Below are 41,395 nucleotides of genomic sequence, written 5' to 3'. Positions count from 1 at the left end.
GGCGGGGTGGGTCCGGTTGCGGGGGGCGCTGCAAGTACCCCTCCGGGGCCCGGCCCAGCCGCTGGCGGCTGTGCGTTCGGGCGCTTGCGAAGCAGTGCTTCGCAAGCAAAGCGCCCTCACCCATGTAAGCTCGGTCGCCGCATCCATGCGGCTCACGCCCCCGCAACCGGACCCACCCCGCCTTCGACAGATCTCTGCGGTCTGCAGTAGATCCACGCCATGCGTGGATGAATCTCCATCGGAATCGAATATTTCGAATTGGAATCGAAAAGCATCCACGCATGGCGTGGATCTACCGTGTCGACCAAGGTCGACACCTGCCAACAGCCGCCGGAATCTGTCAGAGGTGGGGCGGTGTCGGAGTGCGGGGTGTCAGCCGCATGGGCCCGAGGCATGCCTCGGGCGGGTTGGGCAGGACGCCCAACCCCGGTCTTGCCGTGTGCGCAGGAAAGCGCACACGAGCAAGCGGCTGCCAAGCTTACAGGGACGTACTTGCAGCGTCCCCGCATTCCGACACCGCCCCGCCAACCCACGGAATGCACGCTTCTGCTGTTGCTGTTGCTTGAATGTCGTAGCGGGTGCAGGGCGGCACGCCCTGCTCGACCCACCTCACACCGTGATGGTCTGGGTCAGTGACTCCCAGGTCGGGGGCACCGGCCACGCTGCGGCCTGGTTGCCATCCAGCACCCGCCGCAGGTCGCGCGGATCAATCTGTGGGGCCAGCACATGCACCAGCTCCAGCGCGTAATCACGCAGCACGCGGTCGCGCGGCAACACCGCCCAGGCGATGCACTCGCTGATCGGATCCGGCGCCGGCCACGACCTCAGGTCTTCGTCATTGGAACTGACCGCCATCTCGGCCAGCAGGCCTACGCCCAGACCCGTGCGCACGTAGGTCTTGATCAGGTCGGCATCGAGCGCGGTCAGCGCCAGGTCGGGCACCAGCCCATTGGTGGCGAAGGCGCGTTGCAGGGATGAGTTCGGTCGGGTTGAGGATTCGTAGCTGATCAGCGGCTGGCGGGCCAGCGCGGCCAGGTCCGGTGCGCGGCCGGCGCGGTCCAACGGGTGGCCCTTGGGTACCACTACCAGGCGTCGCCAGCGGAACAGCGGCACTGCGATGCCATCAGTTGGCTCACCGCCTGCGGTGCTGATGATGGCGATATCGGCGTCACCCTGGTTCAAGCGGTCCAGCGCGTCGGTTTCACCGGCCTGCTGCAGGTGCACGCTGACCTGCGGATAGGCCTGCTTGATCGCCGCCACCGCCGGCGGCAACACGAAGCGCGCCTGGGTGTGCGTGGTGGTCAGGATCAGCTGGCCCTGGCTTTCGCGCCGCTGGTTTGCCGCGTACGTACGGATGTTGTTGGCTTCGGCCAGCACCGCGCGGGCACGCGCGATGACTTCGGTTCCGGCCGGGGTAACCGACTCCAGGCTGCGCCCCTTGCGCACGAACAACAGGAAGCCGAGCTCGTCCTCCAGCTGCTTGAGCTGCTTGGAGAGGCCGGGCTGGGTGGCGTGCACGCGCGAGGCGGCCAGCGTGATGTTCAGCTCGGCGTCGGCGATGGCTACCAGGTAGCGCAGCTGGGTCAGCGTCATGGGCAGGCAGGCGGCATGGGGCGGACGTCCACTCTAGGGTCAATTGCCGTCACCAGCTTATAACCAAAGGTTGTTTAAGAAAGGTATCTGGTCATTTCCGGGCGTCATATGCCGGCGCTACGGTCAGCCGGCAGCCGCTGGCCTGAACGGCCAGCCCTCCCCCCTTCGCCCGCCGTAACCCGGCGCGGCCCCGTTTCCGGAGCGCTCCCATGGCCCTGTACGACTCCATCCTCGATACCGTCGGCAACACCCCCATCGTCAGGCTGCAGCGCCTGGCGGCGCCACAGGTCAGCGTCTACGCCAAGGTCGAGTCGTTCAACCCGGGCGGCTCGGTGAAGGACCGCCTGGCGCTGGCGATCATCCTCGATGCCGAAGCACGCGGCCTGCTCAAGCCGGGCGACACGATCGTGGAGGCCACCTCGGGCAACACCGGCGTAGCACTGGCGATGGTCGCCGCCGCGCGCGGCTACAAATTCGTGGCCACCATGGTCGAAACCTTCTCGGTCGAGCGCCGCAAACTGATGCGTGCCTACGGCGCCAAGGTGATCCTGACCCCGGCCGCCGAGCGCGGCAGCGGCATGGTGCGCAGGGCGGCCGAGCTGGCCGAGCAGCACGGGTGGTTCCTGGCCAGCCAGTTCGCCAACCCGGCCAACCCGGCGTATCACCGCAACACCACCGCTGCCGAGATCCTGCGCGACTTCGCCGGCAAGCGGCTGGACTACTTCGTCAGCGGCTGGGGCACCGGCGGCACGCTCACTGGCGTAGGCGAAGTGCTGAAGGTGGCACGCCCGCAGACCCGCATCATCGCCACCGAACCGGCCGGCGCCGCCCTGCTCAAGGGGGATGACTGGAAGCCGCACAAGATCCAGGGCTGGACCCCGGACTTCGTGCCGGACGTGCTCAACCGCGACGTGGTGGATGAACTGGTCTCGGTCGAAGATGATCGCGCGATCGCCACCGCGCGTCGCCTGGCCGCCGAGGAAGGCATCTTCGTCGGCATCTCCGCCGGCGCCACCGTGGCCAGCGCGCTGGACATCGCTGCCCGCGCTGAACCGGGCTCGGTGATCCTTGCGATGCTGCCGGATACTGGTGAACGTTACTTCTCAACACCGCTGTTCGCCGATGTGAACGAAGGATCCGACGACGACTGGCTGGCCGGCCTGCCGTAACAGCCGGGGTCAGAGCCTTTTCCGTTCGGAAAAGGATCCGGCTCCTTCCCGCTTCAGCCTGCGTGAAGGCGTCGCCCGCCATCGTGCGCGAAGGCCGTTGGATCGCAGCGCGTGAGACGGTCATGACGCAGCATCGATGCCCTGTCCCCTACCGTGGGAACAGCCGGCGCAGATGCTGCGCGGATCACCTCACAGGCAGGAGACGGACGCATGAAGATCGAGGTTTGGCAGGGCGACATCACGACCCTGGCGGTGGATGCGATCGTCAACGCGGCCAATGAAACGCTGCTCGGTGGCGGCGGTGTCGACGGCGCGATCCATCGTGCGGCCGGGCCCGCCTTGCGGGCCGAATGCGAGCAGTTGCCGGAGCTGCGCCCGGGCGTGCGTTGCCCGACGGGTGAAGTGCGCGCCACCGGTGCCCATGCGTTGCCGGCGCGCCATGTACTGCACACGGTAGGCCCGGTCTGGCACGACGGCCAGCGCGATGAACCGGCGTTGCTGGCCAACTGCTACTGGAAGTCACTGCAGCTGGCCGAATCACTGGGCGTGCACTCCATCGCCTTCCCGGCGATCAGCTGCGGCGTGTATGGCTACCCGTTGTACCAGGCCGCGCAGATCGCTGTCACCGAAACACTGGCCTGGCAGCGCAGCCATGCGCAACCGATGCGCATCGTGCTGGTGGCGTTCAATACCGCAACGGCCAAGGCCTACCAGCAGGCGTTGAGCGCCGCCGGGCAAAGTGCTGACAGCGAACCGCGTGGGTCGCTGCTGCCGCCCCTGGGTGATGCGGGCCTTGCCGCCGCGCACTGAATCCGGCGGTCAGCGTCAAGGAAAAGGCCGGGCATTGCCCGGCCTTTCCTGTAGCACCGTTGTCCACACTCCCACGGAGTGTGGAACACGTTCAACGGCTGGCAGCTTCCACCGCGGCGGCATCATCGGCCACAGCAGCGGCGGCGTCGGCAGCAGCACTTGCCGCCGAGGCCGCAGCCTCGTCGGCGCTGGCGCCGTCCACCTGCACGCGTACTTCCACCATGCCCGCGCCGTTGCTCAGGCTGGACACCTCGACGGTGTAATGACCAGCCGGCAACGCTTCTTCCAGGCGTGCGTTGGTATCGTTGCCACCGTCATCGTCGGTCAGTTCGACATCGCCGCCAACCACGCGCAGCACGGTATCGAGCTGGCCGGAGATCGCATCCAACCGCACATTGGTCGGACGGTCCAACGTCAGCAGGAAGCGGCGGACGCCATCGTTGTCGAGCATCGTGTACACGCTGCCGGACTTCGGCAATGCGGTGCCATCGCGATCGACCAGGTTGCCCGGCAGCTCGATGCGATTGGCCGACAAGGTGAACATGCCACTGACGCCGTCGCCGAGGCCGCGCGCGGTCAGCGTGTACTTGCCCGGCTTCAGTGACAGGGTCAGGCGCGAGTTGATGCTGTCGCCGCCGTCGTCATTCTCGGCATCCACGCCCTGCCCGGAAAGCTTCAGCACCGGGTCGAAGGCATCCGAGACCAGCCGGATCTCGTACAGGCCCGCCTTGTCCACCTGCAAGGTGTAGTCCTGCGAATTGCTGGCCAGCATATCGACGATCTCGCCACTGCCCACCAGCGGCTTGCCGTCATATGGCTTCAGCTTCTCGGCGCGAAGGCGATAAGGGCCGAACGCGGTCGGGCCATCGGCGTTGACTGCCACCTGGTAGGTACCACTGCCGTTGGCGCGGAAAGCCAGCGAGACGTCCCCCTCGCGCTCATAGCCGGTGTTGCTGGTGGATACCAGGCTGCCATTGTTGAACACCGCAATCGAGCCGCTGAGGGCACCAGTAAGCTTCAGGCCGACCAGCTCCCTGTCTTCCAGCTTGATCTGGTAGAGCTGGTGATGGCTGCCGTCGTTGAAGTTGATGCCGCTGCGCGAGGTGATCTCGCCGGAGACCGGCTTGTCGAAATCGAGCGACGCGGCCTTGCCCGCATCCGCGCCGCCGCCGATGCGGTTGCACCCGCCGGCGACCAGGACCGTGGCTACGGCCAGTGTGATTGCTGCCAAACGCATGTTGTTTCTCCTTGGCCTTCCATGTGGTTCCCACGCACCGGCCAGGCGCATGGGGGCGGAAAAGATACCCGCAAAAGCAAACGCCGGCGTGATGCCGGCGCTGCCTTGTTCATCCAGCGATGGGACGGATCAACCGTTCCACTTGCCCAGCGCCGCCAGGCCGTTGTCCCTGGCGCGCTCGTACACGGTCTTCTGGGCAGCAGCGTAGTTGCCCTTCATGTCCTTGGCCCACAGCTTCAGCGCGGCCTGCTGCATGGCGCGGCCGTAGGAGAAGCTCAGCGGCCACGGCAGGTTGCCCAGCTGGTTCATCGCGTTCAGGTGCTCGGTGGACTGCTCGTCGCTCTGGCCACCGGACAGGAACACCACGCCCGGCAGGATGGCCGGCACGGTGCTCTTCAGGCACATCACGGTCGACTCGGCCACTTCCTCGACATCGGCCTGCTCCTCGCAGTCCTTGCCGGAGATGACCATCGACGCCTTCAGGATGGTGCCTTCCAGCAGCACGTTCTGCTGGTACAGGGCGTCGAACAGCGAACGCAGGGTGGCTTCGGTGACTTCGTAGCAGGTCTCGATGTCATGATCGCCGTCCATGATCACTTCCGGCTCGACCATCGGCACCAGGCCGCATTCCTGGCACAGCGCTGCATAGCGGGCCAGCGCATGGGCGTTGGATTCGATGCAGGTACCCGACGGGATGCTCTCGCCGATGTTGATGACTGCACGCCACTTGGCGAAGCGCGCGCCCAGCTTGTAGTACTCCTGCAGGCGCTCACGCAGGCCATCGAGGCCTTCGGTCACCAGCTCGCCCGGGCAGCCGGCCAGCGGGTGCGCACCCTTGTCCACCTTGATGCCCGGAATCATGCCGTGGTCGGCCATGTACTTGGCGAACGGCACGCCGTCCTTGGTCGACTGGCGGATGGTTTCGTCAAACAGGATGGCGCCGGAAATGTGCTCGTTGAGCTTCGGCGTGGTCAGCAGCAGCTCGCGGTAGGCGCGACGGTTCTCCTCGGTGTTCTCGATACCGACGCCGGCGAAACGCTTGGCGATGGTAGCGGTGGATTCGTCGATCGCGATGATGCCCTTGCCCGGGGCGACCATGGCCTGGGCGGTTTCAGCCAGCTGTTCGATGCTCATGTATTTCCTGTGGCGGGTGCGGGAAAAACACAAGTATAGCCCCGCGGCCCGTTGCCTCGCCGTGGAGGACAGGATGGAAACGCTTCCAATGTCCGCACCGGACACGCCGTGTCCCGCCGTCGGGGGTCAGGGCCCCTGCGGGGATCCGACCCCGGGGTCGGATCCGCAACGCGGCGCCGGCCCCAGGGCAGCACTACTTACAGGTCGCCCAGGCCGATGGCGCGGCCGTCCTCACCCACTTCCAGCAGGCGCAGGGTATTGGTGGCACCGTGGGTTTCCATGTGCTCGCCACTGGTGAACACGACGCGATCACCGGCCTGCAGCAGTTCCGATTCCACCAGCAGGCGGATGCTGCCGCGCGCGGCTTCGCGCGGGGTCAGGCCGCGGCTGTCGAAGTTGATCGGGAACACATCGCGCATCAGCGCCATCTGGCGGCGCGCGCCGTCATGGCGGGTCACCGCGAACACCGGCGCCTTGGCGCGGAAACGCGACAGGTAACGTGCGGTGCCACCGGATTCGGTCATCGCCACGATCGCGCGCACGCCCACGTGCTGCGACAGGAACATGGTGGCCATGGCAATCGCCTGGTCGGCACGTTCCAGGTTGCGCGGCGACGCGTTGAAGTCGGTCTCGGTCTGGAACTGGCGCTCGGCCCCCAGGCAGATGCGTGCCATCGCCTCCACGGCCTTGACCGGGTAGGCGCCAGCGGCAGTTTCCGCCGACAGCATCACTGCGTCGGTGCCGTCGATGACCGAGTTGGCCACGTCCAGTACTTCGGCGCGGGTCGGGATCGGGCTTTCCACCATCGACTGCAGCATCTGCGTGGCGGTGATCACCACCTTGTTCTGCGCCAGCGAGGCCTTGATGATCTTCTTCTGCAGGCCCGGCAGCTCGGCATCGCCGATTTCCACGCCCAGGTCGCCACGGGCGACCATCACCACGTCGCTGGCCTCGACGATTTCTTCCAGGTTCTCGATTGCCTCGGTGCGCTCGATCTTCGACACCAGCGCGGCATCACAGCCGTGCGAACGGGCGATGTCGCGCGCATCGTTCATGTCCTGCGCATTGCGGCAGAACGACACGGCGATGAAGTCCACGCCGATCTTGGCAACGATGCCGATCAGCTCCTTGTCGCGCTCGGTCAGCGCACCCAGCGAGAGGCCGCCGCCCTGCTTGTTCAGGCCCTTGCGGTCGGACAACACACCATCGTTGAGCACGGTGTTGACGATACGGTCGCCCTGCACTTCCACCACCTGCAACTGCATCAGGCCGTCGTCGAGCAGCAGCACATCACCCGGGCCGACGTCCTGCGGCAGGCCAAGGTAGCTCACGCCCACCTCGCTGGCAGTGCCCGGGCCGGCGTTCTCGCTGGCGATCAGGTCGAAGCGGTCGCCCGCCTTCAGCTGCACCTTGCCTTCGGCGAAGCGCTCGATGCGGATCTTCGGGCCCGGCAGGTCGGCCAGGATGCCCACTTCCACGCCCACGCGGGCCGCAGCGGCACGCACTTCGGCGGCGCGCTTGGCCTGGCCGGACGGATCGCCATGGCTGAAGTTCAGGCGCACCACGTTGACGCCGGCGCGGAACAGATCCTCCAGCACGCCCGGCGGGTCAGTGGCCGGACCGAGGGTGGCAAGGATCTTGGTGCGACGCTGACGCTCGAACATGGTGGATGGGCCTCTCCCGGTAAAGAACGGAAATTAGCACATCCTTCACGCCGCATGTATACGGTTACAGCCTTGTGCCGCCTGACTTCGCGGGTCATGGAGCGGACATCGTCCGGACATACGCTGGCGCAGGGGGGCGGTTCTGTGGGGCCGAGCATGGGCTCGGCTCTACAGGAAGCTAGGCCAGCAGCGTTTCCAGCTGCGCCGGCTCACGTGCCAGCTGACTGGCACCGGCTTCCGTCAATTCCGCCTCTCCGCCAAAGCCCCAGAGCACGCCGACACTGCGCAGGCCATGGTGGCGCGCGCCTTCGATGTCCATGCGCCGGTCGCCGATCATCCAGCACTGTGCCGGCTGCACCTGCAGCCGGCGCAGTGCCTCGCCGACCAGTTCCGGCTTGTGGCTGCGCGAGCCATCCAGGGTTGAACCGACGATCTCCTCGAACAGCCCACCGAACGGCAGGTGGGCGAGGATGCGGCGCGCGTGCGGCTCGTTCTTGGCGGTGACCACCGCCAGCCGGTGTCCACGGCCATGCAGCGTGCGCAGCGTGCCTTCCACCTGCGGGTACACCGTGTGCTCGCGCCAGCCTTCGACGTCGAAGCGCTCCCGGTAGTAGCCCACGGCCTGTTCCACCCGCGCCGGTTCGACGAACAACGGCGCGAAGGTGGTGCGCAGCGACGGACCGATCCAGCCCAGCAGGGTTTCCCGCGGCGGCACCGGATGGTCCATCTTCTGCAGCGCATAGGCGATGCAGGCGGTGATGCCCACCTGCGAATCGATCAGCGTGCCGTCGAGATCGAAGAACAGCACATCCTTGCCGCGCTCGGCACTCATGCGCCGCGCGCGTCGAGTGCCGCCACTGCCGGCAGGGTCTTGCCTTCCAGGAACTCCAGGAACGCGCCGCCACCGGTGGAGATGTAGCTGACGTCCTTGGCGATATCGAACTTGTCGACCGCCGCCAGGGTGTCGCCACCGCCGGCGATGGAGAACGCCTTCGAGCTGGCGATCGCGCGGGCCAGCGCTTCGGTGCCCTTGCTGAAGGCTTCGAACTCGAACACGCCGACCGGGCCGTTCCAGACCACGGTGCCGGCGTTCTCGATCAGCTGCGCGTACTGCGCGGCGGTCTGCGGGCCGATGTCCAGGATCAGGTCGTCTTCGGCAACGGCATCGACCGCCTTCACTTCCGCGGCAGCGTCGGGCAGGAACTGCTTGGCGGTGACCACGTCCACCGGCAGCGGAATGTCGGCGCCGCGCGCCTTGGCATCGGCCACGATCTTCTTCGCGGTGTCCAGCAGGTCCGGCTCGTACAGGGACTTGCCGACGTTGTAGCCAGCTGCGGCGATGAAGGTGTTGGCGATGCCGCCACCGACGATCAGCTGGTCGACCTTGCCAACCAGATTGGCCAGCAACTCCAGCTTGGTGCTGACCTTGCTGCCGGCGACGATGGCCAGCAGCGGCTTGGCCGGTGCATCCAGTGCCTGCGCCAGCGCGTCCAGCTCGGCCATCAGCAGCGGGCCACCGGCCGCGACCGGTGCGAAGCGGATGACACCATGGGTGGAGGCCTGCGCACGGTGCGCGGTACCGAAGGCATCCATCACGAACACGTCGCACAGGGCGGCGTACTTCTTCGACAGGGCCTCGTCGTCCTTGCCCTCGCCGACGTTCATGCGGCAGTTTTCCAGCAGCACCAGCTGGCCCGGCTGCACGTCGACGCCGTCGACCCAGTCGCGCACCAGCGGAACTTCGCGGCCCAGCAGCTCGGACAGGCGCTGGGCGACCGGTGCCAGCGAATCGGCCTCGCTCCACACGCCTTCCTTCGGGCGCCCGAGGTGCGAGGTGACCATCACCGCCGCGCCCTGCTCCAGCGCGCGCTTGAGCGTCGGCAGCGAAGCGGTGATGCGCTGTTCGGAGGTGATGCGGCCATTCTCGATCGGCACGTTCAGATCCTGGCGGATCAGCACGCGCTTGCCGGAGAGGTCGAGGTCGGTCATGCGGACAATGGACATGGGCAACTCTTTGGCTCGGGGACGGGATGCCGGTCTGCGGCAGACGGCCATTGTATCGGGTGCGGCTGGTGGGAGGGCCGATGCCTGCGGCAGGCAGAGGCGAAGGGCAAATGCAACAGCAACAGCAACGGCCAAAGCGCTGGCGCTTCGTGGTGCTGTGAGTGGGCCGGGGTGGTGTGGGCTGGCAGGGGACGCCGTGAATCCATCCCTGGAGGCTTGGCAGCCGCATCCATGCGGCTGACACCCCTGCCAGCCCACACCGCCCCGGCCTCGACAGGCACCTGAGGTGATGCAGATGGCAAAGGCAAAAGCGGTTTCTGGTGTCGGAGAAAAATGTAGAGCCGAGCCCGTGCTCGGCTGGGTCTATCGCGAACAGCAGCCGAGCATGGGCTCGGCTCTACAAAGAGCGCCCTGCCAAGCAGCTTTTGCTCTTCTTTTTTTCTTTCCGTGGGAAGACGCACACGGAAATTGTCAGAGGCCGGGCGGGGTGGGTTCGCGGGGGTGTCAGCCGCATGGATGCGGCTGCCAAGCCTACAAGGACGTACTTGCGGCGTCCCCCGCGAACCCGCCCCGCCCGGTCAAGCGCTGCTTTTGCTTTACGCGACCAACCGCCCACCCACGAGGGGCTGCGCCGTTCGCTGGAACCTATTCCGAAGGCGCAGGTTTCTGCCGAAGCAGGCTGAGCGCCAGGCCACCCACCACCAGTACGCCCAGGCCCAGCAACGCCCACAGCAACCACGATTTCCAATCGCGCTGCGGCTTCAGCGCCGCATCGCCGGCCAGCGGCTCCGGACTGCCTTCCAGGCGCGCCAGTGTTGGCTGCCACGAAGGATCGTTGCGCTGCCGAAGTTCCTCGATCAGCACCCCGATCGGCGCGTCCGTGCGGCGCGCGGTCGCGCTGCCCACCGCCAGTGCGTAGGGCGCCGCACCCTGGCTCAGGAACACCAGCACTTCCGGCTGGTAGCCCAGGCGCAGCGTCGGCGCGGTGGCGGTTTCCGCCGGATTCGCCACCAGTTTCCAGTAGCGGTCGCGGTGCGCCCCGCCCAGCGGCTGTGCCGCCGACTGCTGGCGCTGGCCCTGCGTGCCCTGCTGCACCTGATAGGCGATCCACGGCGCGCTGCGACGTTGCCATTCCGCACTCTCGTCATCGCGGCTGAACAGCGTCCATTGCACGAGGCTGTTATCGGTGCTGGCGACATCGGCACGCGCCACCGGGAACCGGCCATCCATCTCGAAGGTGTACTCGCCCTTGCCCGACGACGTCGGCTCCAGCGACAGCCATTCCCAGGGCAGCGTGGCCGGTGCTGGCGGCAGTTCCGCCAGTACGCCGCGCAGGGTCGGCAGGCGCGAGTCGCCCTGCGCCAGGATGCGCAGGTAGCGTGCAGCGCCGTCCACCTGCAGGCGGCGCTGCAGCAGGCGCTTGCCGGCGCGCTGCAGATCCACCAGCGGCACGTCGCGACCAATCGATCGCCAGTGCTGCAGGTCGTCACTGGCATCCAGCTGCACCTGCGCCTGCAGCGGCTGGCCGCTGTCGGTCCAGTCCAGCACCAGTGCCGCCAGCGGCTGCTGGTCGAGCATGCTGGCGTCGATCAGCCAGCCGCCCTGCCCGCTCGCCGCTGCCCCGCCACCCACCCGCGCTTCGACCCGGCGCACGCGCCCATCGGTATCGCGCTCGGTCAGCAGCTGCAGGTCGTTGCGCTGTGCATCGGCCAGCGGCGGCAGCACGAACCACGGCAGTTCACGCTGCACCGGCGACTGCGCCAGCGGCTGGTCCGGCGCCAGCAGTGCCGACGGCAACAACTGGCTGGCCGCGTTGAACACCTGCAGATCGCTGAGATCGGCGGTTACGGCACGGCGGTAGATCGCCGGCTCCAGCACGATACGGTAGGCACCGGACTGCGCACTGGACAATGTAAGCGGCCATTGCTCGGCATACTGCGTGCGGTAATCAGCCGCCTGTACCACGACGGCGGCCAGCATGCCGAACATCGCCGACAGCAGCGCCCTGCTCCACTTCCTCATTGCGTTTCCTCCACGGTCGGCGCCGCGCTTGGCGGTGCCGGTGCCAGATAACCCACGACCGTGCACAGCAGGCCGTAGGCGATGAACGATGCGATGCCCAGCAGGTTGCCCAGGTGCTGGCGATCGACAATAACCAGCTTGGCCAGCACCACGCCCATCAGCACGGCACCGACCATCCACAACACACGCTGGCTGCGACGCGAACCCCACACCCAGGCAATCACACCCAGCACGCTCCACAACACGGTCAGGCTGGTCTGCGCCAGGCTGAAGCGCATCATCGACGCATTCCACGCCAGTCCACCCCATTGGTGTACGCCATGCAGCACCAGGCTGGTCAACGCGAGGAAGGCCGCCAGTGCCAGCAGCGGCATGCGGATGTTCAGCAATGCCTGCGGTGCCTCACTGCCGTACAGCCAGCGCGCCAGCAGCAACAAGCTCAGCCACTGGCCGATCTCCGCCGGATTCAGCACCGGCAGCCACAGCAGCGGCGCGGCGTCGCCCGGCAGCAGCTGTCCGAACAGCCAACCGATCGCCAGCAGGCCGAACAGCACGCACTGCAGCGGGACGCGCACGCTGTCGAAGGCCGCGCCCAGCGGCCAGCGCAATGCGTTCCAGCGCCACAGCGACAGCGCCGCCATCAGCAGCCACGGCAAGGTCACCAGCAGGGTCGTCCAACCCTGCGCCAGGCCGGCCTCGCCACCACCCCACAAGGCCAGCAGCGAAAGCAGCGACGGCCACAGCAGCCACCACAGGAACTGCGCGATGCGGGCCACGGTATCGCCGCCCTGGCGCAGGCACAGCAGGGTCCGCACGCCCAGCACCGCGAACACCGCCCAGGCCAGCGCGCCATGGCCGGCGAACGGCTGGTGGTGTGCATCGCTCTGCATCAGGGCCAGCGGGAAGCCCAGCGCGAGCATGGCCAGCGCAGTAACGCCCAGCGCACGCGCCGGCTGGCGACGCTGCGCTTCGGCCGCCAGCCAGGCAGTGACTGCGGCCAGCACCAGCAACGCGTCCACTTCGGTGCGGTACGGGAAGAAGCGGGTGATCTCATGGACCAGGCCGCCCAGCCACCACAGCACGCCCCACAGGTAATACACCAGTGCGACCTCATGACGCGGCCTGCGCTGGTAGCTCCACGCCGACGCGAAGCCGGCCAGGGCCAGCAGCAGCGCGCCAATGGCGGTCGGGTTGATCAGGAAGCGCAGGTCTTCGTGCCAGTGATCGCCACCGGCAACGAAGGCGAATGCGGCGCCGATCTGCAGCAACGCGCCGGAGACCTGCGGCAGCCAGCGCTTCTGGCGCAGCCCCAACCACGCCAGGCCAGCACCTTCCAGTGCAAACACGGCGCCGGTGGCGCGCGCCGACAATGCCAGCGGCACCGCCAGCGTGGCAAACCCCACCGCGAGCACCGCATGCGACTGCGCCAGCACGGTGTACGACGCACGTGCGATCAGCGCCCGGGCCAATACCGCGTAGATCGCCGCCAGGCCCAGCGCGCACAGTGCCAGCGTCATCGGTTGCGCGTGCAGCATGCCTGCCTGCAGCGAGAACGCGACCAGCGGCGTGCCGAACACCAGGCTGCCATCGATCAGGTCACGGCGGCCGGCCGGCTGGCGACGCGCGTACAGCAGCGGTATCAGCAGGTAGAACAGGAAGAACAGCGCCAGGAACGGCTCGGTGCTGCTGAACTTGTCCGGCGCGTACTGCAGCACGCCCCAGAAGGTGCCAATGCCGAAGGTGAAGGCGAAACCCAGCAGGTTCAGTGCGCGCCATGGCCGGAACCACGCAATGGCAAAGATGCCCGCGTTGAGCACCGCGTAATAGCTGAACAGCCCCACGTGGTTGCCACTGCCGGTGGACAACCACAGCGGTGCCATGAAGCCGGCCAGGATGCCCAGTACGGCCAGCGTGCGCGAGTTCTGCACCACCGCCAGCACGCACAGCCCGGCCACCAGTGCGATCGAACTGGCAAAGGCAAAGGCCGGCGGAATCAGGTCGAAGCGCTTGAACGCCGCGAAGATGGTCAGCAGCAGTACGCCGATGGCACCGCCCTGCAGCGCCAGCGCAAACAGCTGCCGGCGCTCGCGCTGGTGCCAGCCGAAGGCCAGCAGGCCCAGCGCAGCCACGGTGACGCCGGCCAGGCGCAGTTCGATCGGCAGCACCAGCCAGCCTTGGTCGCTGACGTACTTCAGCAGCGCAGCGACACCGGCCAGCAGCACCAGCATGCCGATCTTGACCGGCACGTTGCCTTCGGTGAACCAGCGCTTGACCGCACCGATGCCACGCTCGATGACATTGGGCAGTGCCGGTTCGGAAGGCAACGGCGGCTGCACCGGCACCGGCGGCACGGGCGGTGGCGCAGCAGGACGGGGGACAGGCACCCCGGTGGGCGTTGCTTCGCGCACCGGTGGCTGCGGGGACGGAGGCACAGCAGCGGCGGCCGGCCGCAGGAACGGTGGATCGTCGCTGGCAGGTGCGGCCACAGGCCGTTCAGGCGCGGGGGCGGTAGCGGCCGGCCTGACGGCGGTCGGCGCGGCGGCCATCGCGCTTTCCAGCGCAGCGACGCGGCGGCGCAGGCCGGCAATCATCACCAGCGCGACCACCAGCAACAGCGGGATGGCCAGAAGAACCAGTACGACCAGGGCTATCAGTGCTTCCATTGCGTGCTTCCAATGCGATCCCGCGCCCCAGCGGCGGCGGTCGACCGCCCCATGCTACGACAGGGGGGCCCCATAAACGACGAACCCCGGCCAGGCCGGGGTCCGTCTTCGATCTACACCGGCCTTACTTGGCGGCGATGACCTTGGCCATTTCCAGGCACTTGTTGGAGTAGCCCCACTCGTTGTCGTACCAGGTCACCAGCTTGACGAAGGTGCCGTCCAGGGCGATACCGGCGTCGGCGTCGAACACCGAGGTGCAGGTCTCGCCGCGGAAATCGGTGGCCACCACCTTGTCTTCGGTGTAGCCCAGGATGCCCTTCAGCGCGCCTTCGCTCTGTGCCTTCACTTCAGCGCAGATCTCGGCGTAGGTGGCTTCCTTCTCCAGCTCGACGGTCAGGTCGACCACCGACACGTCCGAGGTCGGGACGCGGAAGCTCATGCCGGTCAGCTTCTTGTTCAGTTCCGGGATGACCACGCCGACGGCCTTGGCCGCACCGGTGGACGAGGGAATGATGTTTTCCAGGATGCCACGGCCACCGCGCCAGTCCTTGTTGGACGGGCCATCGACGGTCTTCTGGGTGGCGGTGGCCGCATGCACGGTGGTCATCAGGCCGCGCTTGATGCCCCACTTGTCATTGATGACCTTGGCCAGCGGGGCCAGGCAGTTGGTGGTGCACGAGGCGTTGGAGATGATTGCCTGGCCAGCGTAGGTCTTGTCGTTCACGCCGAACACGAACATCGGCGTGTCGTCCTTCGACGGGGCCGACATGATGACCTTCCTGGCGCCGGCATCGATGTGCTTCTGCGCGGTTTCCTTGGTCAGGAACAGGCCGGTGGCTTCCAGCACCACGTCGGCGCCGACTTCGTCCCACTTCAGGTTGGCCGGGTCGCGTTCCTGGGTCAGGCGGATCTTCTTGCCGTTGACCAGCAGGTCGTTGCCCTGCACCGCCACATCGGCCTTGAAGCGGCCGTGCACGGAGTCGTACTTGAGCATGTAGGCCAGGTAATCCGGCTCCAGCAGATCGTTGATGGCCACGATTTCGATGTCGTCGCCGAAGTTCAGCACCGCCGAGCGCAGGACGTTACGCCCGATGCGACCGAAACCGTTGATACCAACCTTGATTGCCATTTCTCAAGCTCCTGCAGCCGCGACGGGTGCGGCGGGATGGATAGGGCCCACAAGTCTAGCAGGCCGTGGCTGGCCACCGTGGGCCAGGCCGGGCCGCCAGCAGGTCGGCGGACAGGATTTGATCCGGATCAAAGCGTTAGCGCGGCGTGAGGCCGAGACTGTCGCCATCCACCCAGCAACGAGAACACCCCCATGCGCAAGACCTCCCCCCTGATCGTGGCCAGCCTGGCCGCCGCCCTGTCCCTCGCCGCCGCCCCGGCCATGGCCCAGTCCAAGGGCGACTGGACCGTTTCGGCTGGCGTGCACCAGGTGGCGCCGAAGTCGAACAACGGCTGGCTGGCCGGCGGCACCCTGAAGGTCGACGTCGACAACGACGTCAAGCCGACCATCACCGGCGAGTACTTCATCGCCGACAACCTGGGCATCGAAGTGCTGGCCGCACTGCCGTTCAAGCACGACATCAACATCAACGGCCTGGGCCGTGTCGGCAGCACCAAGCAGCTGCCGCCGGTGGTGACCCTGCAGTACCACTTCAACAGCAAGGGCAAGGTGTCGCCGTTCGTTGGCGCGGGCGTGAACTACACCACCTTCTTCAGCGAAGACACCACCGGTGCATTGGCCGGCAGCAAGTTGAAGCTGCAGGATTCGTGGGGCCTGGCCGCGCATGCGGGCATCGACTTCGCGATCGGCGAGAAGGGCGCCCTGCGCGTGGACATGCGCTGGATCGACATCGACAGCAAGGTGAAGTTGAACGGCGAGAAGATCGGCACGGTCAATATCGATCCGCTGGTCTACGGCGCTTCGTACGTCTTCAAGTTCTAAGCGGTGTGTTGATTGCGGGGGCTTCGCCCCCGCTCCCCCGCTGCACGCAGAAACCCTCGCAGCATGTTGCCCCGGTGATTGCCGGGGCTTTTTTGTTTGTGCGAGAAGCACCGGCTTCTGGAATTGGGCGGAGAGGGTGAGGTGATCGGGACACGCCGTAAATACGTCCCTGTAGGCTCGATCGCCGCATCCATGCGGCGAACGGTCCCGCTCACCTCACCCTCTCCACCCTTCCCATCTGCGCGCGCGTACCAGCTCAAGCAAAAGCAGCAGCAACGCCCGGTCATTCGAAGCGTAATGGTTGCCTGCAACTGCAGGAGGCCGATTCTGATCCCGCATTTGTTTTTGATCCTGCCTTTGACGTTTCCATCTGCCTCCGCGGCCATGTTTGGAGGGGAGCGCAGCGGGAGGGGCGGCGGGACCGTTGGTGCCATGGATGGCGCCATCGAGCCTCCAGGTACGGATTCACGGCGTGTCCCGCCGCCCCTCCCGCTGCGCTCCCACTTCGGAACAGGAACGCGCCGCTCTTCAATCCACCTACCCCGCTAGAATGTGTGCATGAAAGCCCTGCACTCCCTGTTCCTCGCCGCCGCCCTGGCGCCGGCCCTGCTGTCCGTCTCCGCCCCCGCCCATGCCTGGGGCGCACAAGGCCACCGCCTTGTCGCCGAAGTCGCCGACGCCCGCCTCAACCCCACCGCCCGCGCCGAAGTGGACCGCCTGCTGGCCACCGAAGCGGACGCCACCCTGGCCAGCATCGCGCCGTGGGCCGACCAGCTGCGCGCCAAGGACCCCAGCCTGGGCCGTCGTTCGGCCGGCTGGCACTACGTCAACATCGCCGAAGACGACTGCCACTACGAAGCACCGAAGCACTGCAAAAACGGCAACTGCATCGTCGAGGCCCTGAAAGCACAGAGCGCCATCCTGGGCGACCGCAGCCTGACCGATGGCGAGCGCCTGCAGGCACTGAAGTTCGTCGTGCACCTGGTCGGCGACATCCACCAGCCGATGCATGCCGGTTACGCCCATGACAAGGGCGGCAACGATTTCCAGCTGCAGTTCGGCAACCGCGGCACCAACCTGCACTCGCTGTGGGACAGCGGCATGCTCAACACCCGCAAGCTCGACGACACCGGCTATCTGCCCGTGCTGCAGGGCCAGCGCGCGCCGAAGCTGGCGCGCCAGTCCAACCCGCAGCGTGACCCGCAGGCCTGGGCCGAGGCCAGCTGCCGCATCTCCATGCAAGCTGGCGTTTATCCGGCGTCGCATAAAATCGGTGACGAATACACCGAGCGCTACCGGCCGCTGGCCGAAGCGCAGCTGCGACTGGCCGGTGAAAACCTGGCGCAGTTGCTGAATCGCGTGCTAGGCACGCGCTGAGGAGAATTCCGATGCCGGTCCAGGTGCAGTCGTTCTTCCACCGTGACAGCAATACCTTCAGCTACCTGGTCAGCGATCCGGCCAGCAGTGAGGCGGCGCTGATCGACCCGGTCCTGGACTACGACCCGGACACCGACGCCAGCAGCGAATCACCGCTGCGCGGGGCATTGCAGGCCATCGAACAGCAGGACCTTCAGCTGCGCTGGCTGCTGGAAACCCATGCCCATGCGGACCATGTGTCGGCCGGGCGCCGGCTCAAGCAGCGCTTCCCGCACGCCACGCTGGCCATCGGTGAAGGCATCCGCGCGGTGCAGGCCACGTTCGCGCCGCGCTATGGCCTGCAGCTTCCGGCCGCCGATGAGATCTTCGATCACCTGTTCAGCGACGGCGAAACCTTTGCCATTGGCGAGCTGCAAGGACAAGTGATCGCCGTGCCCGGCCACACCAGCGACAGCATCGCCTACCTGATCGGCGATGCGCTGTTCACCGGCGATTCGCTGTTCATGCCCGACGGCGGCACCGCACGCTGCGATTTCCCGGGTGGCGATGCCGCGCAGCTGTATCGCTCGATCCAGCGCCTGCTGGCGCTGCCCGATACCACCCGGGTTTTCGTCTGCCACGACTACGGCCCGGGCGGGCGTGATTTCGCCAACGAAACCACCATCGGCGAACAGCGCGCGCACAACATCCACGTGCATGACGGCGTGGCCGAGGCAGAGTTCGTCAGCGTGCGCCAGGCCCGCGATGCCACGCTGGAAGAACCGAAGCTGATGCAACCGGCGGTGAAGGCCAACATCCAGGGAGGGGCCTGACGTACGCCGGGCAGAGCCCGGCGCCATCGGTTTCCATCACGGACCGCGAGCGTTCATTTTCCCTGCGTGCGCACCACATGCTGGCCCTTCACGATCTCGAAGGTGAAGGCGTACTGCAGGGTGACCGCCACCGGCTCGACCCGTTCGGCGCCCCGGCAGTCACCGCGGTCGGCAGGCACCTTGCCAGCCGCGAAGTGGCAGACCGCTGCGGACGAGTACTTCCACATCGCCACGGCCTCCTGCGCAGCCTGCAGCAGGGGCGCATTCTCGCCCGCAGCACCTGCCGCGCACTCCGGGCGATCGGTCAATGGCAGGCTGCGCTCGACGACGCCGTTGGCATCAACCACCACCTGCAGGCAGATCGTGGTCGGCGCCAGTTCCGCACGCGGGTCACGATCGCCGACCTCCGGGTCCGGTGCCGCGTACAACTGCGGCATCCGGTAGCCCTCGGTCGCACCCAGCGAATACGCCTGCAACTGCCCACTGCCACCGCCCGCCTGCGGCTGCAGTCGCTGGTGGCCGACATTCTCGCTGCGGGTGTGCACGGTGGCCAGCCGTTCCTGGCTCGCACACCCCATCATCAGCGCCGCCACCACGAGCAGCGGCGCGGACTTCACTGGGCGTCCTCGATGTTGTCCATCGCAAAGGTGATCGGAATCTTCACTGCGCCTGCCACCGGCTTGCCGTTCTTCATCGCCGGCCGATAGGTCCAGCTGCGCGCTGCGGTGATCGACACCGCGTCGAACACGCCCGGATTGGTGGCACTGAGCACCCTGACATCGGTGGGTTGGCCGCTGGCATCCACTTCCACGCGCAGGTTCACCACGCCCACCTGGCGCTCCTCGACCGCGGATTTCGGATAGGAAGGCGGTGGCATCTTGACGACCTGGATCTCCCGATCCATGACCGCCGCTGCCGGGCGGCCAGCCATCGCATCGCCCTGGCTGGCCCACGCTACTGCGCCCATTCCCAGGCACAACCCGACGACCAGCACCTGCCCCGATACCCACGGCAATGCCTTCCGCTTGGACTGCTTCAACATGGCGATACGCTCCTTCAACACGGGTTGGCTGCGCCAATGGCAGACCGCTGGCGCAACCGGGTGGACCAGCTGCGCCTTCAGCAGCGTGCTGGCGTAAAGCCCGCGCAGCGCAGGCTGCGCGGCGATGGTGCGGGCATCGCAGGCCAGTTCCTGGTCGCGCAGGAAGCAGCGTGCAGCCCAGAGCACCAGCGGGTGGAACCAGAACACCGCACGCATAAGCAGCAACGCACCATTGGCCCAGTGATCGCCATTGCGGCGGTGGCTGCGCTCGTGCTGCAGGATCAGCCCCTGTTCCTGTGCGCTGAACTGTTGATCGAAGTCCGGGCCAACCACGATTCGCGGCCGCCACAGGCCAACCAGTGCTGGCAGGCCTGGGTCACCACTGGCCTGCCAGCTGCCATCGGCGCGCGGCTTCAGCGGGCCCATGCGCCGTTCGAAACGACGCTGTGCGCGCAGGTCGCGCAGCAGGCAGATGCCCATGCCCAGCGCCCATGCCAGCAGCAACAGCGGTGCCCATGGCAGCGACGGCCCTGCCAGTTCGTCCACGGCCCCTGGCTCGACTTTCAGCAGCACTGTCGGCACGTGCTGCAACAGCGCAGCCTGCGGCAACGGCAGCAGCAAGGTCACCAACAGCATCGGCAACAACCACCAGCTGCGATAAGCCAGTCCAGCGCCCCCCATCCACACCAGCAGCGGTCGCAGCACGGCCAGCAGGATCACCCCCATAGCCAGCCACACGCTGGCCTGCCACAGTCCACCGAGCAGCTCAGTCATGGTCCAGCTCCTGGATCAGCTTCTTCAGTTCGGCGATGTCCTGTGCGCTCAACTGGCCGCGTTCGCTGAAGTGCGCGACCAGCGGCGCCACGCGCCCTTCGAAGACACGGCCGATGAAGTCCTGGCTCTGCGCCTCCACCCACACCTGGCGCTGCAACAGCGGGCGATACAGATAGCGCCGGCCATCGCGCTCGGCGGCGATCGCGCCCTTGGTCAGCAGGCGGTTGAGCAGGGTCTTGATGGTCGGCTCGGCCCAGTCGCGGTGGGCCAGCGCGGCCACCACGTCATCGGCACTACGCGGTGCCTGATGCCACAGCACCTCCATCACAACGGCTTCGGCTTCGCTGATCGGGGTCATGATTTACATCCGTAATCGACAGCTCGATTACGCGCGTAATCGAACCGGCTGTCAAGCCCCTCGACTCCGGATTCATCGGCTTTGCGCCAGCATCGAGCCCTCCCGGCCGAGGCCTCGGATGAAAGCGCTTCCCAAGAAGGAATTCCCGGTCGAGCAGGCCCGCCGCTTCCTCGAACCCGGCCCGATCGTGCTGGTCAGCACCGCCTGGCGCGGCCAGCACAACCTGATGACGATGGGCTGGCACATGGTGATGGGCTTCTCGCCGTCACTGGTCGCCACCTACCTGTGGAATGAAAACCACAGCCATGCACTGGCCGTCGGCAGTGGCGAGTGCGTGATCAACGTACCCGGCGTGGAACTGCTCGATACCGTGGTGGACATCGGCAACTGCAGCGGCCGCGAGGTCGACAAGTTCGCCCGTTTCGGGCTCGATGCGCTGCCCGCGCGCGAGGTCGGCGCGCCGCTGGTCGGGCAGTGCCACTCGAACTTCGAATGCCGGTTGTACGACGACAGCCAGGTGGCGTCGAGCAATCTGTTCATCTGGGAGATCGTGCGCGCCCATGTTGCGCCCCGGCCGAAACTGCCGCGCACGGTGCATTACCGCGGCGATGGGCAGTTCATGGTGTCCGGCGCAGAAGTCTCGCGTCGACGGCGGTTCAAGCCCGACATGCTGTAATGCCCGCACTCCCCCACACGTAGGACCGCCGCGCATGACCGAACACCTCACCGACCTGGACGCCGCCGTCGACTGGCTGTTTGCGCGCGTGGACGGGCCGCTGCGGATCGGGGCACCGCTGGCACTGGGCAAGCCGCATCGGCTGCTCAATGCCCTCTACGCACGCGTCGAACATGATCCTTCGCGGCCGCTGCAGCTGTATACCGCGCTGTCGTTGAACCCGCCGAAGGCGCGGGGCAACGGCCTGGAGGCGCGCTTCCTGGCACCGTTCGCGCAACGCCATTTCGGCGACGACTTCCCGCGCCTGGCCTATGCCGATGCGATCGCGCGCGACGCGTTGCCAGCGCACGTGCAGGTGGAAGAGTTCTACATGCAGTCCGGCGCCCTACTCGGGTCGCGGCAGGCGCAATCCAGCTATACCAGCCTGAACTACACCCATGCCGCCGACGCGGTCGCGCAGCGCGCGCCGCAGGTGATCGTGCAGAAGGTGGCGATGCGGCCGAATGACCGTCGGCTTTCGCTGTCGTGCAACAACGACATCACCCAGGACACGCTCGATGCGATGACCGCGCGTGGCCTGCCACGCCCGTTGCTGATTGCCGAGATCGATCCGCAGCTGCCCTATCTGGGCGGCTCGGCGACGGTCGATGTGTCGTTCTTCGATCTCGTGATCACTCCGCCTCCGCCGTACCCGGCGCTGTTCGGGCTGCCGCGGCAGCCGGTCGGCGATGCCGACTACGCCATCGGCCTGTATGCCAGCACCCTGGTACGCGATGGCGGCACCCTGCAGATCGGCATCGGCACGCTGGCCGATGCCCTCAGCCATGCGCTGGTGCTGCGCCACACCGACAACGCGCGCTACCGCCGCGTGCTGCACGCGCTGGATCCGCAGCTGGTCAGCCACCCGCTGGTGCAGGAGATCGGCGGCGTGGATCCATTCGAGGTGGGCCTGTACGGCTGCAGCGAGATGCTCAATGAAGGCTTCCGCCGCCTGGTGCAGACCGGGGTGATCAGGCGCAAGGTGCACGACGACCTGGCGCTGATGCAGCGCATCGAGAATGGCAGCACGTTGTCGATCGACCACGCCACCCTCGCCGCGGAAGGCGAGTACCTGCATGGCGCGTTCTACCTGGGCTCGCCGGAGTTCTACGAGTGGCTGCGCACGCTGCCGGAAGACGAATGCCGTGCGATCGGCATGCGCCGCATCAGCGAGATCAACCAGCTGTATGGCGGTAACGAGGCACTGGAGCGCCTGCAGCGCCGCCATGCGCGTTTCTTCAATTCCTGCATGATGGCTACCGCGCTCGGCGCGGCCGTATCGGATGCGCTGGACGATGGACGCGTGGTGTCCGGCGTGGGCGGCCAGTACAACTTCGTGGCGATGGCACATGCGCTGCCGGAAGCGCGCAGCGTGCTGATGTTCCGTGCCGCACGCGATGACAAGGGCCGCCGGAAATCGAACGTGCGCTGGAACTACGGCCACACCACCATCCCTCGCCACCTGCGTGACATCTACCTCAACGAGTACGGCATCGCCGATCTGCGCGGGCTGACCGACGAGGACTGCGTGCATGCGATGACCGCAATTACCGAAGCGCCCTTCCAGGGCGATCTGCTGCAGCAGGCACAGGCCTCGCGCAAGCTGCTGGCGGCGTCCCAGCCCGACCCGCAGCGCCTGCAGCGCAACACGCCCCAGGCGCTGGCGGCGGCACTGGCACCATTCCGCGCCGATGGCAGCCTGCCGGACTACCCGCTGGGCAGCGATTTCAACGAGATCGAGCAGGTGCTGGTCAAAGCGCTGGCGTGGCTGAAGGCCAACACGCAGACCCGCAGCGACAAGCTGCGCACCGTCTGGGCAGCGCTGCGGCAACCGGCCGGCGACGGCGATGCCGTGTACCTGCAGCGCATGGGCCTGCAGGCACCGAAAGACTTCGCCGAACGCCTGGACGCGCGGCTGCTGCGGCTGGCGCTGGCGCGCACCGCGTAGGCAGGGGCAGCGCCGGGCCGTGCCCGGCGGATGCGTGGTGCCCAACGCGCTATCGTATGCCTATGAGCGACGATTCCCGTTTCCTGCACGACCTGCAGCAACGCCAGGCCGCAGGCGAAGACCTGCGCTATCTGTGTTTCTGGGGCCACCAGCCGCCGCGCAGCGGTGTGTCTGCGTCCTGCTTCAGCCAGTGGTATGACGCCGGCTTCGACATTGATGGCGTGCACTACCGCACCGCCGAGCACTACATGATGGCCGGCAAGGCGCAGTTGTTCGGCGCCAGCGCGCTGCTCGACAAGATCATCGCCAGCGCCACACCGGACAAGGCAAAGGCGCTGGGCCGCCAGATCGGAGGCTTCGATGAAGCGCGCTGGGTACAGGCGCGCTACGACCTGGTGGTGGCCGGCAACCGCGCCAAGTTCAGCCAGAACCCGGAACTGGGCGCCTTCCTGCGCGCCACTGCGGGTTGGGTGCTGGTAGAAGCCAGCCCGGTGGATTTCATCTGGGGCATCGGCCTGGCCAAGGACCACGCCGACGCGCATAACCCGGCGCAGTGGCGCGGATTGAACCTGCTGGGGTTTGCGCTGATGGACGTGCGCGACGCGATGTAACGCTCATCCACGCACGGCGTGGATCTACTGGCAAGACGACCGATTCGTTTTGCCCCACAGAAGAAAAAGAGAAAGGCCGGCTTGCGCCGGCCTTTCCTTCATCACTCCATGTCGCCGCTTACAGCGCCTTGGCAGCTTCCACCACGTGCGCCGTGGTGATGCCGAAGTGCTTGTACAGCTGGTCGGCCGGGGCCGAAGCGCCGAAGGTGTCGATACCGATCACGGCACCGTCCAGGCCTACGAACTGGCGCCAGAAACCGGTGACGCCAGCTTCCACGGCCACGCGCTTGCGCACCGCGTTCGGCAGCACCGATTCACGGTAGGCCGCATCCTGGCGCAGGAACACGTCGGTGGACGGCATCGAGACCACGCGGGTCTTGATACCGGCCGCATCCAGCTGGGCCTTGGCTTCGGTAGCCAGCGAGACTTCCGAACCGGTGGCGATCAGGATCACGTCCGGGGTACCGGCGGCATCGGCCAGCACGTAACCGCCGCGCTCGATCTGCTTGATCTGCTCGGCGCTGCGCGGCTGGTGCGGCAGGTTCTGGCGGCTGAACACCAGGCAGCTCGGGCCGTCCTGGCGGGTGATCGCGGCCTTCCAGCTCACGGCCGACTCGACCGCATCGCACGGGCGCCACACGTCGTTGTTCGGGATGTAGCGCAGCGAGGCCAGGTGCTCCACCGGCTGGTGGGTCGGGCCGTCTTCGCCCAGGCCGATCGAGTCGTGGGTATAGACGTGGATGGCGTGGGCCGGAATCAGCGCGCTCATGCGCACGCCGTTGCGGGCGTAATCGCTGAACACCAGGAAGGTGGCGTCGAACGGAATGAAGCCACCGTGCAGGGCCAGGCCATTGGCGATGGCGGTCATGCCGAACTCGCGCACGCCGTAGTACACGTAGTTGGCGTTGGCGTCGTCGCTGGCGACCGACCTGCTGCCCTTCCACAGGGTCAGGTTGGAGTGCGCCAGGTCGGCCGAGCCACCGACGATTTCCGGCAGCAGCGGCGCATAGGCTTCGATGGCCAGCTGCGAGGCCTTGCGCGAGGCGATCGTCGGGCCCTCGGCGGCCACCTGGGCGATGTAGGCATCGGCCTTGGCAACGAAGTCGGCCGGCAGCTCGCCATGCGAGCGGCGGGTCAGCTCAGCCGCCTCCGCCGGATACTGGCTGGCGTACTTGTCGAACAGCTGTTCCCACTCGGCCTGGCGCAGCGTGCCGGCGCCATTGGCGCGCCAGCCGTCGTAGATCGCCTGCGGGATCTCGAACGGGCCGTATTCCCAGCCCAGCTGCTTGCGGGTGGCTTCCAGCTCGTCCTTGCCCAGCGGAGCACCGTGGCTGGATTCCTTGCCCGCCTTGTTCGGCGAACCGAAGCCGATGGTGGTGCGGCAGCAGATCAGGGTCGGCTTGTCGCTCTGCGACAGCGCGGCCTCGATGCCGGCCTTGATGCTTTCCGGGTCGTGGCCGTCAACATCGCGGATCACGTTCCAGCCATAGGCCTCGAAACGTTCCGGGGTGTTGTCGGTGAACCAGCCCTCGACGTTGCCGTCGATGGAGATGTGGTTGTTGTCCCAGAAGCAGACCAGCTTGTGCAGGCCCCAGGTGCCGGCCAGCGAGGCCGCTTCGTGCGACACGCCTTCCATCAGGCAGCCATCACCCATGAACACCCAGGTGCGGTGGTCGACCACTTCCAGCTCCGGGCGGTTGAAGCGCTGTGCCAGCAGCTTCTCGGCCAGGGCGAAGCCCACGGCATTGGCGAAACCCTGTCCCAGCGGGCCGGTGGTGGTTTCCACGCCCGGGGTCTCGTGGCGCTCCGGGTGGCCGGCGGTGTGGCTGCCCAGCTGGCGGAACAGCTTGAGCTGCTCGATCGGCAGGTCGTAACCGCTCAGGTGCAGCAGCGCGTACTGCAGCATCGAACCGTGGCCGTTGGACAGCACGAAACGGTCGCGGTTGAACCAGTGCGGGTTGCTCGGGTTATGGCGGAGGTAGTCGTTCCAGAGGACTTCGGCGATGTCGGCCATGCCCATGGGCATGCCGGGGTGGCCGGACTTTGCGGTTTCAACCGCATCGGCGGCGAGGAAGCGGATGGCGTTGGCCAACTGGCGACGGGTAGGCTGCGTCATGGTTCTGTCGGAATCGGGAGGCGGCCGCGGACGTGCGGGCGGCCTATTGTCCCACAGACGCGGGGCCGGGTTCAGGCGTAGGACCAGATCCCTTGCCAGTGAAAGGGATCTGGTCCCGCCAACCCCTTACTTGGGCGCGGCAGCCTCGATCACGCCACACATCGACTTCTTCTGGAAGTCCTCGCCAGTGGCGTAGGTGGCCGGGGTGGTCTTGGTCACGGTGATCTTGGAACCCTTGCCCTCGGCTTCAACCAGCACGTTCCACGGCAGGGTGGTCTGGCCACCATTGAACTGGACGTTCTGTTCCAGGGTCAGCATGCCCAGGTCCTTGTCCACGCTGGCCACCTTCAGGCCCGACTTCACGCCCTCGATCTGGATACGCTTGAGAGCGTCGGCCGGGGTAACGTTGGGCACCACGTCCCAGGTGGTGAAGGTGCGCCCGGCGAAGAAGCTGCCGGTCTTGGTGTAGTTGGTTTCACAGGCCTTCTGGGCACTGGCGTCGAAAGCCAGCAGGCCCAGGGCGGCGACCATCACGTACGAAATCCTCATTTCTGCTCCCTTTCGCACGGCGCCAATCCCGACGCCTTCCATGCGTCGGGATAGTATCCATGGCATTCAGGGCGCGTTCAATCGAGGGGCGCGCCCAGCGCCGGTCCGTCATGGGACTCGCCCTTGGCCACCAACGTGGTCAGGGCCAGGTCGCCGGTCACGTTCAGGGCGGTACGGCACATGTCCAGGAAGTGGTTCACGCCCAGGATCAGGCCAATGCCCAGCGGGTTCACACCGACCATCGCGCAGATCATCGCCACCACCGGCAGCGAGCCCGAAGGCACGCCCGCCGTGCCGATGCCGCCAAGGATGCAGACCGCCATCACCATGACCTGCTGGCCAATGCTCAGGTCCACGCCGAAGAACTGGGCCAGGAAGATCACCGTCACGCCCTCGAACAGGGCGGTGCCGTTCTGGTTGGCGGTGGCACCCACGGTCAGCACGAAGCGCGACACGCGCTGCGGCAGGCCCATCTGGTCCGCCACGCGCAGTGCGGTCGGCAGGGTCGCGTTGCTGGAGGCGGTGGAGAACGCCATCACCGTCGCTTCCTGGGTATCGCGGAAGAACGACAGCGGCGAGCGGCCGGACAGCCATACGGCAGTACCGTAGGTCACGACCATGTGCAGGCCGAGCGCCAGCACCACCACGCCCACGTACGCGCCCAGGCGGATGATCAGCTCGAAGCCGAACAGCGCGGCCAGATTGAACATGAAGCAGGCCACTGCATAGGGGGCCAGGCGGATGACCAGGTTGATCAGGGTCATCGAGATTTCGAACACGCCTTCGATGGCGCGGCGCAACGGGGCGACCTTCTCATTGTCGGTCAGCACCATGCCGATGCCGAACATCAGCGCGAAGAACATCAGCGACAGGATCGCGCCATTGTCCGACGCGGCCTGCAGCACATTGCTCGGCACGATCGACAGCAGCATGTCCATGCCCTTCGGCGTGCCATGGATGCCAGCGACGATTTCCTTGCTGCGCTCGGCGTTCTCCGACAGCATCATCGCGGCGACCTGCGGATCCACGCCGACGCCCGGCTTGAGCAGGTTGACCAGCACCAGGCCGATGCCCACGGCAATGCCGGACAGCAGCACGGTATAGGCCAGGGTTTTCCAGCCGATGCGGCCCAGGGCGCGGATGTCGCCCATCTCCGACACGCCCATGATCAGCGCCGAGAAGATCAGCGGCACGATCAGCATGAAGATCAGGTTCAGGAACAGGCCCGACGCCGGGGTGGTGACGTAGTCCATGACCCACTTGGCACCGGCCTGCAGGCCATCGACGCTGCCGCCCAGGGCGTGCACGATCAGTCCCAGGATCAGGCCGATCGCAAAGCCGATGCCCATCTTCCAATGCAGGGGCAACTTCTTGTTGTCGGCAGCAGCTGCTGTCATGCGCGGGTTTCCTCGAAAAATGAATGCACTCTAACAAAGCGCGCAAGCGGCGCCGGTTCAGGTTCGCCGCGTTGGATACAGCGGCGCCAGGCCAGTGTCGGCGGCGCCGGTTGCCGCCGACCAGTGCGGTCCGTCACGGAAGACCTCACGCAGGCGCGCGCGCAACGGGGCCAGTTCGCCCTGCCCGCCCCAGCGCGCCTGCTGCAGGTCCAGCAACACCTGGCGCTGGGCCGGGTCATCCAGCCGGGCGATGACCTGCTCGATGCGTTTCACGCCGGCCATCGCACACAGCCGTGCCTCCACCTGGTCGAAGCCTTCACCATCCAGCGCACGGCGCAGTTCGGCCAGGCCCGCGCGTCCGCTCACTACGGTCGGCACAGAGGGCGTGCCGGCTGCAGGCGCCGCCACACGCGGGCGTCGGCCTCGCTGCCAGCCCCACAACAGGGTCAGCAGCCACAGCAGCGCCAGGCCAATGGCCGCCGCCATCCATGGCCACGGTCGCTCGGACAGGCCGCTGGCGCGTGGATCGGTCGCGGCGATACGCGCATCCTGTCCATCGCTGCCGGGCAGCGCGGCAGCGGTGTCGATCGGTGGCAGCGCTGCCGGCGAGGCAGTGGCGGCGCCGGTACCGGCCGCAACGGCCAGCGTCAGGTCCGGCAGCTTCGCTTCCTGTGCCTTGCCGTTGCGCACATCCCACCAGGGCAGGCGTGGTCCCGGCACCACCAGCGAACCCGGCTGGCGCGGCACGATCGAATAGCGGCGGGTGATCTTCAGGCGCGGCGTGCTGCCGTTGAAGGTCTCTTCGTACTGTGCCGGTTCGGCGAACACCTGCGCGTTGGCGCCGACATCCGGCACCGGCAGGTCGGTGAACTGTGCTCGGGTCGCGCCTTCGGCAACCGCTTCGACCACCACGTTGGCTGCCTCGCCGGTACGGGCACTGGTGGGCGCGCTGGTGTAGCGCAGCTGCAGGCTCTGCAGGGGCAACCACGGCTGCGGCGCCTGTGCCGGCTGTGCCTGCACCTGCAACGTGCGGTCTGCGCCGGTGGCATTCATGCGGCCATCGCCGCCCCCGAAGAAGTCATCGAAGAAACCTCCGGCGCTGCGCCCGCTGAAACGCGCACCGGACAGCCGCAACGCGCCGCTGCGCTCGGGGATCAGCAGGAAACGTCGTTCGACCACGTTGTAGCGGCGCCCGTTGACCTGGCGTACGTCGGTGCGGTCATCGCCCACCCGCTGCAACGACGCGCCCGCCGGGGTGTCCAGCACCAGCTCGCCGGAGGCCAGCTGCGAGGCGAAATACAAGCGCACCACCACGCCCACGCTCTGCTGCACGTACGGCGTATCGTCATCGACAACGGTCTCGATGAAGGCCATCGCATTGCTGTCAGGTCCGGCCACGGCGGCCGCATCGACCTGCAGCGTCAGCGGCGCGGTTCGCGCACTGCCCACCTGCAGGCCCGGTACCACCAGCGCACCGCTGCGCCGGGGGGTCAGCGCCACGCCATACAGGTTGCGCTGCTGCATGCTGCCATTGCTCCATTCCACCTGGCGGCTGCTGGTCTGGCCGCTCAGGTCGAAGTCGGTGCGCAATGGCGTGAAGTCGGGAGCGCCCTGATCGCTCTCGACATTGAGGGTGACCGTATCACCCATCGCGATGCGGTCGCGATCCAGCCAGGCGCGTGGCTGCGCCCAGGCCAGCAGCGGCAGCCACAGCAACAGCGCCGCCAGTACCGGCCGTGACCAGTGCCCGTGCATGTTGATCGCCCGCGTCATCGCCCTTCCCTCTTCCTGCGTTCGTTTTCCAGCTGGAACTTGGCCCGCAGCAACGCGCCCGGATCATCCGGCACGCGCCGCATCCACGCTTCCACCGCCTGTTGCTCCTCGCGCTCGCGCGGCGTGCGGCCCTCAGCCCCCGGTACGGGTTTGCCGTCCTTGCCAGCCTCGCCTTCGCGTGCCTGCTGCATCGCCTGCTGCATGCGCTGGCGCTGCTGCTCATCAGCCTGGGCCTGTGCCTTGGCATCCTCCACCTGTGGTGGCGCCTGCTGGCCATCGCGGCCGCGCTCGCCGGGCTGCGGGCTCGACGGGTTCTTGTCGTCACCCGCCTTGGGCTGCCCCTGCTGGCCCTGGCCGGGATTCTGCTGTCCCTGCTGCGGCTTCTGGCCCTGCGGGTTCTGCTGGCCCGGGGCATCGTTCTGCTGCTTCTGCTGCCCGCTCTGCGGTGGCTTCTGCTGATCCTGGCCTTTGCCACCGGACTGCCTGCGCTTGCGCGCGGCATCGACCACGGCACGGTTGGCGACCGCATCGGCCATGCCGGGATGCAACGCCAGCGCGCGGTCGTAGGCGGCGATCGCTTCGTCGTAGTTGCCTTCGCGTGCCAGCGTGTTGCCCAGGTTGTACCAACCGGCATCGTTGTCGATGCCTTCGAAGCGTTTGCGTGCAGTGGTGAAGTCGCCGTTGCGGTAAGCCTGGACCCCCTCGGCCAGGCGCTGATGCTGCGCCTGGTCGCTACGCTTCCACAGCGTGCCCTGCGCGGGTTGCGAGGCCTGCGTCGCAGGTGCCTGCGCCTGCGCGTCATTCATCCATGGCACGAGGCCGACCGCGAGCACCGCCGCCAGCAGCGCACGACGGCGGAAGGCCAGCAATGCCAGCAGCATCACCGGCGGCAGCAGCCAGAAGCCTTCGTCACGCCACTGCTTGCCTTCGCCCGGCCGCTGCGCCGCCGTGCCTTCGCGCGCGTCGAGTACACCGAGCGCACGCAGATCGCTGTCATCGGCGGAGATGCGTGCATAGCGGCCGCCGCCTGCAGTGGCCACCGCGCGCAGGCTGCCCTCATCCAGCGCAGCCTGGCGGATCTGCCCGCTGCCATCGCGGTAGGCCGCACCGGCAGGCGTGCCCAGGCCCAGCACCGACACCTGCAGGCCCAGGCTGCGTGCCTGCGCTGCCGCCAGTGCAGCTTCACCATCCGCCTGGTCGCTGACCAGCAGGATCTGCCCCTGCAGCGCACCAATCTGCCGCATCAGCCGTGTTGCCCAGTCGATGCCGCGGTCGGCACGCTGGCCATCGCGCGGCATCACGTCCGGCGACAGCGCATCCAGATACAGCGCGACGTTGCTGCCGTCGTCGGTCAGCGGCGCCACGGTGTAGGCATCATCGGCATACACCACCAGGCCCACCTGCCCGCCCTGGCGCGCGCGCAGCAGCTGGCCCACTTTCGCGCGCGCCTGCAGCAGGCGCGACGGTGGCAGATCGGTTGCGCTGATCCGGCTGGACAGGTCCAGTACCACCAGCAGCGGTGCGCTGGCCTGGAACATCGGCTGCGCCTGCTGCCGCCAGCTCGGCCCGGCCATCGCCAGCGATGCCAGTGTCCAGCCCAGCAGCAGCGCCCATGGCAGGCGCACACGACGCTTCGCGCCGGCGGCCAGCAGATGTGGCAACAGATGTGCATCCACCGCCTGCCGCCACGCATCACTGCGCCGTTGCCGGTACAGCACCAACGCGATGATCAGCGGCAGCGCCAGCAGTGCCCACAACCACTCGGGCCGCAGGAAGTGCAGCGCGTTCCAGTCGGGAAGATTCGAAGCAAACGCGATCATCGGCGACGCTCCGGCCACAGCCAGGCCAATGCGCCCAGCAGCAATGCCAGGCCCAACGGCCACGCATAGCGTTCCTCGCGAGGGCGCAGGCTCGGGCCCTTTGCGGCCACTGGCTCCAGGCGATCAAGCTCGGCATAGATGCCGGCCAGCTGCGCGGTATCACGCGCGCGGAAGAACTGGCCACCGGTCATGCTGGCGATCTTCTTCAGGGTGGCCTCATCGACCGGATCCTGGTCGGTGGAAATCGGAATGCCGAACAACCGCATGCTGCCATCGCCGCCAAATGCGACCGTGTGGATGCGCACGCCCTCGGCGCGCGCCACTTCCGCGGCGCGCAGCGGTTCCAGCACACCGGCATTGCTGACACCATCGGTCAGCAGGATCAGCACGCGCTGTCCCTCCGGCTGGGTACGCAGGCGCTTGACCGCCAGGCCGATGGCATCCCCGATGGCGGTCTCGCGCCCGGCCAGGCCGACCACGCTGTCGCGCAGCTGGTCGCGCACGCTGGCCAGGTCCGCAGTCAGCGGCGTGAGTGTGTAGGCGCGGTCGCCGAAGATCAGCAGGCCGACGCGGTCGCCCGCACGACGATCCAGGAAGTCGGCAAGCACGGCCTTGGCTGCGGTCAGGCGATCGACCGCCTGGTCGCCCAGCACCATGTCGCCCTCGCCCATGCTTCCGGACACGTCCATCGCCAACATCATCTGTCGGCCCTCCTGCGGGGGCGTGATGGCGTCGCCCAGCTGCTGCGGTCGCGCCAGCGCGATGCACAGTGCACACCACCCCAGCCACAGCAGCAGCGTGCGCAGCCACGACACGTCGACGCGGCCACCACCGGACAGCGCTTCCAGCTCGGCGGCAGCGTAGGGGACGCGTAGTGCAGCACCCGGCGCTGCACGGCGCTTCCACCAGCGCATCAGCAGCGGCATCGGGAGGGCCAGCAGGGCCAACGGCCACGCCAGCTGCAGGTCCGGCCATGGCCAGTAACTTGCCAGCAGGTTCATCGGCGGCGCTCCAGCAGCATCGCCAGATAGCGTTCGCGGGCCCAGCTGCGTATGGCCGCCACATCGCGGTTGTCGACGCGCGGGCGATAGGCGCCTTCGGCCAACAGGCTGCGGTGGTCATCGGCCAGCGTGCGCTGCGGGTCGAGGCGTTGCCACCAGGCGTCATCGCGCAGCGATTCACTGCCCGGCCGTGCATGGCGTGCGGCACGGCGCAGCAGTCCGGCGATGGCCGCCAGTTCGGCCGCAGCGTCGGGGGCGGTTGCCAGTTCCTGATCGAACAGCTGCAACCAGCGCTCGCGACGGCGGCGACGTCGCCACATCACCACGGCGGTCACCAGCAGCACCAGCACGACCACCGCGCCGATCATCAGGTAACCGGGGGCTGGCGGCCACCATGACGGTGCCGGCGGCAGCTGCACATCGCGCAACGGCAGCGCGGCGCTCATGCCGGCACCTCGGTCGGCGACGGCGCCAGCCAAGCGTCGCTGGACGCATCGGAGGACAGCACCTGCACGTCGACGCGGCGTGCGCCGAGCTGGCGCCGCAGCTCCTGCAGCGGCTCGACAAAATGCGCCTGCCAGTGCGCCTGCACTTCGCTGCGGCGCAGGTCGAGACCGATGCGCTGCTGCGCGGTCTGGAACTGCAACGCCGCCGACGGTGGCCGCAGCTCCAGTGGATCGACCAGCAGCACCAGGCTGAGGTCGTGATGCTGGGCCAGCGCGCTCCAGCGCGCGGGCGGAATGCGGATGGCCTGCTGCGGATCGGCCAGCACCAGCATGCGCGCGCCTGGGCGCAGCACGCGGCCGGCATGATCCAGCGCGCGCTCCAGGCCCAGATCATCGGCCGGCGGCTGTGCGTACCAGCGGGTCAGCGCGTCGAGCACGCGCAGCACTCCGCGTGGCCCACCTGCGGGGGTGATCGGCGCTTCGCGGTCGCTGCCACGCAATGCGCCCACGCGGTCGCCACGGCGCTGCGCCGACCACGCGGCGACAGCACCCGCGCGTGCGGCCTGCACCGATTTGAAGCGCACGCGGGTACCGAAGTACAGCGCCGGCGACGTGTCGGCCACGATCAGGCTGACCCGCTCACGCTCGGCCTGGAACAGTTTGGTATGGGCGCGGCCGGTGCGCGCCGTCACGCGCCAATCGATGTGGCGCGCGTCGTCGCCGGCCACGTATTCGCGCGACTCGGCGTACTCCATGCCGCGGCCGCGCAGCGGGGATGGTGCCTGGCCCGCGTTGCCGGTGCGGCCACGGCGCGGCGGCGGCGGACGCTGTGCCAGCCGACGCAGCGCGACCAGTTCGGCCAGCTGCGGGCGCAGCCCGTCACCTTCGAGCGCAGACGGTGCCTGTTCCAGGGATCGATCGGTCATGCGCAGGCTCAGGGTGCCGGCACCCGGGCCAGCAGCTCCTGCACCAGGCGCTCGCCGTCCCAGCCTTCGGCGGTGGCTTCATAGCTGGGCAGCACGCGATGGCGCAGCACATCAGCGGCCACCGCACGCACGTCATCGGGGGTGACGAAGTCGCGGCCGGCCAGCCAGGCGCGCGCACGGGCACAGCGCTCCAGTGCGATGGATCCGCGCGGGCTTGCCCCCCATGCGATGCGGCGGCCGAGGCCGGCGTCGTAGCGCGATGGATCGCGCGAGGCCAGCACCAGTTCGATCAGGTAGCGCTCCAGTGCCGGTGCCATGTGCAGGTCCAGCACTTCGCGGCGGGCGTCGAACACGTCCTGCATCGGCATCTTGTCCGGCGCCGGCGCGGCCTCACCCAATGCGCCACGGGCACGCTCACGGGCCAGCCGCAGGATCTCCGATTCGGCGGCCTGGTCCGGGTAACCGATGCGCACATGCATCAGGAAGCGGTCCAGCTGCGCTTCCGGCAGCGGGAAGGTACCTTCCTGCTCGATCGGGTTCTGCGTGGCCATCACCAGGAACAGCGGCGGCAGCGCATAGGTATGGCGGCCAACCGTGACCTGGCGCTCGCCCATGGCTTCCAGCAGCGCCGACTGCACCTTGGCCGGCGCACGGTTGATCTCGTCGGCCAGCAGGATCGGGTGGAAGATCGGGCCAGGCACGAACTCGAAGCGGCCCTCCTGGGGGCGCCAGATCTCGGTGCCGGTGAGGTCGGCCGGCAGCAGGTCGGGCGTGAACTGCACGCGGGCAAAGTCTGCTTCCAGGCGCGAGGCCAGTGCACGGATCGCCGTGGTCTTGGCCAGGCCCGGCGCGCCCTCCACCAGCAGGTGGCCGTCGGCCAGCAACGCGATCAGCAGGCGTTCGACCAGGGCCGCCTGGCCGACGATCTCGGTCGACAACGCATCGCGCAGCTGGGTGAATGCCGCATGCAGGCGGGAGGTTGCCGGCGCGGGCGGCGGCGAGACAGTTTCGGGCATCGGCGGTGGCAGGTTCATGGGGGCCTTTGACCGGCGCAGGACGGCACGGGTTCCCCACATCATCGCAGGGTGCCTTGCGATTGGCATCAAGGACGGCTGAACAGCGCATCCACGCAGGGCGTGGATCTACCGGCGGAAACGAGGAAGGGCCGCACAGGGCGGCCCTTCTTCGAAGACTTCGGAGCGATGGCTCAGTTCTGCTTGGCCACGCGCAGCACCTTCGGGGTGACGAACACCAGCAGTTCGGCCTTGTCCTTGTTGCGGCCGCGCTTCTTGAACAGGTTGCCCAGGAACGGCACGTCGCCCAGGAACGGCACCTTGCTGATGCTGTTGCGATCGGTGAATTCGTAGACGCCACCGATCACCACGGTCTGCCCGTCCTCGACCAGCACCGCGGTATTGACTTCGCGGCGGTTGATCGACGGCACGGTGCCGTAGCCTTCCAGCTGGATCAGCTGGTCGACTTCGTCCTTCTTCACCTGCATGTTGAGGAACACGCGGTTGTCGTTGGTGATGGTCGGGGTGACCTTCAGCTCCAGCACCACTTCCTTGAACTGGACGTTCGGCGTCGCCACGCCACCAGCGCCACCACCGCTGATGGTGACGTAGCCGATTTCCTTGCCCTGCTTGATCATCGCTTCGCGCTGGTTGGTGGTGACCACGCGCGGGTTGGAGATCACCTCGCCTCGCGACTCCTGCTGCATGGCCGACAGCTCCACGTCCAGCAGGTACCCGGCATTGAGGATGGACAGTGCCAGCGAACCCGGGTTGCTGGCGGCAGCCACCGGCAGGTTCCAGTTCAGGCCACGGGTGATGGTCGAGCCCACCGGGACAGGAGCCGGGCCTACGCGGCCACCGGCGATCCAGTCGCGCTCGGCCTTGGCGTTGTCCTGCGCGGACTTGACCTGCGATTCCCGGGTCAAGCGGTTGGCTTCAAGATTGCCGCTGAAATAGACATTGTCGCGGCTGCCGCTGACACCGAACTTCGCACCCAGTTCGCGGGCGAAGGTATCGGTGGCGATGACGATGCGGCTTTCGATCAGCACCTGGTCGACCGGGCGGTCGATCACGTTGATCAGCTCGCGCATGCGCGCGATCTTCTTCGGGATGTCGCTGATCATCAGCGTGTTGGTGCGCTCGTCGGCCACGATGCGGCCGCGCGAGGACAGGAAGCCACTGTCTTCCTGCGACGAGCTGCCCGAACCACCGCCGCTGCCACCACCACCACTGCCACCGATGCCCTTGGCCTCGGTCAGCGCTTTGAAGATCTGCGTAGCGCTGTGGTAGTTGATCTGGATGTAGTCGGTCTGCAGGTCTTCGCGGTTCTCGATGGCGATGCGCGCGTCTTCCTTCTCCTGCTCGAACTTGGCCAGTTCGGCCTGCGGCGCCACCCAGATCACGCTGCCGTCGCGACGCTTGTCCAGGCCCTTCGCGCGCAGCACGATGTCCAGCGCCTGGTCCCACGGCACATTGACCAGGCGCAGGGTCACATTGCCCTGCACCGAGTCGGACGCAACCACGTTCAGGTTGGACTCCTCGGCGATCAACTGCAGCACGGTGCGCACCGGCACGTCCTGGAAGTTGAAGGTCACCGGCTTGCCGGTGAAACCGCGCTGGCCGACGGCCTTGGCCGCCTGGGTGACGCTGCCGGCAGTGACCGCGCCGACGGCGGCCGGGGCCTGCCGCGGGCTGATCTCGACCACGTACTCATTGCCGCTCTGGTACGCCAGCGACTCCACTGCACCGCCGGTGCTCAGCACCAGCTGGGTGCCGGCACCGGACGGCTTGGCGTCGATGCGCTGTACCGGCGTGGCGAAGTCGGTGACGTTCATCGGCTTCTGCAGGTTGGCCGGCAGTCGGGCATTGCCGACGTCGACCACCACGCTGTTGCCCTGCGTGCGCAGGTCAGGGATCGCGCCCTGCCCGTCGAACTGCACGATCAGGCGCCCGGCGCCGTCATCGCCACGCTTGAAATCGATCTTGGCCACAGACAGGCCTGCCGGCGCAGCGGCCGGTGCCACGGTGGCGCCCACCGGCTTTTCCGCCGGTGCGGCAGCCAGCGCCGGAGCGCAGGCCAGCATCAGCGCGACTCCCAGCGCGCTGACACGGTTCAAGGTAGAGCGCCGGATGGGACGCAGCCCCTTGGCTTGGTGAAAGGTCATCGTGCTATCCCCAGTAAACGATCATTGATCTTCAAGCGAGAGCGTTGCCGGCCGTTCCAGCCAGCCACCCGCGCCATCCGGCACCAGTTCGATCAGCTCCACGCGGTCTTCGAAGACCGCCGTGACCCGCCCGTCGCTCTGCCCCAGGTAACCGCCCGGGCGGACCCGGTAGGTGACCTTGTCCGGCCCCATCACCAGCGCCACGGTGCCTGCACCGGTACCGATGGTGCCGACCATGTCCAGCGCATCCAGCGGGAAGCCTTCCAACGGCTCCTTGCGCCGGTTCGGGTCCGGTCGCAATCCGCCGTTCCCCTGCTGCGGATTGGTCCAGGCATCGGTGAACGGATCGCGCATGCCCTGCGCGGAGTATTCAAAGGTCTCGAACTGCTGCATCACCGGCAGCGGCTCCAGCGGTTGCGCCGGTCGCGCGCGCTCGCCTTCCACCCACTTCTCAAGGTTTGGTGCGTCGCCGGGCGTGCTGGTCACGCCACGGCCGCAACCGGCCAGCAGCAGTACAGCCAGCACCATCGCACCACGTACGGTCTGCGCGCGCATCACTTCTTGCCCTCCTTGCCAGCGTCGGCCGCCTGCTGCGCCTGCACTTCGGTCTCGTCCAGGTAACGGTAGGTCTTGACCGTACCGGACAGTTCCAGTGCACCGCTGCGGACGTTGCCGCCGGTCTTTTCCTTGGGCTTGAGGTTGATGTCATGCATGGTCAGGATCACCACCCGCGGCAACGAGGCCACGCCACTGACGAATGCGCCGAACTGGTGGTAACTGCCCACCATGCGCAGCTTGATCGGCTTCTCGGCGTAGAACTCCTTGATCTGCTCCTGCTCCGGCTCAAACAGCTCGTTGGTCAGGCCGCTGGACAGCGCGGTCTGCGAGATGTCGATGATCAGGTCGGGCATTTCGGTCTTGCTCGGCAGCTGCCGCAGCATCTGCTGCAGCACCTGCTCCATCTGCGCCAGCTGCTGCTTCAGCGGCCCCAGGTTCACCGCGCGTTCCTGCTGCTTGGTGAACTCGGCGCGCAGCTCGACTTCCTTCGATTCCAGGCCGGCCAGTTCTTCGCGCTTGCCGCTGATCAGCAGCATCCACGCCACGAACATGATGACCAGCGCCAGCAACGAGCAGAAGACGATCTTGGCCTTCTGCGGCCAGTTGCCGATGTCGTTGAAATCCAGGTTCTTGATGTCGATCTTCTGGCTCATGCGCGGTCCCCCTGCAGCAGCGCATTGAAGGCCTGCGGCGGCTGCGCCAGGCGGCTGCCCTCAGGCTTCGGGGCGGGTGCCGGGGCCGGCGCGGCGGCCGGAGCGGCCGGTTGGTTCGGCTTGGCCGGCGGTGCAGCGGCCGGTGCAGCGGGAGCCGCTGCCGGCTGGCCCGTTGCCGGAGCCGCAGGCGTCGCGGCACCCGGACCTGCGGCCAACGGAGCCACCGGTGCCGGCGCAGCCGTCGCCACCGAGCCATCGGCGTTCAGGCCCGGCGTCGCCGAGACCTCTTCGCTCTGTGCCGGCAGTTTCACCTTGACCACGAACACGTAGGGCAGCGCCTTGATGTCGGCCAGCGGACCGACCTTGCCATCCTTGTCCTTCTCCGGGTCACGCGCTTCGATGATCGACAGCTCCGGATTGGTCATCCAGCCGGAGGTCTCCAGGTTGCGCATGTAGGCCGAAACGCGGGCGTTGGACTGGGTGCGGCCTTCCAGCGTCAGCACATCCCCTTCCTGCTTCAGCGCGGTCAGCACCACGCCATCGGGAATGGTGCGTACCAGCGCGTCGAACAGGTGGACCATCTGCGAGCGCTTGGCCTGCAGTTCCTCGATCACCTTCTTGCGGGCCAGCAGGCGTTCCTTCTGCGCGTCGAGGCGATCGATCTCCTTGTTCTGTTCCTTGACCTTCTCGATCTCGGCTTCCAGATAGGCGTTGCGGTCCATCTGGCCGCTCACCTGGCGGTCGTAATAGAACCAGATCATCAGCGACAACAGCAGGCCACCGACAGCGGCCATGCCCAGCATTGCGTAGAACTCGCGCTGGCGTTGCTTGCGCCGCTCGGCGCGCCAGGGCAATAGATTGATGCGTGCCATCAGTCGAAGCTCCTCAGCGCCAGACCGGTCGCGATCATCAGCGCGGGGGCATCCTGGGCCAACGCATGCGCGTTCACCTTCGGCCCCAGGGTCATCTGCGCCAGCGGGTTGGCGACCACGGTCGGCACGCCCAGCTGTTCCTCGACCATCTCCGGCAGGCCACCGAGCACGGCGCAGCCGCCGGCCAGCACGATGTGATCGACGCGGTTGAATTCGCTGCCTGCATAGAAGAACTGCAGCAGGCGGCTGATCTGCTGGACCGTGGCTTCCTTGAACGGCTCCAGCACTTCCATTTCGTAGCTTTCCGGCAGGCCGCCCTGGCGCTTGGCCAGCCCGGCTTCCTCGTAGCTCAGGCCATAGCGGCGCATGATCTCGTCGGTCAGCTGCTTGCCACCGAACACCTGCTCGCGGCTGTAAAGGCTGCGGCCGCCGCGCAGGACATTGAGGGTGGTCATGGTGGCGCCGATGTCGACCAGCGCAACCACGCCGTCGATGGACACCGGCAGCTCGCTGGCGACCAGGGCGTAGGCGTTCTCGACCGCAAAGGCCTCCACGTCCATCACCTTGGCCTGCAGGCCACCGAGCTCCAGTGCGGACTGGCGCAGCTCGACATTCTCCGAACGCGACGCGGCCAGCAGCACCTGGACCATCTCCGGGTTGTTCGGGATCGACCCGATCACCTCGAAGTCCAGGTTCACTTCCTCGATCGGATACGGAATGTAGTTGACCGCTTCCAGCTCGATCTGGGCTTCCATGTCGTTTTCGTCGAGATCGGCCGGCATCGGGATCACCTTGGTGATCACCGCCGACCCCGCGACGGCGGCAGCGGCCAACTTGGCCTTGCTGCCTGAACGGTTCATCGCCCGGCGGATGGCCTCACCGACGGCCTCCACTTCGACGATGTTCTTCTCCACCACCGCATTCGGCGGAAGAGGTTCCACAGCGTAATGTTCCACGCGGAAACGATTGCCGCTGCGGGACAGCTGCAAAAGCTTTACCGCAGTCGAACTGATGTCGACGCCTACAAGCGGCGACTGACTTTTTGGGATGAGCCCCACGGTTTCTCCCCTGCCGACGGGCACTTGGACGCAAGACCTGCGTCCGAGCATTAATAACGTATTCTTAGCAAATGGCAACGGCCCTGCTGTGAAATCCCTCACGGATTCACCATGCAGCCCCTGACTGTTCCCCTTGCGCTCCCCGGTGCCGACCCCAGCCGCCACCTTGCGTAATCTATACTCTGCGACCACGAAATTCGCAATCGGAATCTGAACCCGATGACTCGACTCCGCCGCTGGCTGCGCTGGATCTTCCTGATTGTCCTGGTCCTGGCGCTGATCGGCGCGGCCGCCGTGGGCGGTCTGTACTATGCCGTTTCCTCCAAGCTTCCCGACGTGCAGACCCTGCGCGACGTGGAAATGCAGGAGCCGATGTACGTCTACGCTGCCGACGGCAAGCTGATGGCGGTGTTCGGCGAGACCCGGCGCACCCCGGTCACCATGAAGGACGTGCCCGAGCGCCTGAAGCAGGCCTTCCTGGCCACCGAGGACGCCCGCTTCTACGAGCATGGCGGCGTGGACTACATGGGCATCGGCCGTGCGGTCTGGCTGCTGGCCACCACCAACGACAAGCGCGTGCCGGGTGGCTCCACCATCACCCAGCAGGTCGCCCGCCAGTTCTTCCTCAGCTCCGAGTACAGCTACACCCGCAAGCTGGCCGAGATCCTGTTGGCGCGCAAGATCGAGTCCGAGCTGAGCAAGGACGAGATCTTCGAGCTGTACCTGAACAAGAGTTTCTTCGGCAACCGCGCCTACGGCGTGGCGGCCGCCGCCGAGTTCTACTACGGCAAGAAGCTGAACGAGCTGGACCTGGACGAGATGGCCTCGCTGGCCGGTATCCCCAAGTTCCCGTCGTCGGGCAACCCGATCTCCAACCCGGAACGTGCCCGCCAGCGCCGTGACAACTACGTGCTGCAGCGCATGGCCGACCTGAAGTTCGTCAGCCAGGCCGAGGCCGACGCGGCCAAGGCCGTGCCGATGCACGCCACCGCGCATGAGCCGCCGGTGCAGGTCGATGCACCCTACGTGGCCGAGCTGGTGCGCCAGGAAATGATCGCCCGCTTCGGCGGCGACGTGGTCAACAAGGGCTACCACGTCACCACCACGATCGACTCCACCCTGCAGACCGCCGCCAACCTGGCCGTCCGTGATGGCCTGCTGCTG

Annotated in this window: 35 protein-coding genes (1 of these 35 running past the window's edge); 9 read left to right on the top strand and 26 right to left on the bottom strand. The window is 67.1% G+C overall.

Annotation, left to right across the window (positions count from 1 at the left end; translation table 11 throughout):
* Positions 1–609: 609 nt before the first annotated feature.
* Positions 610–1,593, bottom strand: a complete 984-nt coding sequence (locus AC5P8U_RS06525; RefSeq protein WP_061479313.1) for a LysR family transcriptional regulator — start codon at positions 1,591–1,593, stop codon at positions 610–612.
* 209 nt (positions 1,594–1,802) lie between these two features.
* On the opposite strand from AC5P8U_RS06525, the gene cysK reads away from it, so the two are divergent.
* Together cysK and AC5P8U_RS06515 are read left to right on the top strand one after the other, a co-directional pair.
* Entirely contained in the window at positions 1,803–2,762 is a 960-nt protein-coding gene (cysK, locus tag AC5P8U_RS06520) for a cysteine synthase A (protein WP_227838301.1), read from the top strand.
* A 210-nt stretch (positions 2,763–2,972) separates the two neighbouring features.
* On the top strand, positions 2,973–3,572 hold the full coding sequence (locus AC5P8U_RS06515; protein ID WP_065185299.1) for an O-acetyl-ADP-ribose deacetylase: 600 nt from the start codon (positions 2,973–2,975) through the stop codon (positions 3,570–3,572).
* Positions 3,573–3,663: 91 nt separating this feature from the next.
* Here AC5P8U_RS06515 and AC5P8U_RS06510 read toward each other — a convergent pair whose 3' ends face one another.
* The 8 genes from AC5P8U_RS06510 to gap all read right to left on the bottom strand — a co-directional run bounded on the left by AC5P8U_RS06510 (position 3,664) and on the right by gap (position 15,425).
* The gene (locus AC5P8U_RS06510; RefSeq protein WP_072168482.1) at positions 3,664–4,809 is read right to left on the bottom strand and encodes a ribosomal L7Ae/L30e/S12e/Gadd45 family protein; all 1,146 of its coding nucleotides are present in this window, start codon (positions 4,807–4,809) and stop codon (positions 3,664–3,666) included.
* A gap of 129 nt (positions 4,810–4,938) precedes the next feature.
* Complete coding sequence (locus AC5P8U_RS06505) at positions 4,939–5,943, bottom strand: class I fructose-bisphosphate aldolase (RefSeq protein WP_019660018.1); 1,005 nt, start codon at positions 5,941–5,943, stop codon at positions 4,939–4,941.
* A gap of 197 nt (positions 5,944–6,140) precedes the next feature.
* Positions 6,141–7,607, bottom strand: a complete 1,467-nt coding sequence (gene pyk / locus AC5P8U_RS06500) for a pyruvate kinase (RefSeq protein ID WP_005418863.1) — start codon at positions 7,605–7,607, stop codon at positions 6,141–6,143.
* A 178-nt stretch (positions 7,608–7,785) separates the two neighbouring features.
* Positions 7,786–8,439: an HAD hydrolase-like protein gene (locus tag AC5P8U_RS06495; RefSeq protein ID WP_088496279.1), complete on the bottom strand. Its 654-nt coding sequence runs from the start codon at positions 8,437–8,439 to the stop codon at positions 7,786–7,788.
* Positions 8,436–9,611, bottom strand: a complete 1,176-nt coding sequence (locus tag AC5P8U_RS06490) for a phosphoglycerate kinase (protein WP_088496278.1) — start codon at positions 9,609–9,611, stop codon at positions 8,436–8,438. The genes AC5P8U_RS06495 and AC5P8U_RS06490 overlap by 4 nt, the downstream gene beginning before the upstream one ends.
* Positions 9,612–10,256: 645 nt before the next feature.
* Positions 10,257–11,633, bottom strand: a complete 1,377-nt coding sequence (locus AC5P8U_RS06485; RefSeq protein ID WP_072168479.1) for a DUF3999 domain-containing protein — start codon at positions 11,631–11,633, stop codon at positions 10,257–10,259.
* Positions 11,630–14,296 carry a DUF2339 domain-containing protein gene (locus AC5P8U_RS06480; protein WP_188240653.1) on the bottom strand — a complete coding sequence of 889 codons (2,667 nt, stop codon included), beginning with the start codon at positions 14,294–14,296 and terminating at the stop codon, positions 11,630–11,632. The genes AC5P8U_RS06485 and AC5P8U_RS06480 overlap by 4 nt, the downstream gene beginning before the upstream one ends.
* A 124-nt stretch (positions 14,297–14,420) precedes the next feature.
* The gene (gene gap, locus AC5P8U_RS06475) at positions 14,421–15,425 is read right to left on the bottom strand and encodes a type I glyceraldehyde-3-phosphate dehydrogenase (RefSeq protein ID WP_005418885.1); all 1,005 of its coding nucleotides are present in this window, start codon (positions 15,423–15,425) and stop codon (positions 14,421–14,423) included.
* 192 nt (positions 15,426–15,617) lie between these two features.
* Here gap and AC5P8U_RS06470 point away from each other — a divergent pair, with 192 nt between their 5' ends.
* From AC5P8U_RS06470 to AC5P8U_RS06460, 3 genes are all read left to right on the top strand, one after another.
* Positions 15,618–16,247, top strand: a complete 630-nt coding sequence (locus tag AC5P8U_RS06470) for an OmpW/AlkL family protein (protein WP_049410595.1) — start codon at positions 15,618–15,620, stop codon at positions 16,245–16,247.
* Positions 16,248–16,805: 558 nt separating this feature from the next.
* Positions 16,806–17,624: a S1/P1 nuclease gene (locus tag AC5P8U_RS06465; RefSeq protein ID WP_072168477.1), complete on the top strand. Its 819-nt coding sequence runs from the start codon at positions 16,806–16,808 to the stop codon at positions 17,622–17,624.
* A gap of 11 nt (positions 17,625–17,635) precedes the next feature.
* Positions 17,636–18,436, top strand: coding sequence for an MBL fold metallo-hydrolase (locus tag AC5P8U_RS06460; protein ID WP_065179072.1), 801 nt, complete (start codon positions 17,636–17,638; stop codon positions 18,434–18,436).
* 53 nt (positions 18,437–18,489) lie between these two features.
* On the opposite strand, the gene AC5P8U_RS06455 is transcribed toward AC5P8U_RS06460, so the two are convergent.
* Genes AC5P8U_RS06455 through AC5P8U_RS06445 form a run of 3 tightly spaced genes read right to left on the bottom strand, consistent with a single transcriptional unit; the run spans position 18,490 to position 20,610 of the window.
* Entirely contained in the window at positions 18,490–19,053 is a 564-nt protein-coding gene (locus tag AC5P8U_RS06455; protein ID WP_069139291.1) for a hypothetical protein, read from the bottom strand.
* A complete protein-coding gene (locus AC5P8U_RS06450) occupies positions 19,050–20,252 on the bottom strand; it encodes a M56 family metallopeptidase (protein ID WP_495214007.1) in 1,203 nt (400 codons plus the stop codon). Before AC5P8U_RS06450 ends, AC5P8U_RS06455 begins: the two co-directional genes overlap by 4 nt.
* Positions 20,245–20,610, bottom strand: coding sequence for a BlaI/MecI/CopY family transcriptional regulator (locus tag AC5P8U_RS06445; protein WP_005418895.1), 366 nt, complete (start codon positions 20,608–20,610; stop codon positions 20,245–20,247). The genes AC5P8U_RS06450 and AC5P8U_RS06445 overlap by 8 nt, the downstream gene beginning before the upstream one ends.
* Positions 20,611–20,728: 118 nt before the next feature.
* Between AC5P8U_RS06445 and AC5P8U_RS06440 the strand changes: the two genes are divergently transcribed.
* From AC5P8U_RS06440 to ybiA, 3 genes are all read left to right on the top strand, one after another.
* The gene (locus tag AC5P8U_RS06440) at positions 20,729–21,286 is read left to right on the top strand and encodes a flavin reductase family protein (RefSeq protein ID WP_005418896.1); all 558 of its coding nucleotides are present in this window, start codon (positions 20,729–20,731) and stop codon (positions 21,284–21,286) included.
* Positions 21,287–21,320: 34 nt separating this feature from the next.
* A complete protein-coding gene (locus AC5P8U_RS06435) occupies positions 21,321–23,273 on the top strand; it encodes an acetyl-CoA hydrolase/transferase C-terminal domain-containing protein (RefSeq protein WP_088497532.1) in 1,953 nt (650 codons plus the stop codon).
* Positions 23,274–23,335: 62 nt separating this feature from the next.
* Positions 23,336–23,884 carry a riboflavin biosynthesis intermediates N-glycosidase gene (gene ybiA / locus AC5P8U_RS06430; protein WP_495214003.1) on the top strand — a complete coding sequence of 183 codons (549 nt, stop codon included), beginning with the start codon at positions 23,336–23,338 and terminating at the stop codon, positions 23,882–23,884.
* A 118-nt stretch (positions 23,885–24,002) separates the two neighbouring features.
* Here ybiA and tkt read toward each other — a convergent pair whose 3' ends face one another.
* The 14 genes from tkt to AC5P8U_RS06360 all read right to left on the bottom strand — a co-directional run bounded on the left by tkt (position 24,003) and on the right by AC5P8U_RS06360 (position 40,231).
* Positions 24,003–26,000 carry a transketolase gene (gene tkt, locus AC5P8U_RS06425; RefSeq protein ID WP_065179078.1) on the bottom strand — a complete coding sequence of 666 codons (1,998 nt, stop codon included), beginning with the start codon at positions 25,998–26,000 and terminating at the stop codon, positions 24,003–24,005.
* A gap of 126 nt (positions 26,001–26,126) precedes the next feature.
* Positions 26,127–26,549: a hypothetical protein gene (locus tag AC5P8U_RS06420; RefSeq protein ID WP_227837915.1), complete on the bottom strand. Its 423-nt coding sequence runs from the start codon at positions 26,547–26,549 to the stop codon at positions 26,127–26,129.
* A gap of 77 nt (positions 26,550–26,626) precedes the next feature.
* A complete protein-coding gene (locus AC5P8U_RS06415; protein WP_495214001.1) occupies positions 26,627–27,946 on the bottom strand; it encodes a dicarboxylate/amino acid:cation symporter in 1,320 nt (439 codons plus the stop codon).
* Positions 27,947–28,003: 57 nt separating this feature from the next.
* Positions 28,004–29,719, bottom strand: a complete 1,716-nt coding sequence (locus AC5P8U_RS06410; protein WP_252745409.1) for a BatD family protein — start codon at positions 29,717–29,719, stop codon at positions 28,004–28,006.
* On the bottom strand, positions 29,716–31,539 hold the full coding sequence (locus AC5P8U_RS06405; protein ID WP_188240647.1) for a tetratricopeptide repeat protein: 1,824 nt from the start codon (positions 31,537–31,539) through the stop codon (positions 29,716–29,718). Before AC5P8U_RS06405 ends, AC5P8U_RS06410 begins: the two co-directional genes overlap by 4 nt.
* Positions 31,536–32,540: a vWA domain-containing protein gene (locus tag AC5P8U_RS06400; protein WP_088497531.1), complete on the bottom strand. Its 1,005-nt coding sequence runs from the start codon at positions 32,538–32,540 to the stop codon at positions 31,536–31,538. Before AC5P8U_RS06400 ends, AC5P8U_RS06405 begins: the two co-directional genes overlap by 4 nt.
* Positions 32,537–32,986, bottom strand: a complete 450-nt coding sequence (locus AC5P8U_RS06395; protein WP_088497530.1) for a DUF4381 family protein — start codon at positions 32,984–32,986, stop codon at positions 32,537–32,539. Before AC5P8U_RS06395 ends, AC5P8U_RS06400 begins: the two co-directional genes overlap by 4 nt.
* Positions 32,983–33,912, bottom strand: a complete 930-nt coding sequence (locus AC5P8U_RS06390; protein WP_088497529.1) for a DUF58 domain-containing protein — start codon at positions 33,910–33,912, stop codon at positions 32,983–32,985. The genes AC5P8U_RS06395 and AC5P8U_RS06390 overlap by 4 nt, the downstream gene beginning before the upstream one ends.
* Before the next feature lie 8 nt (positions 33,913–33,920).
* Complete coding sequence (locus tag AC5P8U_RS06385) at positions 33,921–34,946, bottom strand: AAA family ATPase (RefSeq protein WP_005418911.1); 1,026 nt, start codon at positions 34,944–34,946, stop codon at positions 33,921–33,923.
* 173 nt (positions 34,947–35,119) lie between these two features.
* The gene (locus AC5P8U_RS06380) at positions 35,120–37,090 is read right to left on the bottom strand and encodes a type IV pilus secretin PilQ (protein ID WP_061479337.1); all 1,971 of its coding nucleotides are present in this window, start codon (positions 37,088–37,090) and stop codon (positions 35,120–35,122) included.
* A 21-nt stretch (positions 37,091–37,111) separates the two neighbouring features.
* Complete coding sequence (locus AC5P8U_RS06375) at positions 37,112–37,645, bottom strand: pilus assembly protein PilP (RefSeq protein WP_005418914.1); 534 nt, start codon at positions 37,643–37,645, stop codon at positions 37,112–37,114.
* Complete coding sequence (locus AC5P8U_RS06370) at positions 37,645–38,301, bottom strand: type IV pilus inner membrane component PilO (RefSeq protein WP_057493352.1); 657 nt, start codon at positions 38,299–38,301, stop codon at positions 37,645–37,647. Before AC5P8U_RS06370 ends, AC5P8U_RS06375 begins: the two co-directional genes overlap by 1 nt.
* Positions 38,298–39,173, bottom strand: a complete 876-nt coding sequence (locus tag AC5P8U_RS06365) for a PilN domain-containing protein (RefSeq protein WP_334271246.1) — start codon at positions 39,171–39,173, stop codon at positions 38,298–38,300. Before AC5P8U_RS06365 ends, AC5P8U_RS06370 begins: the two co-directional genes overlap by 4 nt.
* The gene (locus AC5P8U_RS06360; protein ID WP_014038321.1) at positions 39,173–40,231 is read right to left on the bottom strand and encodes a pilus assembly protein PilM; all 1,059 of its coding nucleotides are present in this window, start codon (positions 40,229–40,231) and stop codon (positions 39,173–39,175) included. Before AC5P8U_RS06360 ends, AC5P8U_RS06365 begins: the two co-directional genes overlap by 1 nt.
* A gap of 219 nt (positions 40,232–40,450) precedes the next feature.
* Here AC5P8U_RS06360 and AC5P8U_RS06355 point away from each other — a divergent pair, with 219 nt between their 5' ends.
* Positions 40,451–41,395: the beginning of a penicillin-binding protein 1A gene (locus AC5P8U_RS06355; RefSeq protein ID WP_262090967.1), read on the top strand. Its footprint extends 1,479 nt past the window's final position; 945 of the gene's 2,424 nt are visible here — the first part of the coding sequence; its start codon is at positions 40,451–40,453; the stop codon falls past the right edge of the window.

The sequence above is a fragment of the Stenotrophomonas sp. YJH_SMC_81 genome (assembly GCF_059370875.1).
Note: the sequence above shows the minus strand (reverse complement) of the source record. Positions and strands in the feature narration are given on the sequence as shown.

What these genes read in the sequence shown, in the direction of transcription:
- AC5P8U_RS06525 (WP_061479313.1), bottom strand. Translation starts at nt 1,593, where the DNA reads ATGACGCTGACCCAGCTGCGCTACCTGGTAGCCATCGCCGACGCCGAG.
- cysK (WP_227838301.1), top strand. Translation starts at nt 1,803, where the DNA reads ATGGCCCTGTACGACTCCATCCTCGATACCGTCGGCAACACCCCCATC.
- AC5P8U_RS06515 (WP_065185299.1), top strand. Translation starts at nt 2,973, where the DNA reads ATGAAGATCGAGGTTTGGCAGGGCGACATCACGACCCTGGCGGTGGAT.
- AC5P8U_RS06510 (WP_072168482.1), bottom strand. Translation starts at nt 4,809, where the DNA reads ATGCGTTTGGCAGCAATCACACTGGCCGTAGCCACGGTCCTGGTCGCC.
- AC5P8U_RS06505 (WP_019660018.1), bottom strand. Translation starts at nt 5,943, where the DNA reads ATGAGCATCGAACAGCTGGCTGAAACCGCCCAGGCCATGGTCGCCCCG.
- pyk (WP_005418863.1), bottom strand. Translation starts at nt 7,607, where the DNA reads ATGTTCGAGCGTCAGCGTCGCACCAAGATCCTTGCCACCCTCGGTCCG.
- AC5P8U_RS06495 (WP_088496279.1), bottom strand. Translation starts at nt 8,439, where the DNA reads ATGAGTGCCGAGCGCGGCAAGGATGTGCTGTTCTTCGATCTCGACGGC.
- AC5P8U_RS06490 (WP_088496278.1), bottom strand. Translation starts at nt 9,611, where the DNA reads ATGTCCATTGTCCGCATGACCGACCTCGACCTCTCCGGCAAGCGCGTG.
- AC5P8U_RS06485 (WP_072168479.1), bottom strand. Translation starts at nt 11,633, where the DNA reads ATGAGGAAGTGGAGCAGGGCGCTGCTGTCGGCGATGTTCGGCATGCTG.
- AC5P8U_RS06480 (WP_188240653.1), bottom strand. Translation starts at nt 14,296, where the DNA reads ATGGAAGCACTGATAGCCCTGGTCGTACTGGTTCTTCTGGCCATCCCG.
- gap (WP_005418885.1), bottom strand. Translation starts at nt 15,425, where the DNA reads ATGGCAATCAAGGTTGGTATCAACGGTTTCGGTCGCATCGGGCGTAAC.
- AC5P8U_RS06470 (WP_049410595.1), top strand. Translation starts at nt 15,618, where the DNA reads ATGCGCAAGACCTCCCCCCTGATCGTGGCCAGCCTGGCCGCCGCCCTG.
- AC5P8U_RS06465 (WP_072168477.1), top strand. Translation starts at nt 16,806, where the DNA reads ATGAAAGCCCTGCACTCCCTGTTCCTCGCCGCCGCCCTGGCGCCGGCC.
- AC5P8U_RS06460 (WP_065179072.1), top strand. Translation starts at nt 17,636, where the DNA reads ATGCCGGTCCAGGTGCAGTCGTTCTTCCACCGTGACAGCAATACCTTC.
- AC5P8U_RS06450 (WP_495214007.1), bottom strand. Translation starts at nt 20,252, where the DNA reads ATGACTGAGCTGCTCGGTGGACTGTGGCAGGCCAGCGTGTGGCTGGCT.
- AC5P8U_RS06445 (WP_005418895.1), bottom strand. Translation starts at nt 20,610, where the DNA reads ATGACCCCGATCAGCGAAGCCGAAGCCGTTGTGATGGAGGTGCTGTGG.
- AC5P8U_RS06440 (WP_005418896.1), top strand. Translation starts at nt 20,729, where the DNA reads ATGAAAGCGCTTCCCAAGAAGGAATTCCCGGTCGAGCAGGCCCGCCGC.
- AC5P8U_RS06435 (WP_088497532.1), top strand. Translation starts at nt 21,321, where the DNA reads ATGACCGAACACCTCACCGACCTGGACGCCGCCGTCGACTGGCTGTTT.
- ybiA (WP_495214003.1), top strand. Translation starts at nt 23,336, where the DNA reads ATGAGCGACGATTCCCGTTTCCTGCACGACCTGCAGCAACGCCAGGCC.
- tkt (WP_065179078.1), bottom strand. Translation starts at nt 26,000, where the DNA reads ATGACGCAGCCTACCCGTCGCCAGTTGGCCAACGCCATCCGCTTCCTC.
- AC5P8U_RS06420 (WP_227837915.1), bottom strand. Translation starts at nt 26,549, where the DNA reads ATGAGGATTTCGTACGTGATGGTCGCCGCCCTGGGCCTGCTGGCTTTC.
- AC5P8U_RS06415 (WP_495214001.1), bottom strand. Translation starts at nt 27,946, where the DNA reads ATGACAGCAGCTGCTGCCGACAACAAGAAGTTGCCCCTGCATTGGAAG.
- AC5P8U_RS06410 (WP_252745409.1), bottom strand. Translation starts at nt 29,719, where the DNA reads ATGACGCGGGCGATCAACATGCACGGGCACTGGTCACGGCCGGTACTG.
- AC5P8U_RS06405 (WP_188240647.1), bottom strand. Translation starts at nt 31,539, where the DNA reads ATGATCGCGTTTGCTTCGAATCTTCCCGACTGGAACGCGCTGCACTTC.
- AC5P8U_RS06400 (WP_088497531.1), bottom strand. Translation starts at nt 32,540, where the DNA reads ATGAACCTGCTGGCAAGTTACTGGCCATGGCCGGACCTGCAGCTGGCG.
- AC5P8U_RS06395 (WP_088497530.1), bottom strand. Translation starts at nt 32,986, where the DNA reads ATGAGCGCCGCGCTGCCGTTGCGCGATGTGCAGCTGCCGCCGGCACCG.
- AC5P8U_RS06390 (WP_088497529.1), bottom strand. Translation starts at nt 33,912, where the DNA reads ATGACCGATCGATCCCTGGAACAGGCACCGTCTGCGCTCGAAGGTGAC.
- AC5P8U_RS06385 (WP_005418911.1), bottom strand. Translation starts at nt 34,946, where the DNA reads ATGAACCTGCCACCGCCGATGCCCGAAACTGTCTCGCCGCCGCCCGCG.
- AC5P8U_RS06380 (WP_061479337.1), bottom strand. Translation starts at nt 37,090, where the DNA reads ATGACCTTTCACCAAGCCAAGGGGCTGCGTCCCATCCGGCGCTCTACC.
- AC5P8U_RS06375 (WP_005418914.1), bottom strand. Translation starts at nt 37,645, where the DNA reads ATGCGCGCGCAGACCGTACGTGGTGCGATGGTGCTGGCTGTACTGCTG.
- AC5P8U_RS06370 (WP_057493352.1), bottom strand. Translation starts at nt 38,301, where the DNA reads ATGAGCCAGAAGATCGACATCAAGAACCTGGATTTCAACGACATCGGC.
- AC5P8U_RS06365 (WP_334271246.1), bottom strand. Translation starts at nt 39,173, where the DNA reads ATGGCACGCATCAATCTATTGCCCTGGCGCGCCGAGCGGCGCAAGCAA.